50 protein-coding genes (1 of these 50 running past the window's edge) are annotated in these 56255 nt (G+C 65.1%); 23 read left to right on the forward strand and 27 right to left on the reverse strand.

The genetic code is table 11. The features are described 5' to 3' along the window. Positions 1-189 precede the first annotated feature (189 nt). The 5 genes from ACLV8F_RS15470 to def all read right to left on the reverse strand — a co-directional run bounded on the left by ACLV8F_RS15470 (position 190) and on the right by def (position 4252). Complete coding sequence (locus ACLV8F_RS15470) at positions 190-1383, reverse strand: phosphoglycerate kinase (RefSeq protein ID WP_411885093.1); 1194 nt, start codon at positions 1381-1383, stop codon at positions 190-192. A 190-nt stretch (positions 1384-1573) separates the two neighbouring features. Further along, positions 1574-1909 carry an AzlD domain-containing protein gene (locus tag ACLV8F_RS15475; RefSeq protein WP_411885094.1) on the reverse strand — a complete coding sequence of 112 codons (336 nt, stop codon included), beginning with the start codon at positions 1907-1909 and terminating at the stop codon, positions 1574-1576. Continuing rightward, positions 1906-2604, reverse strand: a complete 699-nt coding sequence (locus ACLV8F_RS15480) for an AzlC family ABC transporter permease (RefSeq protein WP_411885152.1) — start codon at positions 2602-2604, stop codon at positions 1906-1908. Before ACLV8F_RS15480 ends, ACLV8F_RS15475 begins: the two co-directional genes overlap by 4 nt. A 55-nt stretch (positions 2605-2659) precedes the next feature. Further along, entirely contained in the window at positions 2660-3646 is a 987-nt protein-coding gene (fmt, locus tag ACLV8F_RS15485; RefSeq protein WP_411885095.1) for a methionyl-tRNA formyltransferase, read from the reverse strand. A gap of 84 nt (positions 3647-3730) precedes the next feature. Continuing rightward, a complete protein-coding gene (def, locus tag ACLV8F_RS15490; protein WP_411885096.1) occupies positions 3731-4252 on the reverse strand; it encodes a peptide deformylase in 522 nt (173 codons plus the stop codon). Positions 4253-4482: 230 nt separating this feature from the next. Here def and ACLV8F_RS15495 point away from each other — a divergent pair, with 230 nt between their 5' ends. The 3 genes from ACLV8F_RS15495 (at position 4483) to ACLV8F_RS15505 (ending at position 7527) form a co-directional block, all read left to right on the forward strand. Continuing rightward, the gene (locus tag ACLV8F_RS15495; RefSeq protein ID WP_411885097.1) at positions 4483-5706 is read left to right on the forward strand and encodes a LysM peptidoglycan-binding domain-containing protein; all 1224 of its coding nucleotides are present in this window, start codon (positions 4483-4485) and stop codon (positions 5704-5706) included. Positions 5707-5809: 103 nt separating this feature from the next. Then, positions 5810-6931, forward strand: coding sequence for a DNA-processing protein DprA (dprA, locus tag ACLV8F_RS15500; protein ID WP_411885098.1), 1122 nt, complete (start codon positions 5810-5812; stop codon positions 6929-6931). 80 nt (positions 6932-7011) lie between these two features. Continuing rightward, positions 7012-7527, forward strand: a complete 516-nt coding sequence (locus tag ACLV8F_RS15505) for a DUF494 domain-containing protein (protein WP_411885099.1) — start codon at positions 7012-7014, stop codon at positions 7525-7527. Positions 7528-7581: 54 nt separating this feature from the next. Here the strand turns inward: ACLV8F_RS15505 and ACLV8F_RS15510 are convergent, their stop codons facing one another. The 6 genes from ACLV8F_RS15510 to ACLV8F_RS15535 form a co-directional block, all read right to left on the reverse strand. After that, positions 7582-10098: a DUF1631 family protein gene (locus ACLV8F_RS15510; protein ID WP_411885100.1), complete on the reverse strand. Its 2517-nt coding sequence runs from the start codon at positions 10096-10098 to the stop codon at positions 7582-7584. Positions 10099-10125: 27 nt separating this feature from the next. Next, positions 10126-11079 (reverse strand): protein translocase subunit SecF, encoded by a 954-nt coding sequence (secF, locus tag ACLV8F_RS15515; RefSeq protein ID WP_411885101.1) that lies wholly within the window; start codon positions 11077-11079, stop codon positions 10126-10128. A gap of 38 nt (positions 11080-11117) precedes the next feature. Next, positions 11118-12995, reverse strand: a complete 1878-nt coding sequence (gene secD / locus ACLV8F_RS15520) for a protein translocase subunit SecD (protein ID WP_411885102.1) — start codon at positions 12993-12995, stop codon at positions 11118-11120. Between the two features lie 116 nt (positions 12996-13111). Further along, the gene (yajC, locus tag ACLV8F_RS15525; protein WP_411879573.1) at positions 13112-13453 is read right to left on the reverse strand and encodes a preprotein translocase subunit YajC; all 342 of its coding nucleotides are present in this window, start codon (positions 13451-13453) and stop codon (positions 13112-13114) included. A gap of 208 nt (positions 13454-13661) precedes the next feature. Beyond that, entirely contained in the window at positions 13662-17228 is a 3567-nt protein-coding gene (locus ACLV8F_RS15530) for an indolepyruvate ferredoxin oxidoreductase family protein (RefSeq protein ID WP_411885103.1), read from the reverse strand. Further along, positions 17225-17386: a hypothetical protein gene (locus ACLV8F_RS15535; protein WP_411879571.1), complete on the reverse strand. Its 162-nt coding sequence runs from the start codon at positions 17384-17386 to the stop codon at positions 17225-17227. Before ACLV8F_RS15535 ends, ACLV8F_RS15530 begins: the two co-directional genes overlap by 4 nt. A gap of 185 nt (positions 17387-17571) precedes the next feature. On the opposite strand from ACLV8F_RS15535, the gene ACLV8F_RS15540 reads away from it, so the two are divergent. Next, on the forward strand, positions 17572-18048 hold the full coding sequence (locus tag ACLV8F_RS15540; protein ID WP_411885104.1) for an Lrp/AsnC family transcriptional regulator: 477 nt from the start codon (positions 17572-17574) through the stop codon (positions 18046-18048). A 42-nt stretch (positions 18049-18090) separates the two neighbouring features. Here ACLV8F_RS15540 and ACLV8F_RS15545 read toward each other — a convergent pair whose 3' ends face one another. Next, on the reverse strand, positions 18091-18507 hold the full coding sequence (locus ACLV8F_RS15545) for a hypothetical protein (protein ID WP_411885105.1): 417 nt from the start codon (positions 18505-18507) through the stop codon (positions 18091-18093). Positions 18508-18671: 164 nt separating this feature from the next. On the opposite strand from ACLV8F_RS15545, the gene ACLV8F_RS15550 reads away from it, so the two are divergent. Continuing rightward, the gene (locus ACLV8F_RS15550; protein ID WP_411885106.1) at positions 18672-19331 is read left to right on the forward strand and encodes a hypothetical protein; all 660 of its coding nucleotides are present in this window, start codon (positions 18672-18674) and stop codon (positions 19329-19331) included. A 2-nt stretch (positions 19332-19333) separates the two neighbouring features. Here ACLV8F_RS15550 and ACLV8F_RS15555 read toward each other — a convergent pair whose 3' ends face one another. After that, entirely contained in the window at positions 19334-19660 is a 327-nt protein-coding gene (locus ACLV8F_RS15555) for a hypothetical protein (protein ID WP_411885107.1), read from the reverse strand. A 23-nt stretch (positions 19661-19683) separates the two neighbouring features. Further along, complete coding sequence (locus ACLV8F_RS15560; protein ID WP_411885108.1) at positions 19684-20922, reverse strand: murein transglycosylase A; 1239 nt, start codon at positions 20920-20922, stop codon at positions 19684-19686. Here ACLV8F_RS15560 and ACLV8F_RS15565 point away from each other — a divergent pair. Further along, on the forward strand, positions 20870-21013 hold the full coding sequence (locus ACLV8F_RS15565; protein WP_411885109.1) for a hypothetical protein: 144 nt from the start codon (positions 20870-20872) through the stop codon (positions 21011-21013). The two genes, ACLV8F_RS15560 and ACLV8F_RS15565, sit on opposite strands and share 53 nt — an antisense overlap. A gap of 3 nt (positions 21014-21016) precedes the next feature. Here the strand turns inward: ACLV8F_RS15565 and ACLV8F_RS15570 are convergent, their stop codons facing one another. The 4 genes from ACLV8F_RS15570 to ACLV8F_RS15585 are packed head-to-tail and all read right to left on the reverse strand — an operon-like array spanning position 21017 to position 28782. Then, complete coding sequence (locus ACLV8F_RS15570) at positions 21017-21643, reverse strand: response regulator transcription factor (RefSeq protein ID WP_411885110.1); 627 nt, start codon at positions 21641-21643, stop codon at positions 21017-21019. A gap of 20 nt (positions 21644-21663) precedes the next feature. After that, positions 21664-23742, reverse strand: coding sequence for a two-component system sensor histidine kinase NtrB (locus tag ACLV8F_RS15575; RefSeq protein ID WP_411885111.1), 2079 nt, complete (start codon positions 23740-23742; stop codon positions 21664-21666). Between the two features lie 13 nt (positions 23743-23755). Then, on the reverse strand, positions 23756-24562 hold the full coding sequence (locus ACLV8F_RS15580; protein WP_411885112.1) for a carbon-nitrogen hydrolase family protein: 807 nt from the start codon (positions 24560-24562) through the stop codon (positions 23756-23758). A gap of 2 nt (positions 24563-24564) precedes the next feature. Continuing rightward, entirely contained in the window at positions 24565-28782 is a 4218-nt protein-coding gene (locus ACLV8F_RS15585) for a YhdP family protein (RefSeq protein WP_411885113.1), read from the reverse strand. Between the two features lie 73 nt (positions 28783-28855). Between ACLV8F_RS15585 and glnE the strand changes: the two genes are divergently transcribed. The 8 genes from glnE to ACLV8F_RS15625 all read left to right on the forward strand — a co-directional run bounded on the left by glnE (position 28856) and on the right by ACLV8F_RS15625 (position 41088). Further along, positions 28856-31615, forward strand: a complete 2760-nt coding sequence (gene glnE, locus ACLV8F_RS15590; protein WP_411885114.1) for a bifunctional [glutamate--ammonia ligase]-adenylyl-L-tyrosine phosphorylase/[glutamate--ammonia-ligase] adenylyltransferase — start codon at positions 28856-28858, stop codon at positions 31613-31615. A 54-nt stretch (positions 31616-31669) separates the two neighbouring features. After that, positions 31670-32425, forward strand: coding sequence for a CerR family C-terminal domain-containing protein (locus ACLV8F_RS15595; protein WP_411885115.1), 756 nt, complete (start codon positions 31670-31672; stop codon positions 32423-32425). Then, positions 32412-33941, forward strand: a complete 1530-nt coding sequence (locus ACLV8F_RS15600; protein WP_411885116.1) for an efflux transporter outer membrane subunit — start codon at positions 32412-32414, stop codon at positions 33939-33941. Before ACLV8F_RS15595 ends, ACLV8F_RS15600 begins: the two co-directional genes overlap by 14 nt. Before the next feature lie 47 nt (positions 33942-33988). After that, entirely contained in the window at positions 33989-35140 is a 1152-nt protein-coding gene (locus ACLV8F_RS15605; RefSeq protein WP_411885117.1) for an efflux RND transporter periplasmic adaptor subunit, read from the forward strand. Positions 35141-35150: 10 nt separating this feature from the next. Next, positions 35151-38273, forward strand: coding sequence for an efflux RND transporter permease subunit (locus ACLV8F_RS15610; RefSeq protein WP_411885118.1), 3123 nt, complete (start codon positions 35151-35153; stop codon positions 38271-38273). 142 nt (positions 38274-38415) lie between these two features. After that, on the forward strand, positions 38416-39462 hold the full coding sequence (locus ACLV8F_RS15615) for an SDR family oxidoreductase (protein ID WP_411885119.1): 1047 nt from the start codon (positions 38416-38418) through the stop codon (positions 39460-39462). A gap of 115 nt (positions 39463-39577) precedes the next feature. Then, a complete protein-coding gene (locus ACLV8F_RS15620) occupies positions 39578-39817 on the forward strand; it encodes an acyl carrier protein (RefSeq protein ID WP_411885120.1) in 240 nt (79 codons plus the stop codon). 26 nt (positions 39818-39843) lie between these two features. Next, positions 39844-41088 carry a beta-ketoacyl-[acyl-carrier-protein] synthase family protein gene (locus ACLV8F_RS15625; protein WP_411885121.1) on the forward strand — a complete coding sequence of 415 codons (1245 nt, stop codon included), beginning with the start codon at positions 39844-39846 and terminating at the stop codon, positions 41086-41088. Here ACLV8F_RS15625 and rfaE2 read toward each other — a convergent pair whose 3' ends face one another. Continuing rightward, complete coding sequence (gene rfaE2, locus ACLV8F_RS15630; protein WP_411885122.1) at positions 41089-41595, reverse strand: D-glycero-beta-D-manno-heptose 1-phosphate adenylyltransferase; 507 nt, start codon at positions 41593-41595, stop codon at positions 41089-41091. A 41-nt stretch (positions 41596-41636) separates the two neighbouring features. Further along, complete coding sequence (locus tag ACLV8F_RS15635) at positions 41637-42506, reverse strand: ferritin-like domain-containing protein (RefSeq protein WP_411885123.1); 870 nt, start codon at positions 42504-42506, stop codon at positions 41637-41639. 331 nt (positions 42507-42837) lie between these two features. Between ACLV8F_RS15635 and ACLV8F_RS15640 the strand changes: the two genes are divergently transcribed. After that, positions 42838-43434: a glutathione peroxidase gene (locus ACLV8F_RS15640; RefSeq protein ID WP_411885124.1), complete on the forward strand. Its 597-nt coding sequence runs from the start codon at positions 42838-42840 to the stop codon at positions 43432-43434. 422 nt (positions 43435-43856) lie between these two features. On the opposite strand, the gene ACLV8F_RS15645 is transcribed toward ACLV8F_RS15640, so the two are convergent. Continuing rightward, positions 43857-44474, reverse strand: a complete 618-nt coding sequence (locus ACLV8F_RS15645) for a glutathione S-transferase family protein (protein ID WP_411885125.1) — start codon at positions 44472-44474, stop codon at positions 43857-43859. A 147-nt stretch (positions 44475-44621) separates the two neighbouring features. Here ACLV8F_RS15645 and purB point away from each other — a divergent pair, with 147 nt between their 5' ends. After that, the gene (purB, locus tag ACLV8F_RS15650; protein ID WP_411885126.1) at positions 44622-46013 is read left to right on the forward strand and encodes an adenylosuccinate lyase; all 1392 of its coding nucleotides are present in this window, start codon (positions 44622-44624) and stop codon (positions 46011-46013) included. Here the strand turns inward: purB and ACLV8F_RS15655 are convergent. The 3 genes from ACLV8F_RS15655 to ACLV8F_RS15665 form a co-directional block, all read right to left on the reverse strand. After that, a complete protein-coding gene (locus tag ACLV8F_RS15655; protein WP_411885127.1) occupies positions 46010-46333 on the reverse strand; it encodes a DUF2007 domain-containing protein in 324 nt (107 codons plus the stop codon). The genes purB and ACLV8F_RS15655 overlap by 4 nt on opposite strands. Positions 46334-46345: 12 nt before the next feature. Next, positions 46346-46789 carry a DUF3717 domain-containing protein gene (locus ACLV8F_RS15660; RefSeq protein WP_411885128.1) on the reverse strand — a complete coding sequence of 148 codons (444 nt, stop codon included), beginning with the start codon at positions 46787-46789 and terminating at the stop codon, positions 46346-46348. Positions 46790-46904: 115 nt separating this feature from the next. Further along, complete coding sequence (locus ACLV8F_RS15665) at positions 46905-47225, reverse strand: hypothetical protein (RefSeq protein WP_411885129.1); 321 nt, start codon at positions 47223-47225, stop codon at positions 46905-46907. Between the two features lie 11 nt (positions 47226-47236). Between ACLV8F_RS15665 and ACLV8F_RS15670 the strand changes: the two genes are divergently transcribed. From ACLV8F_RS15670 to ACLV8F_RS15680, 3 genes are all read left to right on the forward strand, one after another. Then, positions 47237-47965, forward strand: coding sequence for a TerC family protein (locus ACLV8F_RS15670; protein WP_411885130.1), 729 nt, complete (start codon positions 47237-47239; stop codon positions 47963-47965). Positions 47966-48050: 85 nt separating this feature from the next. Beyond that, entirely contained in the window at positions 48051-48500 is a 450-nt protein-coding gene (locus ACLV8F_RS15675; RefSeq protein ID WP_411885131.1) for a hypothetical protein, read from the forward strand. A 76-nt stretch (positions 48501-48576) separates the two neighbouring features. Next, positions 48577-48930: a phage holin family protein gene (locus tag ACLV8F_RS15680; protein ID WP_411879191.1), complete on the forward strand. Its 354-nt coding sequence runs from the start codon at positions 48577-48579 to the stop codon at positions 48928-48930. On the opposite strand, the gene ACLV8F_RS15685 is transcribed toward ACLV8F_RS15680, so the two are convergent. Both ACLV8F_RS15685 and tfpZ read right to left on the reverse strand, forming a co-directional pair. Further along, positions 48886-50439 carry a M48 family metalloprotease gene (locus ACLV8F_RS15685; RefSeq protein ID WP_411885132.1) on the reverse strand — a complete coding sequence of 518 codons (1554 nt, stop codon included), beginning with the start codon at positions 50437-50439 and terminating at the stop codon, positions 48886-48888. The two genes, ACLV8F_RS15680 and ACLV8F_RS15685, sit on opposite strands and share 45 nt — an antisense overlap. Positions 50440-50500: 61 nt before the next feature. Then, positions 50501-51280 (reverse strand): TfpX/TfpZ family type IV pilin accessory protein, encoded by a 780-nt coding sequence (gene tfpZ / locus ACLV8F_RS15690; protein WP_411885133.1) that lies wholly within the window; start codon positions 51278-51280, stop codon positions 50501-50503. A 41-nt stretch (positions 51281-51321) separates the two neighbouring features. Here tfpZ and moaC point away from each other — a divergent pair, with 41 nt between their 5' ends. Further along, positions 51322-51807: a cyclic pyranopterin monophosphate synthase MoaC gene (moaC, locus tag ACLV8F_RS15695; protein WP_411885134.1), complete on the forward strand. Its 486-nt coding sequence runs from the start codon at positions 51322-51324 to the stop codon at positions 51805-51807. Between the two features lie 8 nt (positions 51808-51815). Here moaC and ACLV8F_RS15700 read toward each other — a convergent pair whose 3' ends face one another. Next, positions 51816-53333 (reverse strand): PglL family O-oligosaccharyltransferase, encoded by a 1518-nt coding sequence (locus ACLV8F_RS15700; protein ID WP_411885135.1) that lies wholly within the window; start codon positions 53331-53333, stop codon positions 51816-51818. A 275-nt stretch (positions 53334-53608) separates the two neighbouring features. Here ACLV8F_RS15700 and ACLV8F_RS15705 point away from each other — a divergent pair, with 275 nt between their 5' ends. The 3 genes from ACLV8F_RS15705 to ACLV8F_RS15715 all read left to right on the forward strand — a co-directional run. Then, on the forward strand, positions 53609-54889 hold the full coding sequence (locus tag ACLV8F_RS15705) for a nucleotide sugar dehydrogenase (RefSeq protein WP_411885136.1): 1281 nt from the start codon (positions 53609-53611) through the stop codon (positions 54887-54889). A 105-nt stretch (positions 54890-54994) separates the two neighbouring features. Then, positions 54995-55804 carry an ABC transporter permease gene (locus ACLV8F_RS15710; RefSeq protein WP_411885137.1) on the forward strand — a complete coding sequence of 270 codons (810 nt, stop codon included), beginning with the start codon at positions 54995-54997 and terminating at the stop codon, positions 55802-55804. After that, positions 55794-56255 carry the beginning of an ABC transporter ATP-binding protein gene (locus tag ACLV8F_RS15715; protein ID WP_411885138.1) on the forward strand. 807 nt of this gene lie beyond the right edge of the window, so only the first 462 of its 1269 coding nucleotides appear in the window; its start codon is at positions 55794-55796; its stop codon lies off the right edge, out of view. Before ACLV8F_RS15710 ends, ACLV8F_RS15715 begins: the two co-directional genes overlap by 11 nt.

A 56255-nucleotide genomic window follows, 5' to 3' on the forward strand; every position in this document is an offset into this window, starting at 1 on the left:
CACGTTGACGCCGGCGCGGATCATTTTTTCCAGCAGTGCGGGGTCACTGGAGGCGGGCCCGAGGGTGGCAACGATCTTGGTGGCGCGACGCGGCATAGTGAATGTCTCCATGTAATTTAGTTTCCGATTTTCACACGGAAACGGTTACAAAGGCGTTACGAACTTGGCGCCGCACCGGCGCGAATGCGCTCAGCCCGCGGCGCGCTTTTGCAAAATCTCAAAGGCCGGCAGCGTCTTGCCTTCCAGCACTTCGAGGAAGGCGCCGCCGCCGGTGGAGATGTAGCCCACCTGTTTTTCAATGCCGTACTTGGCGATGGCGGCCAGCGTGTCGCCGCCGCCGGCGATTGAAAACGCGCTGCTTTCGGCAATGGCGCGCGCGATGCCTTCCGTGCCTTTGGCAAACGCGTCGAATTCGAACACGCCCACCGGGCCGTTCCAGACGATGGTGCCGGCGGCCATCAATTGCGCCGCCAGGCGCGCCGTGGTTTGCGGGCCGATGTCGAGGATCAGGTCGTCGTCGGACACCTCGGTGGCGGCCTTGACGGTGGCCGGCGCGTCGGCGGCAAAGGTTTTGGCGGTGACCACGTCGGTGGGGATGGGCACCTCGGCGCCGCGTGCCTTCATGGCCTCGATCACGGCCCTGGCTTCGGCCAGCAAATCGGCTTCGGCCAGGCTTTTGCCGATGTTCAGGCCGGCGGCCAGCATGAAGGTGTTGGCGATGCCGCCGCCCACGATGAGCTGGTCGACGTTGGCGGCCAGCGACTTGAGGATGGTGAGCTTGGTGGAGACCTTGCTGCCGGCCACGATGGCGACCAGCGGCCGGCGCGGCGCCGTCAGCGCCTTGGAGATGGCGTCCATCTCGGCGGCCAGCAGCGGGCCCGCGCTGGCGATGGGCGCGTATTGCGCGATGCCGTAGGTGGAGGCTTCGGCGCGGTGCGCGGTGCCGAAGGCGTCGTGCACAAAAATATCGCAGAGCGCGGCCATCTTGCGCGCCAGCGCTTCGCTGTTCTTCTTCTCGCCCTTGTTGAGGCGGCAGTTCTCCAGCAACACCAGCTGGCCGGGCTTGACGTCAACACCGTCCAGCCAGCTGGACGCCAGCGGCACTTCGCGTTTCATGAGTTCACCCAGGCGTTTGGCCACGGGTGCCAGCGAATCGGCCGGCTTGAATTCGCCTTCGACCGGCCGCCCGAGGTGCGAGGTCACCATCACCGCCGCACCGGCGTCCAGCGCCATCTGGAGGCAGGGAATCGAGGCGCGCACGCGCGTGTCTTCGGTGATGTTGCCCGCGTCGTCCTGCGGCACGTTGAGGTCGGCACGGACGAACACGCGCTTGCCGGCAACTTTGCCGCTGGCGCACAGGTCGGAGAAACGGATGAAGTTCATGGATGGCTCACAAATTAAGAACGGCCGGCCAATGCGGCCAAATTCCCAAATTGTAGGTTGCAGCAATAGCCCGAGCCGGTCTGATCCATCAGGGGCCGCGGAACCGGCTTTGCCGGGCCTCAGGCGCAGCGGCCCCTTTCGTGATGAAAGGGGCAGGGAGCTACACGCAGTGAGCGACCGTGGGGGCTAGTCACCAGCCGAGGAGGATATGCAGCGGCAAATACACCGCCATGCCGGCCAGGATGGTGCCCAGCACGCCGTGGCGCCAGTAATACCAGGCCGTGCCCGCGACGACGGCAAACAGGCGGGCGTCCTTCCAGGTGGCGATCAGGTGGCCATGGCTCATGACCATTTCCGGCACGATGACCGCCGCCAGCGCGGCGATGGGCGCGTAATGCAGGCCGCGCTGGGCCCAGGCCGGCAGGGTCCAGGGTTTGTCCGACAGGAAAAAGAAGGAGCGCGTGATGACGGTCATCAGCGTCATGCCGATGATGGTCGCCACCGTCCAGAGATCGGTCTGGTTCATACGGTGTCTCCGGTTCCGGCGGCCGGCGCCGCGGGTTTGGCGGGTGACGGTTTTTCGAGCAGCAGGCAGACGGCCACGGCGGCGGCGATGGCCACGAGGATATTCAGTTTGAGCGGCAGGGCGAAGGTGGCGACAGCCGCCGCGCCGGCGATGCCGGCCGACACCGCGCGCAGACGGGTGGTGGCCAGCGAGCACATGATGCCCAGCAAGGCCAGGATGCCGGCAAAACCCAGGCCCCACGACAGCGGAATGGAATTGGCCAGCACGATGCCCAGCAGGCTGGCGCCCACCCAGCTGACCCAGCCGGTCGTGCAGTTCCCTATCCAATAGGCTTCCTGCGCTTCGATGACGGCCGGGTCTGTGCCGGGATGCGGAAAACGCCGGGTGAACAGCACGTAATTCAGGTCAGCCATCAGGTAACCGTAGGCCATGCGCTTCCAGACGCTCTGGTGCATGACATAGGGCCGCAAGTGGGCGCTGAACACCATAAAGCGCAGGTTGACACAGAACGCAGTGGCCAGAATCACCCACATCGGAGCGCCGGCGACGATGAGCGGAAGAGCGGCCAGTTGCGAGCTGCCGGCAAACACCAGGATGGCCATCAGCAGCACTTCGACGAGGCTCATGCCCGACTTGACCATGGCCACACCCGTCATCAGGCCCCAGGCTGCGATACCAGGCGCGACCGCCGCCATGTCGTTGACGCCCGCCCGGAAATCCGGGTGATTGAACAATCTCTTCACAAAATCCTCATTCCTGTTGATCGACCGGCGCCTGGCTGAACACCATGCCGGGCCGGATGTCGAAGCCGCGCAAAAAATCGGCCGCATCCAGCGCCTTGCCGCCGGCTTTTTGCAGGCGGCTGACGCGCAGCACGCCGTCGATGGCGGCAATGTCTATGCCCTCGGCGCCGGCGGCCAGCACCTGGCCCGCCTCCGCACCGGCCGGCCGGGCCGCGCCGGCCAGAATTTCCGCGCGCCAGAACTTGAGGGTCTGGCCCGCCAGCACGCCGGCCGCGCCCGGGAAGGGATTAAAGGCGCGTATGCGGCGCTCCAGCACGGCGGCGCTTTGTGTCCAGTCCACCAGGGCCTCGTGTTTCTCAATCTTGTGGGCGTAGGTCACGCCCCCAGTTGGCTGGGGCGTGGCTGTGAGGCCGCCGCAGGCCGCGAGTTCCAGCGCCTCGACGATGAGCCGCCCGCCCAGGCCGGCCAGCCTGTCGTGCAGGGAAGCGGTGGTGTCATCCGCGGTGATGGGCATCTTGTCCACCAGCAGCATGTCGCCGGTGTCCAGCCCGGCATCCATTTGCATGATGGTGATGCCGGTTTCCGCGTCGCCGGCCTCGATGGCGCGGTGAATCGGTGCGGCGCCGCGCCAGCGCGGCAGCAGCGACGCATGGATATTGAGGCAACCCAGCCGGGGGGTGTCCAGCACCCATTGGGGAAGGATCAGGCCGTAGGCGGCGACCACCATGACGTCGGCACGCGCGGCGAGGATGGCCTCGCGGGCTGCCGCGGCGTCATCGGGGAATTTGCCGTCCAGCCGCAAGCTGCGCGGCTGGGCGACGGTGATGCGGGCGTTTTCAGCCCATTGCTTGACGGGGGAGGCCTGCAGCTTCATGCCGCGGCCGGCGGGGCGGTCGGGCTGGGTCAGGACCAGGGGAATCTCAAAACCGGCTGCGTGCAATCGTTCGAGGGCCGCGCGGGCGAACTCAGGGGTACCGGCAAAAATGACGCGCATGGCGCCTGATTCTAAAGAGTCCCCGGGAAATCCCGGGGTTGCGGCGGCAAAGCCCCGCGTATCCGCCAAACCGGCCGGAAGCGCTCAGCGCGTGGCTTCGCGCTCCTCGTCCTTTTTCTGCTTGATCATCTTGGTCTTGATGCGGTTGCGCTTCAGGGGGGAGAGGTATTCCACGAACACCTTGCCCAGCAGGTGGTCCATTTCATGCTGGATGCAGACCGCCAGCATGCCCTCGGCTTCATAGACCTGCGGCTTGCCGTCCAGGTCCAGGGCCTGGACCTTGATGGCGAGGGAGCGCTCCACGCCGTCGTAAATGCCGGGCACCGACAGGCAGCCTTCATCGCCGACGCGCTTTTCCTCGCTGGCCCAGAGGATTTCCGGGTTGATCAGCACCATGGGCTGGTCACGCTCTTCGCTGACGTCGATGGTGATCAGCCGCTCATGCACGTCGACCTGGGTGGCGGCCAGGCCTATGCCCGCCGCTTCATACATGGTCTCAAACATGTCGTCGGCCAGTTTGCGCAGGCGCGCGTCAACGGCCGCCACGGGTTTGGCCACCGTGTGCAGGCGGGGATCGGGATAACGAAGAATGGTCAGCTGGCTCATGGGGGAAGGCAAGGGGAAAAGAAGGGCAAAGGAGGAGGTGTCGCTATTTTCGCCACTTTTCCTGGTTTTTCAGCATCCTGATATTCCCAGAATCGCGGATTCGTTGCTTAATCAAGGGCTTAGGTACAAAATCGTTAGTAATTTATCAAGATACAACACGGCCTTTTCCGCCCGGTTCCGCTGCGGATCGCGCCGTGCCAGTTCTCTCAAAGCGCCGAAGGCCTACAAAGATGCAAACAATTTTTGGTCGTTTCAGTCAAATTTCAATAGCCGCAACCGCCCTGCTGGGCATCGCCGGCGGCCTGCATGCCCAGAACTTCCCCATCACACCGGGCCAAAAAGCAACAGCAACCCAGGTGGCACAGGCCGGCGTCCCCCTCAGCGAGCTGGCACCCAACGCCCCTGACGAATACACCGTCAAGCGCGGCGACACGCTGTGGGCCATCTCCGGCATGTTCCTCAAGAGCCCATGGCGCTGGCCGGAACTGTGGGGCATGAACCTGCAGGACATCCGCAACCCCCACCTTATCTACCCGGGGCAGCACCTCTACCTGGATAAAACCGGCGGCCGCGCCACCTTGCGCACGCGCCAGGCCTCCAGCGACGGCCCGCCGACCGATACGGTGCGCGTGTCGCCCCGCACCCGCTTTGAAAGCCTGGCCGACGCCTCGATCCCGACGTTGTCGCCCAATGCCATCGAGCCCTTCCTCGCGGAAGCCATCCTCGTGGATGACGCTACCTTCTCCAGAGCCCCCCGCATCGTCGCAACCCAGGAAGGGCGCGTGCTGCTCAGCCGCGGCGACCGCGCCTATGCGCGCGGTGAATACGTGGGCGGCGTGGCCACCGGCACCCCCTTGAGCGACGCCAAAGGCCAGCCGCTGGACTACCGCGTCTACCGCAATGCCACGCCCCTGAAAGACCCGACCACCCAGCAGATCCTCGGCTATGAAGCGCAGTACATCGGCAAGGCCGAGCTGATGCGCGGCGAATCTGTCGCACAGGTGGAAGGCAAGGACGGCAAATATAAGCAGGAAATCGTTCCCGCCACCATCGACATCGTGGCCACCAAGGAGGAAATGCGGGTGGGTGACCGCCTGCTCCCCGAGCCTCCGCGGGAACTGCGCAATTACGCGCCGCACGCGCCTTCCTCGCCGATGTCCGGCCAGATCATCTCGATATACGGCAGCGCCGTAGGGAACGCCGCGGAAAACCAGGTCGTGGTGATCAATCGCGGCGCCAAGGATGGCATTGAACGCGGCCACGTCATGGCCGTCCTCAAGGACGGCGAGCAGCTCGCCGACAAAACCGACAGCGCACGGCCCCTGCTCAAGCTGCCCAGTGAACGTAACGGCTTGCTGATGGTGTTCCGCACTTTCGACAATCTTTCCTACGCGCTGCTGCTGCAGATCACCGACGGCGTGAAGGTCGGCGACCGCTTTACCAACCCGAACTAAGACGCTGTCCCGGCGGTGCGGCCCGGATGCCCATGGCCTTGCCGGTCGCCCACGCCGAAGCCCCGCCTGCCGACAGCCGGCCACTCCCACCATCCTGATTGACATGGACACGCAAGAGCTCCAGGCCTGGTTGCGCCTGACCCTGTCGCCCGGCGTGGGAAACGACGGCGCGCGCAAGCTGCTGGCCGCTTTTGGATCGGCACAGGCGGTCTTCGGCCAAAGCGCCGCCGCCCTTACGCAACTCGGCTCCGGCAAGCTTGCCAAGGCCATCCTCGCAGAGCCACCGGGCCTGGTCGCCCTGCTGCAGGCCACGCAGGAATGGCTGCAGGCCGGCGACGACCGGCAGGTCGCCACGCTGGGCGACACGGCTTATCCGGCGGCCCTGCTCGATATTGAAGACCCGCCCTTGATGCTCTACATGCTGGGCGTTCGCGCCAGGCCGTCGCAAGCCGCGGCCGGCGAGGCGGCGCGCAACATCGCCATCGTCGGCAGCCGCAACCCGACGCCGCAGGGCGAAGCCAATGCCCGGCAATTCGCCAGGGCGTTCGGCAGCGCCGGGCTTTGCGTGGTGTCGGGGCTGGCCCTGGGCATTGACGGCGCGGCGCACGATGGCGCCCTGCTCGGCGGCGGCGACACGATTGCGGTGGTGGGCACGGGGCTGGACAGGGTGTACCCCAAAAAGCACCTTGCGCTGGCGCACCGGATTGCGCAGCAGGGCATGATCGTCAGTGAATTTCCTGTCGGCACACCGCCGCTGGCGGCCAACTTCCCGCGGCGCAACCGCATCATCTCGGGTTTGTCCCGCGGCACGCTGGTGGTGGAGGCGGCGCTGCAGTCCGGCTCGCTGATCACGGCGCGGCTCGCGGCGGAGCAGGGCAAGGAGGTGTTTGCCATCCCGGGCTCCATCCACTCGCCCCAGTCCCGCGGCTGCCACGCGCTGATCAAGCAGGGTGCCAAGCTGGTCGAAGTGGCGCAAGACGTGCTGGAAGAGCTGAACTTTCCCACGGGCCCGCAAGCGGCAGATAACGATGCTGCGGCAGCAGGGCCGGACGCGGGCGATCCGCTCATCGCGGCCCTGGGCTTCGACCCCGTGAGCCTGGACGCGCTGCAGGCGCGCACCGGGCTGGATACCGCGCGGTTGCAGGGCCGGCTTCTTGAACTCGAACTGTGCGGGCAGGTGGTGCGCTTGCCCGGCGGCCTCTTCCAGCGCCTGGCGGCCGGTTGACGCCCGGCGAATTTTCACGCGCTCCCGCACCTTGGCCAGACGTTTGACACGGCTGGCTTTATCTGCGTTATATTGGGTGCATGTTTGAAGTACTGGTGTACGTCTACGAGAATTACTGGCAAGGTGACGCTTGCCCCGAACTCCACCGACTGGGCCGAAAACTCACCGCGGCGGGATTCGACGCCGAGGAAATCCAGGCGGCCCTGGTGTGGTTGGACGGCCTGAACGTCGCGGCACAAGGCACGCAAATCAGCCTGCCGGCCAAATCTCTGCAGGACACCGGTCAACCTCTGATTGCGGCCCACGCGATCCAGCCGCAATCCGCCGGCAGCCTGCGTGTTTATTCCGTCGCCGAACAAACCCACCTGGGCGCTCAAAGCCTGGGTTTTGTGAGCTTCCTCGAATCCTCCGGCGTGCTGCCGCCGCACATGCGCGAGATCGTCATCGACCGCGCCATGGCGGCGCCGGGCGACCCGGTGACGCTGGACGACCTGAAAATCATCGTCCTCATGGTGTACTGGAGCTTCGGCGAAGAGCCCGATGCGCTGGTGCTTGACGAGCTCTGCGACGACACGGAATTTCGCATCGCCCACTGAGTCTCGAACGCAGGGCGCCGGCTATCGCCCCCGCCCACGCAACACCCAAGAGAATCAGCCCAGCAAGCGCTCGGGATTGGCGTCGAGCTTGGCCAGCGCGTCGCGCGTGGCGCGCACCGTCAACGCTTCTTCTTCCGTCGGCACCAGCAAGCCCGCCTGCAAGTAGGCGGCCAGCCGGCGTGCCTGGATCAGGAAATTACGGCCGTCGGTGGAGGCAAAGAGGTGCAGCTGCTTGCGGTCGCTGCACCAGGCGAACTGGACATGGCTGACCTTGCCGTTGTGGTCCAGGCTGAACCACGCACCCAATTGAAGTTCTTTGGCCCATGAGCGCATGGCCTCGGTGGGATGGCTGCCGCCGTCGGCAATCACCTCGATGTCCGCGGAGTCAATGCCTATCATGGTGACCAGGCTCTCGGTATCCAGCGGCAGATCTCCCACATCCTCGTCGGACAGGTAGTCTTCGAGGTTGGTCAGCCGCTTGGCCATTTCCTCCACCCGCTCGGCGGGGATGGCGTCGGTCTTGGACATGAAGGCATCGGCCAGCGTGTCGCTGATGATTTTCAGGTGTCCATCCTGGTCGGCGACGCCAAGGCCCAGCATGGACATGCCCAGGCGCAACAACTGCAGCAGCTTGGGCAGGTCGGCGATGACGCGCGCGCGATCGTTGCGGTTGGGCTTGGCGCTGGCGGCCCACACCAGGTCGGCGGCGGCCCGCTTGAGCGTGAGGGTTTCCTCATGCTGCGGGCCGTTCTTCATGGCGGCAATCGCCAGCACCTCGGCCCACACCTTGAACAGGAATTCGCGGATTTCATCCCGCACCGGCATGTCATTGAGCATGTTGCGCATCTCAATGGTGTACTGGATGGTCATGGTCTCTTTTTGCTCGACCTGCTGGGCCACGCTCACCACGCGGGCGACGCTGCCGTGCTCCGACAAAAACCTCGACAGGAATTTGTCGAATTCGTCGTAGACAAGCTGGAACACCCTGCGCCCGGTTTCGGGGTACTGCTCGATCACCTGCACGACGCGCTTGATCTCGGACTCCAGGACGCCGCCGGCCACCGTGACGTCGAAACCGAGCACACAAGAACCCATGCGGTCGATCAGCCGGCGCGCGGGATGCTGCAGCGACTCGAAGAATTCAGGCTCGGAAATCGCCACCCGCAGCACCGGCATCTGCAGGCGCGCAAACCAGACGCGGATCACCGCGGGGATGCGGTCTTCGGCCAGGATGCTCTGGAACATCAAGGCCACGATTTCAATCGTGGCTTTTTCCGATGATGTGGATGCAGCCTCCTTGAGCTTGCTGGTGCGTTCGCGCAAAGCGCCCACGACGTGGTCCACCTGCACCTGGCCGTAGATCTGGCCCTGCGCGTCCGCAAGCATGGTGCGTTCCGCGCTGCTTTCTTCCGCGCGCTCCGCGCTGGCCATGGCCTGCGACAGCTGCGGTGAGGCCTGGTTCGGCCGCGTATCGTCAAAACCCGCCACCTGGTTTGTCAGCAGGCGCTTGAGTTGCCCCATCACGCCCTGCGCCCGCATGCGCGCCCGGGCCAGCGGTGTGGTGGCGGTCTGCATGCGGGTTTCGTCATACACACCCGGGCCCGTCGCCTCCGGCCCCTTGGCCGCATGGGCCTTGCCGGCGTTTTCGCCGCCGTTGCCGCCCTGAGGGCTCGCGCCGGCGCGCGCGGAACGGCCGGCGCCCGAACTTGTAGCGCCACTGCCGCCGCGTCCGCCGCCGGATTCCGCGCCAAACCTGGATGCGCCTGCCGTGGCGCCACGGCCGCCTCCATGGGCGGGGCCGGCACCGCGAGCACCCGACGAACCCGTGGGGCCGCCCATTGCGCTCCCGGAGTCACCGAAATCGCCGCCATGTGAGGCTTTGCCGCGAGGGGCTTCAGCGGCCGTTTTGCCGGTCACGGCCGAAGGCGTGCGCTTGACCAGCGGCCGGAGGTCAATTTCAGCCATCACGCCTTGCTGCACCAGGAATTCGTTGGTCGCGTGATAGGTTTCAAGCAGGTGCTCGCCCATCTCCTTCTGGATATCCGCCTGGACAGCGACCCAGGTCTCCCGCGGCAGGCCCGCAAGACCCCATTGTTCGACCAGGTGCTGCGCGAGCACTTCAGGACGCAGGATGTCCTGCTTGTGCAATTCCGGGACTCCTTCGAGGCTCTGGATGCGCAAGCGGAGGTCGTTGAGTTCCCAGCTGGCGAAATCCAGCAGGCGCAGGGCCAGGCGTGAGGCCAGGATCTTGTCCTCCATCACGTCGTTGCCCATCAATTCGAATTTTCCGCTGTCCGCGAACCTGGAGCCGGAGCTGGCGGCCGGGACGGTCTGCGCGTTGGCCCACGCGGCGGTGGTGCCGCGAACCCAACTGCTTCCACTCTTCTGGAAGGCCATCCAGCCGTCGCGGCGATCCTGCATGTCGCGGGCACTGGCCGGCTGGTCGACCAGCGCGGTCAGCCGATCTTGAACGGTCTTGGCCAACGCCGGCAGTATCCGTGCAGCACGTTCCGTGAACAGCGCGCGAGCCTGCTCGACCAGAAAACCGTTTTTTTTGTTACTTGGAGCCACGACCGCCCTGCATGATTAGCCTATAGCTTACACCGTGGCCCCTGCGTTGGGGTCGTTCGGATCCTCGCCTTTTTTGGCTGTTGCCTTGACGAGGTCTTCGCGCTTGATGCCCAGCCACATCGCGATCGCGGCGGCCACAAAAACCGAGGAATAAATGCCGAACAGGATGCCGATGGTCAGGGCCAGGGCGAAGTAAAAGAGCGTGGGGCCGCCGAACAACAGCATGGACAGAACCATGATCTGCGTGGAACCGTGGGTAATGATGGTGCGGCTGATGGTCGACGTGATCGCGTTGTCGATGATTTCGGTCGTGTTCATCTTGCGGTAGCGGCGAAAGTTCTCGCGGATCCGGTCGAAAATCACCACCGATTCGTTGACGGAGTATCCGAGCACCGCCAGCACGGCGGCCAGCACGGCCAGCGAAAACTCCCACTGGAAGAACGCGAAAAAGCCCAGGATGATGACGACGTCGTGCAGGTTGGCGATGATGGCCGCCACCGCGTACTTCCATTCAAAACGGAAAGCCAAGTAGACCATGATGCCGAACACCACCATGGCCAGCGCCTTCAGCCCGTCGTGGGCCAGCTCTTCGCCCACCTGCGGGCCGACGAATTCGGTGCGGCGCAGCGTCACGTCAGGGCTGGCCGCCTTCAGGGCTCCCAGCACCTTGTCGCTTTGCTGGGCGGTGCTGACGCCCTTTTGCGCCGGCAGGCGGATCATCACGTCGCGCGATGTGCCGAAATTCTGCACCTGCACGTCGGTGAACCCCAGGCCGGACACGGTGTCGCGGATCTTTCCGACGTCGGCGGCCTGGGTGTAGTTGACCTCCATCAAGGTGCCGCCGGTGAACTCCACCGACAGGTGCAGGCCGCGCGTGATCAGGAAGAAGACGGCCAGCGCAAAGGTGGCAAAGCTGATGACGTTAAAAATCAGGGCATGCCGCATGAACGGAATGTCGCGCCGGATTTTGAAGAATTCCATCTGGGGTCCTTGGGAAACTCAGGAAAAAGAGGCCGTGATCACTTGGTCGCCACGGCGCCGGACGCGGCGGGCCGCCACACCGTGCCGATGGAAACCGACTTGAGCTTTTTCTGGCGGCCGTACCAGAGGTTGACCAGGCCGCGAGAGAAAAACACCGCCGAGAACATGCTGGTCAGAATGCCGATGCAATGCACCACGGCAAAACCCCGCACCGGGCCGGAACCAAAGGCCAGCAAGGCCAGGCCGGCGATCAGCGTGGAAATGTTCGAGTCCAGGATGGTGGCCCAGGCGCGCTCGTACCCCGCATGGATGGCCGCCTGCGGCGAAGCCCCGCTGCGCAGCTCTTCGCGCACGCGCTCGTTGATCAGCACGTTGGAGTCGATGGCCATGCCCAGCGCCAGCGCCATGGCCGCCATGCCGGGCAGGGTCAGGGTCGCCTGCAGCATGGACAGCACCGCCACCAGCAGCAGCAGGTTGACGGCCAGGGCCAGGCCCGAGAACAGGCCGAACAGCATGTAGTAGCAGGCCATGAAGGCCACGATCACGACGAAGCCCCAGGACACGCTGTGAAAACCCTTGGAGATGTTGTCGGCGCCCAGCGTCGGGCCTATGGTGCGCTCCTCGATGATTTCCATCGGGGCTGCCAGCGAACCGGCGCGCAGCAGCAAGGCCAGGTCGTTGGCTTCAACAACGCTCATGGAGCCGGAAATCTGGAAGCGGTTACCGAGTTCGCCCTGGATGACGGGCGCCGTCAGGACCTCGCCCTTGCCTTTTTCGAACAGCAGGATGGCCATGCGCTTCTTGAGATTCTCGCGGCTGGTGTCGCGCATGATGCGCCCGCCCTTGGCGTCGACCGTGAGGTCCACCTTGGGCTGCTGGTTCTGCGAGTCAAAGCCCGGTTGCGCGTCGGTGAGGTTTTCGCCGGTCAGGATGACCTGCTTCTTGACGATCACGGCCTGGCCGTTGCGTTCGAAGAAGCGCTCATCGCCGAAAGGAACGGCGCCGCTGTTGTTCGCGGCGGCGCGGGCTTCGGCGCTGTCGTCTACCAGGCGCATTTCCAGTGTGGCGGTGCGGCCCAGGATGTCCTTGGCCTTGGCCGTGTCCTGCACGCCGGGCAGCTGCACCACGATGCGGTCTATGCCCTGCTGCTGGATGACCGGCTCGGCCACGCCCAGTTCATTGATCCGGTTGTGCAGGGTCACGATGTTCTGCTTGAGCGCCTGGTCCTGGATGCGGCGCGCGGCTTCGGGCTTGATGGTGGCCGTCAGCTTGTACTCGGTGCCGTCCGGCGCGTCGACCGTCTGCAGGTCGGCGAACTGGTCCTGGACCAGCGCCTTGGCGGAGGCCAGGGTGGCGGAATCGCGCAACTTGATTTCGATGGTTTGCGCGTTGCGGCTGATGCCGCTGTGGCGGATGTTCTTTTCGCGCATGGACAGGCGGATGTCGCCGGCCAGGGACTCGGCCCGCTTGGTGAGCGCGGCCTGCATGTCGACCTGCAACATGAAGTGGACGCCGCCGCGCAGGTCCAGGCCGAGGTACATCGGGAAGGCATGCAGCGAGGTCAGCCATGCGGGCGAGCGCGACAGCAGGTTGAGCGCGACCACATAGGCCGGATCGTTCGCGTCGGGCGACAGGGCTTTCTGGACGGCATCCTTGGCTTTGAGCTGGGTATCGGTGTCGCCGAAACGCGCCTTGATCGACGTGCCTTCGAGGGTGATGGCCTCGGCCGCGATGCCGGCGTCTTTCAAGGCCTGCTCGACCTTGGCCATGGTCGTGGTGTCGACCTTGATGGTGGATTTCACGCTGGACACCTGCACCGCAGGCGCTTCGCCGAAGAAATTGGGCAGCGTGTACAGCGCCGCGATCAGCAGCGCGACCACGATGATGGCGTACTTCCAGGCCGGATAACGATTCATGGGAGGGCTGTTCCTGGTGGACAAATGAACAAAAGGGGCGCCTGCCTCACGCGGTGACGGCAGCGGCCCCGATATACCGCTGGCCCCTATGGATTTTCATAAGGGCCTTGATGGCCTTATTTGGCCGGGTTGATGGCGCCCTTGGGCAGCACCTGGATGATGGCGCTGCGCTGCAGCTGCACTTCAACGCCGGGAGCCAGCTCCAGGGTCAGGTACACGTCGCCCAGCTTGGTGACCTTGCCGAGCAGGCCGCCGGCGGTGGCGACTTCATCGCCCTTGGCCAGTGCCTCGATCATGGTGCGATGCTCTTTCTGCTTTTTCATCTGCGGGCGGATCATGACGAAATACAGCACCACAAACATCAGCACCAGGGGCAGCATGCCCGTCAGAGAGGACATCATGCCACCATCGGCGGCGGCGGCAGGGGCGGTTTGGGCAAAGGCGGAAGAAATGAACACGGCTGACTCCACAACATATTAAAGACACACTGGCGCGCACGCCGTCCAGCACGGACGGCGCACAGAAGTCCACGATTGTATGCGGCGAGGCTCTCGTGGAAGGGGGTAACTGGCGCGCGCCAGGGGCTTTTCAAGCCGGGTTGACGCGCAAAGAGCCGCCACGGGCTTGCCGCGGGGCTCCCAGGGGGAAGGAAAGGCCGGCGCCGGCTCAGGCGGCTTTCCGCTGGACGGTCGCTCCCGGCGCACGAAAGGACTGCATCAGCGCGGCCCACTGCGGCCGCGCGGCGGCCAGGTGGCGCGCCTTGACGTGGCCGTAACCCTTGATCAATTCGGGAATCCGGGCGATTTCGACGGCCGTGGCGTGGTTTTCGGCGTTCAGGCCCGCCAGCACTTCCTGCAGGCTGGCCTTGTATTCCTCGATCAGGGCGCGCTCGGTGCGCCGTTCTTCGGTGCGGCCGAACACATCCAGCGGCGTGCCGCGCAGGCCCTTCAAACGGGCCAGCACCTTGAAGGCGCCCAGCATCCAGGGGCCGAACTGCTTCTTCTGCAGCTCGCCCTTGTCGTTTTTAGGCGCGATGAGCGGCGGCGCCAGGTGGTAGTGGAGCTTGAAGTCGCCTTCGAACATGGCGTTGACCTTGCCCAGGAAGGCGGTGTCGGTGTGCAGGCGCGCCACTTCGTACTCGTCCTTGTAGGCCATCAGTTTGAAGAGGTAGCGCGCAACGGCCTCGGTCAGCGTCGTTTTGCCCAGCACCGCCTCGGCGCCCCGCACCTGCTCGACAAAGGACTGGTAGGCCTGCGCATAGGCGGCGTTCTGGTAGGCCGTGAGGAAGTCGACCCGCTTGGCCATCATTTCGGCCAGCGCCGGCTTCTTCACGAATTCGATGACCTGCGCCGCCTTGAACAGCGCCTGCACCGAGGCCAGGTCATGCGCGCAGCGCCGGCCCCATTCAAACGCCGACTTGTTGTTGTCGACCTGCACGCCGTTGAGTTCGATCGCGCGCATCAGCGCGGCATGCGACAGCGGCACACGCCCTTTTTGCCAGGCAAAGCCCAGCATCAGCGGGTTGGTGTAAATCGAGTCACCCACCAGTTGCACTGCCACCTGCTCGGCATCGAAGCTGCCCAGCAAGTCAGCGCCCACTGCTGCGGTCACGGCGCTTTCGCAATTGCCGCCCGGGAACTGCCAGCCCGGGTTGGTCACAAAGGCTGCCGTCGGCGTGCCGTGCGAATTCATGGCCACATAGGTTCGGCCCGGCTGCATGACGGTCAGTGTGTATTTGCTGGCGGCCACGATGGGGTCGCAGCCTATGACCAGGTCGGCCTTGGCGGTGTCGACCTTGGTGGTGTAAATCGCTTCGGGCCGGTTGGCGATCTGGATGTGGCTCCAGGTGGCGCCGCCTTTTTGCGCCAGGCCGCCGGCGTCCTGGGTGACCACGCCCTTGCCCTCAATGTGCGCGGCCATGCCCAGCAGCTGGCCTATGGTGATGACGCCGGTGCCGCCCACGCCGCCCACCACGATGCCCCAGGCGTGCTCGGCCACGGGCAACACCGGCTCGGGAACCGGCGGCAGGCTGCTGGGCGCGCCCTTCTTTTCTTTCTTCGGTTTCTTCAGCTGGCCGCCTTCAACGGTGATGAAGCTGGGGCAAAAGCCCTTCACGCAGGAATAGTCCTTGTTGCAGGTGTTCTGGTTGATGCGGCGCTTGCGGCCGAATTCGGTTTCCAGCGGCTCCACCGAGAGGCAGTTGGACTGCACGGAGCAGTCGCCACAGCCTTCGCAGACCAGCTCGTTGATCACCACGCGTTTTTCCGGGTCCACCAGGGTGCCGCGTTTGCGGCGCCGGCGCTTTTCCGTCGCGCAGGTCTGGTCGTAAATGATGGCGGTCGTGCCCTTGAGTTCGCGGAACTCGCGCTGGATGCGGTCCAGCTCGTCGCGGTGGTGCACCGTCACGCCGTCCAGCAGCGGCGCGCCGTCGTACTTCTGCGGCTCGTCGGTCACGATCACCAGCTTGGCCACGCCTTCGGCGCGCAGGCTTTGCATGATCTGCAGCACCGAGTGGCCTTCGGGCCGCTCGCCGACCTGCTGGCCGCCCGTCATGGCGACCGCGTCGTTGTAGAGGATTTTGTAGGTGATGTTCACGCCCGAGGCGATGGCCTGGCGTATCGCCAGCAGCCCGCTGTGGAAGTAGGTGCCGTCGCCGAGGTTGGCAAAAATATGCGCGTCGGTCGTGAAGGCCGCCTGGCCCACCCAGGTCACGCCCTCGCCGCCCATCTGGGTGAAGGTGGAGGTGGAGCGGTCCATCCAGGTCGCCATGTAGTGGCAGCCGATGCCGGCCACGGCGCGCGAACCTTCGGGCACGCGCGTGCTGGTGTTGTGCGGGCAGCCGCTGCAAAACCACGGGGCGCGCTCGCCGGTGTCGGACTTGCCTTCGGCGAGAGCCCGTTCGCGCCCCTCGATCACGGCCAGGCGCTCGTCCATGCGCGCGATCACGTCGGCCGGCACGCCCAGCTTTTTCAGGCGCTTGGCGATCGCCTTGGCGATGATGGCCGGCGTCAGGTCGGCCTTGGCGCGCAGCAGCCAGTTGTCGCTCGGATTGGAGCGGCCCCACTCGCCGCCCGATGCATCACCCTCGGGCTCGTCGAACTTGCCCAGCACATTGGGCCGCACGTCGGCGCGCCAGTTGTAGAGCTCTTCCTTGATCTGGTATTCGATGACCTGGCGTTTTTCCTCGACCACCAGGATTTCCTGCAGGCCTTCGGCGAAGTCGCGCGTGATGGTGGCCTCCAGCGGCCAGACCACGTTGACCTTGTGCAGGCGAATGCCCAGTTGGTGGCAAGTGTCTTCATCCAGGCCCAGGTCAGCCAAGGCCTGGCGCGTGTCGTTGAAGGCCTTGCCGCTGGCGATCAGGCCGAAGCGGTCCTTGGGGCCGGCGATCACGTTGTAGTTGAGCTTGTTGGCGCGGATATAGGCCAGCGCGGCATACCATTTGTAGTCCATCAGCCGCGCTTCCTGCTCCAGCGGCGCGTCGGGCCAGCGGATGTGCAGGCCGCCGGGCGGCATGGCGAAATCTTCGGGGAGGATGATCTTCACGCGGTCCGGGTCGACCAGCACGGAGCTCGACGACTCGACGACTTCCTGGATGGTCTTCATGCCCGACCAGACGCCCGAAAAACGGCTCATGGCGAGGGCGTGCAGCCCCATGTCCAGGATGTCCTGCACGTTGGACGGAAAGAACACCGGCAGGCCGCAGGCCTTGAAGATGTGGTCGCTCTGGTGGGCGGCGGTGGAGCTTTTGGAGACGTGGTCGTCACCGGCAATCGCGATCACGCCGCCGTGTTTCGCGGTGCCCGCCATGTTGGCGTGCTTGAAGACATCGGAGCAACGGTCCACACCGGGGCCCTTGCCGTACCAGATGCCGAACACGCCGTCGAATTTTTTGCTTTGCGGGTACAGGTCCAGCTGCTGGGTGCCCCAGACGGCGGTGGCGCCCAGCTCTTCATTAACGCCGGGCTGGAACACGATGTTCTGCGCGGCCAGGTGCTTTTTGGCGGCCCACAGCGCCTGGTCATAGCCGCCCAGCGGCGAACCGCGGTAGCCGCTGATAAAACCCGCGGTGTTCAGGCCTTCGATGGCGTCGCGCGTGCGCTGCAGCATGGGCAGGCGGACCAGCGCCTGGACACCGCTCATGAAGGCGCGGCCATGCTCCAGGCTGTACTTGTCGTCGAGCGTGACGGTCTCTAGCGCCCTGCGGATGTGTTCAGGAAGTGGAGCGTTCATACGGCAACTCCCATGCGAACAAGCTCGACGACAAATACAGCACAGCCGGCTTCGCCGCCTGAATACTTGTGCCTTCGGCGAAACCCGCTTTGCGGGTTTTCGTCCAGCGTGACGGTCTCTAGCGCCTTGCGGATGTGTTCAGGAAGTGGGGCATTCATGTTCGTGGGTCTCCAGGACTGTTTTTTAATACCGCCTTGTGGGCAGGTCAGCGTGAGGGTCAAACCCGGTTAGGGACTGCCCTCTATATGCATGCAAAGTGTATGCCGCCAGACCGGATATGTCTTTGCTTTGTTTGCCCGATTTAGCATGGTTTTAGAAAGGATCTTGCTGCAAAATAGCAAATATGGAAACATTAGACAAGTTTGACATCGCAATCCTGAAGGAGTTGCAGCTGGATGCACGCCTGACGAACATCGAGCTGGCCTCACGCGTGGGTTTGTCGGCCGCCCCCTGCTGGCGGCGCGTGCGGGCGCTGGAAGAAAGCGGCTTCATCACCGGTTACCGGGCCGAGATCAACCGCCACAAGATAGGGCTGGGTGTGCTGGCCTTTGTGCGGCTGGACGCCGACCGCAACAGCGGCGACGCCACGCGCCAACTTGAGGAAGCCATCAAGAAACTGCCGGAAATCGTGTCCTGCCACTACATCAGCGGCACCGGCACTTTCGAGCTGCAAGTCGTGGCGCAGGACCTGGAGGCCTTCAGCAAATTCGCATTGCAGAACCTGATCAACCTGCCGAACGTGAAAGACCTGCACACGAGTTTTTCACTGGGGGAGGTCAAGGCGAGCAGTGCCTTGCCCCTGGGGCATTTGACGCAATAAATAAAACGCGCCTGGAAGCTCCCGGATGAGCGCACTGGGGCGTCACTGAGGCGTATCCGCCGCCTTTTTTTTCCAGCGGACTTCCGTATTGATCAGGTCACCGTTGGACCGATATCTCCATTTATCGGTGTTGACATAGGTGCCGTCAATATTGATGCTCCACCGGCCGTTGTCCCTGTACGCAATGACGGTGTGGCAATCCGTACGATCGGCGCAGAGCTGAAATTGCGCCCGCCCGTCGAAGGAATTGTTTCTGAAGTACCAGGAAGACCACCACTTCAAGCGAAAAACATCCCTGGATCCCCCGGCCTCCGTAGCAACCAGGTATGCGGCCACGCTCTTCCTGGCCAATGGAAATACTTCCGACGAAGTAAGGCGGTAAGCATCAAGGCCGACGCTGACGCAGTACACGGCAACGAGGGCAAAGATGGAGGTAAAGACTTTTGTTTTTGGGCTCATGGGAACAGGGGTATTAAGCGCACACTCAACACAGCTGGCGGCGTAAAGTGGTTGACCGGGGGCTGGCTTCAGTGGATGGTAGCTTGACTTGGCGGCCACTTCCGCTCTCGCTTCCATCCGTTTACATTTTCCTCACCCCTCGCATCATTCCCATGGAGCGCGCCATGCCCACCTCCCGATACCTCATCCCAGCCATATCTCTCACGCTTTTGATGGGTTTCGCCCAGGTTTTACGAGCGCAGCCGGCCATCAGTCCGGCAACCAGCACCGAGGCCATCCCGATGCGCAACCTGCAGATCGAGGTGCGGCAGGCCGGAAGCAGCCTGCGCTCCCAGAGCGCGCTGGGCATGCAGGGCGGCGTCGTCCTGCAGCCGGGCCGCTCGGGCGCAAACGCCGGCATCACGGCCCAGGACAGCCAGCACAGCGATGCCCGCGACCTGGTGCAGCGCGTGCTGGTACTCAACGGCCGCAGCGCCAACATCAACCTGGGCAACAGCCAGCCGCTGCGGCTGGTGCAGGCGCATCAGGGCGGCACCGTGTTCATCGACGCCAACAGCGGCTTTTCGGCCAGGCCCCTCTGGTACGGCGGCGACAGCGTGGAACTGGAACTGGCCGCGGGGCAGGCCAGCCGCCCGGGCGCCTCGCCAATGGCGCCACTGTCCTCATCGTCCGTCAGCACCTCGCTGTCCGTGCGCCTGGGGGAATGGGTCACCGTCGCGGAGTCGGACGATGCGGGCGCCGGCAGCAGCAACGGCATCGCCGACAGCCGGCAATCCACCCGGCGGGACGGTATGCGCGTAGAGGTTCGCCTCTCGGTGCGTTAGGGCTAATCGCGCACGCAGCGTGCGACCAAAGGCAGCAAGGGATAGCGAAGGACAGCTTCGCGGCCGCTGGCGCCCAGCCCGAATTCGGCGCGCATGCGCGGGTTGCTGTAGACCGTCTGCTGCGGCCCCTGGCCGCCGGCGTCGCGGTTGAGCACGTCGTTGCCGCCGGAGCCGTCCAGCACCGCGGTGTCGTCGATAAATTTGACCCGGAACTCGATGCCGTGTTCGCAGCGGTACAGCGGGCCGGCGCCTTGCCAGTTGCCGCCTGCGCAACCAGCCAGTGTTGCTGTCGCCAGCAGTGCGGCGCACATGTTCCATGGCCTGTTCATCATGATGACTCCTGGAGGGTTGTTCAACGGGGCCAAAGCACCCACAGCCGCAGCGGCTGGTTCATGCGCGCGGCCAGCTGGCCGGCCTCGGGCCCGGTGCCGGCGAAATAGTCGGCCCGCACCGCGCCCACGATGGCGCTGCCGGTGTCCTGCGCCAGCACCAGCTTTTGCAGGCTGCCGGCGCCGCCGCGCGAGGCCAGCCACACCGGCGTGCCGTAGGGAATGCTGCCCGGGTCGACCGCGATGGATCGGCCCGGCGTGAGCGCCACGCCTTGCGCGCCCTTGGGGCCGAAGGCGGCGTCCAGTTCGCTCAGGGGCTGCTCCTGGAAGAAGGTGTAGCGCGGGTTGCTCCAGAGCATCTGCTGCGCGCGCTGCGGGTTTCGCGCTACCCAGGCCTTGGTGGATTCGACCCAGGGCGCCGTCATGCGGCCTTCACCCTGGTCCACCAGCCACTGGGTGACGCTGCGAAACGGCTGCTCATTGGAGCCGGCATAGGCCACCCGCACCGTGCGCTGCGAGCCGTCGGCTTCGGTCAGGTTCAGGCGCCCAGAGCCCTGGATGTGCAGCGACATGGCTTCGACCGGGTCGGCCAGCCAGGCGATCTCGCGGCCCCGCAGCGCCGATTTAGCTTCGGGCAGCGTGTCGATTTCCTGGCGTGAATACCAGGGCTTGCGGCTGCCCAGCGATGCCGGCGGGCGGTACAGCGGCACCTCGTAGCCCGCGCCGGGCTGGCGGCTGGCCTTCAGCACGGGTTCGTAATAACTGGTCAGCAAGCCGTCGGGCGCGCCCTGCAGGGTCTCGACACGGTAAGGCTGCAAGCGGCCCACCATCCAGTTGCGCTGCTCTTCGGCCGAGACGATGCTCAGGCGGCGGACTTCCCCGCACAGCGGCGCAAACACCGGTCCGGGACGCTCGCAGCTTTTGAGCCAGGCGTTCCAGGCCTCGAACAGCTGGTCGTCCTCAAAGCCCGGCAGCTCGGCCCAGCGCACCGCCACCCAGCGGCTTTTGCCTTGCTGCATGGACGCGGGCAGGGGGCCCGAATCACCGGGGCGGCTGCCGGCGGCCGTGGGCTCCGCACTTGGCGCCGATGAAGGCGGCGCGGGCGGGCTGGCGCAGGAGGCCAACAACACCGCCGTGGCGATAATCGGCGCAAGCCGCGCCAAACCCATGGAATGCGCGGCGTGTATTGACGGAATCCAAGGAAATATCATGGCCTTACTTTTGCTGGAAGCCCTGGGGGCGTTGCTGCTGCTGGTGTTCATTGTGTGGTGGACGATGTTCTCAGGCCGAAAAAACGGCGAACTGAAGGACCCGGAACAGCCCGCGCCCGACGCGGAGCCCGACAAAAAGTAAAGGCTACAGGTTGCGCAACAAGTTGGCGAGCTCCACCGCCGATTTAACGCCCATTTTGTCAAACACCCGCGCGCGGTGCACTTCCACCGTGCGCACGCTGATGTCCAGCTGGTCGGCCACCAGCTTGTTGGGCAGGCCGCCCACCACCAGCCGCATCACGTCGCGCTCGCGCTCGGTCAGGCCGTCGATGCGGGCCTGCAGGCCGATGGACTCGCTGTGCTGCGCCAGCGCCGCGGCTGAATGGGTGAGCGCCTGCTCGATGCGGTCCACCAGCGCGTTGTCCGAAAAAGGCTTTTCGCAAAAATCAAAGGCGCCGCGCTTGACCGCATCGACGGCGGTGGGGACATCGGCGTGGCCGGTCAGGAAAATCACCGGCAGGGTGGGCAGCAAGCCGTAGCCGATCAGCTTTTCAAACATGGCCAGGCCGCTCAGGCCGGCCATGCGCACGTCCAGCAGCACGCAGGAAGGCGAGCGCACCTCGAACTGCCCGGACACCCGCGCATCGAAGGCCTCGGCGCTGTCGAAGGTCTCGCTGAGCAGGCGGCGCGAGCGCAGCAGCCAGGCCAGAGCGTCGCGCACGCTGGCATCGTCGTCGACGATGTAGACCGTGGCATTGTGGATGGGTTCCATGGTGTCCTTCAAGCTTGCGCCTAAGCGCCGTCCCTGGACGGCGCCGCGGGCAGGGTGAAACTGAAAATCGTACCCTGCGGTTCGGCCGGCTCAAAGCCGAGGAAGCCGCCGTGCTGCTCTATCACGGTGCGGCACAGGCTCAGGCCCAGGCCCATGCCCTCTTCCTTGGTGGTGAAGAAGGGCGTGAACAGCCGTTCCGCGACGTCGCCGGCAATGCCTTCGCCGCGGTCGATCACCGCGAACTCGACCCAGCGGCTGTGCGCGTTGGACGCGGCGGGGCGTATGCGCAGGGTCAACACCTTTTCGGGCTGCGCGGCCAAGCCGCGGGACAGCTGCGCGGCCTCCGCGGAAGCCTGCATGGCCTGCATGCCGTTGCGCGAGAGATTGAGCAGCACCTGCTCGACCATGGTGCGGTCGCACAGCACGCGTCCGCAGGCTTCATCGACCTCGATCACGACGCGCACGCCGAGCTTGCGGGCCTGCAGCGTGACCAGCGGCATGATGGCGTCGAGCAAGGCGCGCGGCTCCACCGACTCGCGCACCTTGTCGCGCCGGCGCACGAAGTCGTGCACGCTTTTGATGACTTTGCCCGCGCGTTCGGCCTGCTCGGCGATCCGGCGCATGGCCAGCTGCAGGTCTTCGGACAGGGGCGCCGGCGTGGGGGCGGCCGCGTGCGCCCGGTCGGGGGCGGTTTCTTCCTGCAGCAGGTTGAGCGAGCCGGTGGCGTAACTCGAAATCGCCGCCAGCGGCTGATTGAGTTCATGGCTGAGCAGCGAGGCCATCTCGCCCACCATGGCCAGCCTGGCCGTGGCCTGCAGGCGGTCCTGGCTGGCGCGCGAGAGTTCTTCGACACGGCGCTGCTCGCTCACGTCCAGGATGGCGCTCATCCAGCCGGTGTGCTTGCCTACCGCGTTGATCAGCGGCGCCTCCATGATCAGCACCGGAAAGCGCGTGCCGTCCTGCCGCATGAACACCGACTCATGGCCTTCGCGCGGCAGGTTGCTGCCGGCCAGCCGGATTTCCTGGCGCTGCTGGTAGACGCCGGCCAGCTCCGGCGGCCAGTAGGGCGAGGGGAAACTCTGGTTCAGCAAGTCCTTGGCTTCCACGCCCACCATCTTGCAAAAAGCCGGGTTCACGTAGGTGATCCGCCCCTGCAGGTCGCGCGCGCGCAAGCCGGTCAGCACGGAGTCCTCCATGGCTTTGCGAAAGGCCAGCGCCTCGCCCAGGTCGTGCTCGACCTTGAGCCGGCGCCGCATGTCCCGGCCCAGCAGGAACAGCACCGCCATCAGCGCCAGCGACATGGCGGTCACCAGCGCGGTGAGCACGTTGGGGAAAAGCGCCGGCGTGCCCAGCCGGCTTTCCATGCGCACGACCAGCGTGTTGCCCGGCAGGTCCAGCAGCTGCTGCGCGATGTAGATGCGGTTGCCGCGCGAGGGCACGCCGTGCAGCGCCAGGCGCGTGCCGTCGGCTTCGGTGAAAGACAGGCCGACACCGCGCGCCAGCTGCCGGCCCACAAGCTCCCCGAGGATGTCCTGCAGCGAATAGGTGGCCACTGTGTAGCCGGTGATGCGGCCGGCCACCACGATGGGCAGGCACATGTCCAGCACTTCCAGGCCCAGGCCGTCGGACTGCGGCATGAAATAGCTGGTGGAATAGGCCGAGCCGCTCAGGCGCCGGGCCGTGGTGCAGGTCAGGCTCACGTCGGCCTGCATGCCGGCCCTGCCGAGCCGCTCGAACACCGAGCTGCGGTAAGGCGTCTCGACAAAGGCCAGCACGTCCAGCGCCTCGCTGCGCCATTCGAGCCGCATGATCTCGCGGTGCTCGCGCATCAGCTCGGCGGCCGGCGCATTCCAGGTTTCGGGCGTGCGCTCGCCGGGTTGCAGGGCCTGGAAAGACTGGATGTTGCGCGTCAGGCCCGAGCGGATGTCGGTGACGGTTTCGGCGGCGTCGTGCTCAAGCCGGCTTTGCACCATGCTGGATTCGTAGCGCCCCGACAGCCAGACCAGCAGGCCCAGCAAGGCCACCACCAGCATCACCAGCAGGGCCCACAGCGTCCAGCGCCGGCTGGCCCGGCTCACCTTGATACGCGGAAACTTCACGCCCGGGATTCCCTCACAGGACGCAGTGGGTCAGGGCCGGCAGGCGCTCGCGCACGCCTTGCAGGTTGGCGCTGAGCACTTCGGCCATCACCACGCCCGCCTCTTCAGCGCGCTCGGCCAGGACCTGGCCCCACGGGTCGACCACCATGCTGTGGCCCCAGGTATGGCGCCCGTTTTCATGGGTGCCGCCCTGGGCCGCCGCCAGCACGTAGGCCTGGTTTTCAATGGCCCGCGCGCGCAGCAGCACTTCCCAGTGCGCCTGGCCCGTGGTGTAAGTGAAGGCGCTGGGCACCAGCAGCAGGTCGGCCTTCAGGGCGCGGTAGAGTTCGGGAAAGCGCAGGTCGTAGCAGATGCTCATGCCGACGATGTAGACGTGGCCGTCGCGCGAGGCGAGTTCGAAGCGCACCGGCTGCGTGCCGGGCTCCAGCACACGCCTTTCGTCGTAGTCTTCCCGGCCCTGCGCGAAGCGAAAGAGATGGATCTTGTCGTAGCGGGCCACGCATTCGCCCGAAGGCGCGTAGGCCAGCGAGGAATTGCGGGCGCGGCCGGCATCGGCCGTGGCCATCGGCAGCGTGCCGCCGACGATCCACAGGCCCAGCTCGCGTGCCGAGCGGCTGAGGAAGTCCTGGATCAGCCCCTGCCCGGGGGTCTCCTGGAACTGCAGCTTGTCTGTGTCCTTGCGGCCCATGATGCAGAAGTACTCGGGCAGCACGGCCAGCTCGGCGCCCTGCGCCGCGGCCTGGCCCAGAAGCTGGCGGGCCACATCCAGGTTGTCCTCGACGCGGGTGCCCGACACCATTTGAATAGCGGCTATTTTCATGGTCAGCGCGTCTCCGTGGAAGCCTGGCTGGGCTTGTTGTCGGCCTGGGCCTTGCGGTCCAGCTTGGTAACTTTGGGATCGGACCAGGTGCCGTCGATGTGGAACTCCTGGGTGGCCGCCTGCATCAGGGGCCGGCGCAAAAACATCTGCGCCAGGAAGGTACCCAGGCCGATCGCAGGGTTGATGGCGGTGGCGATCAGCGAGGCCGTGCCGGCATTGACTTCCGGCACCACCACGACCTTGATGTCCTGCGTCTCCTTGGCGATGTCGGCCGAGCCTTCCATCAGCACGGCCGCGTTGACGCCGCGCATCTGCAGGTTGTTGGTGTGGGCCACGCCCTGGTTGATGTTGACGTCGCCGCGCACGAAGTCGAACGCGAAGCCTTCGGAGAACACGTCGCGAAAATCCAGCGCCAGCCGCCGGGGCAGGGACTGCAGGCTCAGCACGCCCAGCAGCTTGGCGATGCCGGGGTCGGCCTTGACGAACTGACCGGACTCGACGTTGACGTTGAATTGCCCGCTCATGCTCGGGTAGTCAAAGCTCAGCGGCGAACCGACCCAGCCCACCTGGCCTTCGAGCTTGCCCTTGCCGCGGCGTATCACTTCGCCCATGCCGAAGCGCCTGAGCAGCGCGCCCGAGTCGGCGATCTCCAGCTTGAAATTCATCACGGTGCGGCGGCGCTCGGCGGCCGCGCGCGCGGCGCGGCTCCCGCCCGCCGCGGCGACTTGCGCATTCAAGGCCACCCAGTTGCCGGTGGCCGTGAGCACGGCTTCAGGGAGGATCACGTTGAATTTGTTCAGCCTCCATTCGCGCACGCCCTCGCGCGCCGCGCTTGAGGCGCCGCGGTTGACGGCGTCGATCTCGACCCGCCCGAGCTTCTTGCCGCGCAACTCCAGGTCTTCGACCACCACGTCCAGGGCCGGGATGCTGGCGGGCTGCTCGTTCAGGATGGCTTCGACGTCGCTGGCCGTGCCGGGCTCCAGGCTCAGGCGCGAGAGCCGCGCGTAGACGCGCCCGGCGCCTATGCCGCCCGGCTGGCGGAACTCGACATAGCCGTTGAGTTCCGTGGCGTCGATGTTGGCGCGCCAGGTCAGGCCTTCGCGCGAACCGCCGACCACCACGTTGTTGAGCTTGCGCCCTTCGACCACCAGTTCTTTGGCGCGTATGGCCATGGTGGTCGGCAGGTAGCCCATGGCCGCATTCGCGGCGGCGCGGTTCATCGCGGCGGAAGAGGCCGACGGCGGGGGCGCCTGGAACGTGCCGCCGACCGTGGAATCGCCCAACAATTTCTGCCAGGCATCGAGGTCCACATGGGCCAGGTTGATGTTGGCCGCCACGCCGGCCTCTTGCATGGGCACCGTCTCGCCGGGCTCCAGGCCCATGCCAATGCCGCCGCGGATCACGCGGGGCTCCGCGCCGCTCAGGTCGCGCACATAGACGATGGACGCCACGCGCCCGATCGCGACCGACAGCTGGTCTTCGAGTTTTTGCCCGGGCGCCAGGGAGGCCGGCACGAGGGCGCTGTCCACGCGCAGCGGCAAGGCCGCGTCGGCGGTTTTGCTCAGGGGCGCAGGCAGGTTCAGCGCCATGCCCTGCAGGCTGCTGGAGATGGAAAATTCCGGCATGCCGCGGCGAAAGCCCAGCGTCGCGGTGTAGGCCGTGCCGCCGGTGGCGTTCTGCGCCATGCCTGCCAGCGGCCCCAGTTCCCTGGCCTGGCGCATCCCTTCGGCTGTGACGTTGCCCTGCGCCTTGAAGGTGGCGATGCTCTCGGTCTCGGCGCTGCCCGGGGCACGCGGCTGTGAGCGCATGCCACCGTCAAAACGCACGTCGCCACCCAGCAGTTTGGCCTGGCCGCCGGCGACGGAAAAGCCCTTTTCGCTCACGTTCACCACGCCCTTGAGTCTGGCCAGCATGGGCGTGGCCGGCGCGAACTGCACGTCGTTGCCGGGCAGCGTGACGTTGCCGTCGACGCGCGATTTGTCGATCGAATGGATGGGCAACTCCAGGCGGAAGCGGTACTCGCCCGTGCCCGTCGCCGTGGCCTTGGCCAGCGCGTGGCTGGTCATGGCGCCGACCGGCGACTGGTTGACGAAGCCCAGCGCGTCGGCCAGCGCGCCCTTGAGGTCGACGTTCACGTTGACCGTGGAGTCATGCGTCAGGTCGGGAATGCGCGCATCGGCCTTGACCAGTTGCAGGCCTGGCAGGCCGGCGACCTTGCCGCTGGCGCCGTTCACCTCGAGTGATGCGCGGTTGAAGACCAGCTCGCCGCCCAGCTCGGTCAGGGCCGGCCAGGGCGCCGCGCCCGCGGGCTGTATGGTTTTGGGCACGTAAGCAAAGTGGCCGTTGCGGATTTTGGCGGACACGCGGAAGTCCCCTTGCGCCGGGTTGGTGAAGGGCAGGTGCTCCAGCGGGCCCTTGACCTTGAACTTCACGTCGCTCACCTGGCCCTGCACCACCGCATCGCGCACGTAATGCCGGACGGGGTCGGGCAGCACCAGCGGCAGGTAGCGATGCACCCGCGTGCCGTCGCCCCGGCTCAGGCTGCCCTGCAAGTCCAGCACCCCGGGAAACCGGAGGTCGGGCGCGCCCGGCGCGGGCGCCGCGCCGCCGGCCACGTCTTCCGTGCGCCAGGTGGCCTGCGCCTCGCCCTGGGCGTCCGCGTTGGCGAACTGCAGGTTGCGCAGCTGCGCCTCGATCTTGCGGCCCGAGAATTTCCATTGGGCGTCGACCGACAGCTGGTCAAAGGGCACCAGCGAGTCCTCAAACACGCCGGGCAGGTCGAGTGAGCCGTTGGCAATCCTGACCTTGGCCTGCCCGCCATCCTGCGTGAAGTCAAAGTCGATCGCCGCGCCGCTGATGCCCGGCCTGCCAGGCACGGGGTGTGCCGGGGCGGGCACCACCACGGCCGCCGGCAGGGCGGCAACCGCCAGGCCGGCGACGCGCCCTTTCGCGGCATAGCTGCCGGGTGCGTTGATCGGCCCTTGCCAGCGCGCCTCGACGGTCTCCACCAGCCCCCTGGGCGCGAAGGACGCGATGAGGCCGTGCGTGGCGGCATCCAGCGGCAGGCGGTTGGCGATCTGCGCGAGCGCGGCCAGGTCGAGCTTGTCGGCCTTGAGTTCGGTGTGCTGCGGCGCGCCGGCCTCGTCGCCGGTGTGCACCAGGGCGACGTTGCCGCCCGGCCACTGCAGGCCGTCGCGGGTGCGAAAGCGCAGGCCCTCGGTGTTGAAGTCAAAGCCGTTGGCGCGCTGCGCGCCGCCTATGCGCCCGGCAACGGATTCGAAAGCCAGCGGCTGGAGCTTGGTGCCGAAACGCGCGTCCACGTCGCGCAGCGCCACGTCGGCCGTGCCGCCGGTGATGCGGCCCTTGTCGACGTCCGCCCAGGCGCGCAGCGCACCGTTGCCGCGCGCCAGTTCCACGCCCAGCGTGTCCATGTTGACGTACTGCCGGACACGCGACGTGTCCACGCGGGCGAACTCGGCGAACAGCTGCCCCGTCCAGGCGTTGAAGTCGCCGGCGCTGCCGGACAGCAGCGACTGGCGGAATATGCCCCTGACGCTGAAGCGGTCACCCCATTCCGCGGGCGGCGTGGCGTCCAGGCGCAGCAGGTGCCGGCGCCGCGCGTTGCGCATGACCCAGTCGACCTCTGTCAGCGCCAGAGGCGGCGCGCGCTGCAGCTCGTCGGTCCAGCGCACGGTGCCGCCGCGCATGACGAACTCGGTTTGCGAAAAAAACCAGTCGGCCGCCGCGCTCTGGCCGGCCGCGCGGTCCTGCGAAACGTCCAGCCCGCCGACGTAGATTTTCCCGTCCGCGGCGCGGCGGATGTCGAGTTCGGGCTTGTCGATGGAGATCTGCTCGAAGCCCAGGCCCCAGATCGAAGAAGGCGACAGGGCGCCGAGCACGCGGGGCAGGCGCAGGGCTTCACGGCCCTGGGCGTCCAGCAGGGTGACGTCGCGCAGCTCGAAGGAGGGGATCATGCCCTGGGAGGTCGCGGTGATTTCGCCGATGCGCACGGGCACCCCTAGCGCCTTGCTGGCCTCTATTTCCAGGCGCGGACGGAATTCGCCGATTCGCGGCACAATCCAGCCATGCAGCACGAACCAGCTCAGGCCGAAGAGCAGCCAGGCCGCGGCGACAAGCCACAACAGGACGCGCAGGATGAGGGCAAGCCAGTGCAGGCGGCGCGGCGGCAGGGTGGACAGGCTGGGAATCGTTGGCTCCATTGACTTGAGAATTATGACCGCCGGGGCCCTTATGCGCCCGGCGGGTGACCATGAAGTTTTGTGAAGTAGTGTGATGACCGTTGCCCTGACTGCCAGCCCCGACTCTCCCTCCGCCGCCGGACCGGCTGCGTCGGGCTATTCCCGGTTCGTCCAGCGCGTTCGCCGCCGCTACGCCGAACAACTCCCTTTGCTCCTCCCCGGCGCGCCCGTGCGCGCGGCCATGCAGCCTGCCCTGGACGCGCTGCTGGCGCAGGGGCTGGAAACCGGCGCCGCGTTGCGCGTGCTGCGCCAGTTGGTCATGGAGCGGCTGGTGGCGCTCGACTGCGACGGCGCCTGCGAGCACCAGGCGCCGCTGGCGGTCGTGACGCGCGCCATGACCGAGCTGGCGGAACTCGCTCTCGACGTGGCGATGCGGGAGTCGGCCACGATGCTCGATGCACAGCACGGCATGCCGCGGGGCCCCGCCGGTGAACGCGCCCAGATGTGGGTCGTGGGCATGGGCAAGCTGGGCGCGCGCGAACTCAACGTCTCCAGCGACATCGACCTGATCTACGTTTACGACCACGACGGCGAAACCGCCGGGCGCAGCGACGGGCGCGGGCAGATCTCCAACCACGAATACTTTGCGCACCAGGTCAAGGCCGTCTTCAGCCTGATCGGCGACGCCACCGAGCACGGTTTTGTCTTTCGCGTGGACCTGGCGCTCAGGCCCAACGGCAATTCCGGCCCGGCCGCCGTCTCGCTCAGCGCGCTCGAAGAGTATTTCCAGGCGCAGGGCCGCGAATGGGAGCGTTTTGCCTGGCTCAAGAGCCGGGTCGTGGCGCCGCTGGAGTGCATCCAGAGCGGCTCCGCGCAGGCGCTGCGTGGCTCGGTGCTGCCTTTTGTGTTCCGGCGCTACCTCGACTACAACGTGTTCGACGCGCTGCGCACGCTGCACCGGCAGATCCGCGAACACGCGGCCAAACGCTGTGCCGGCCACCCCGAACGCGCCAACGACGTGAAGATGTCGCGCGGCGGCATACGCGAGATTGAATTCACCGTGCAGCTGCTGCAGGTGGTGCGCGGCGGGCAGTTCCCGGAACTGCGCACCCGCCCCACGGTGGACGCGTTGCAGCGCGTGGCCCGTGCCGGCCTGATGCCGCAGGACACGGCCGATGCGCTGGCGCGGGCCTACGATTTCCTGCGCAAGGTGGAGCACCGCATCCAGTACCTGGACGACCAGCAGACCCATGTGCTGCCCACGCGCGACGACGACCTGGCCTGGATCGCCGAAACCCTGGGCTACGGCAACTGCTGCCCCTTCCTGAGCGAACTCGACGCGCACCGCGAACTGGTGGCCGGCGAGTTCGACAAGCTGCTGGGCGGCAAGCCCGATTGCAAAGGCTGCGGCGGCAAGACCAAGGCCGCACCGCAGCAGCTTGACGAGCTGCTGGAGCAGCTGTCGGAACAATGGCCCGACCAGTTCCGCGCCCGCCTGGCGCTGTGGCGCGAGCATCCCCGGGTGCTGGCCCTGCGCGAGGATTCGCGCGCGCGCCTGACGCGGCTGGTGCAGCGCACTGCCGCCTGGCTGGCCGAAGGCACGGTGACGGAAGAGGCGGCCGTGCGCATCATCGACTGGATAGAGCCGCTGCTCAGGCGCGAAAGCTACCTGGCGCTGCTGCTGGAGCGGCCGGCCGTGCATGAACGCCTGCTGCGCCTGCTGGGCGCGGCCAGGTGGCCGGCGCGTTACCTGCTGCAGCATCCCGGCGTGATCGACGAGCTGGCCAGCGACGAGTTGCTCAAGGAGCGCTTTGACGGCGCGGCCTTCGCGCGCGACGTGGAGCAGCGGCTGGCGGCCCTGCGCAGCACCGGCGAGGACGACGAGGAAACCTGCCTGAACCTGCTGCGCCGCGCCCACCATGCCGAAGTCTTCCGCACGCTGGCGCGCGACCTCGAAGGCGTGCTCACGGTCGAGCAGGTGGCCGACGACCTGAGCGCGCTGGCCGAGACCCTGCTGGACATCACCACGCGCTGGTGCTGGCAGCGCCTGAAAAACCGGCACCGCGAAACGCCGCAGTTCGCCATCATTGCCTACGGCAAGCTCGGCGGCAAGGAACTGGGCTACGGCAGCGACCTGGACATCGTGTTCGTCTATGAGGACGATGACGAGCGCGCCCCCGAGGTCTATGCGGCCTTTGTGCGCAAGCTGATCAACTGGCTGACCATCAAGACCGGCGAAGGCGATTTGTTCGAGATCGACACGGCCCTGCGCCCCAACGGCAACTCGGGCCTGCTGGTCACGAGTTTTGAGGCCTACACCCGCTACCAGCAGCAGCGCGGCAGCAACACCGCCTGGACCTGGGAACACCAGGCCATGACGCGCGCGCGCTGCGTGCTCGGCGACGACGCGCTGCGCAAGCGCTTCGACCAGGTGCGCGAGACCGTCATCACCGCCCCGCGCGACAAGGCGGCGCTGCGCAGCGAAATCGTCGCCATGCGCGAGAAAGTGCGCAACGCCAGGCCGGTCAAAGGCGACAAGTTCGACGTGAAGCACAGCCCCGGCGGCATGGTGGACGCCGAGTTCGCGGTGCAGTTCCTGGTGCTGTCCGAATCCGCGCAGCACCCGGAACTGGTCGCCAACGTGGGCAACATTTCCCTGTTGCAGCGCGCCGAGACCGCCGGCCTGTTGCCGCCCGGCGTAGGGCAGCACGCCGCAGACGCCTACCGCGAACTGCGGCGCGTGCAGCACCGCGCGCGCCTCAATGAAGAGCCGACCCAGGTCAGCCCGCCGGCGCTGCAGGCGGAGTGCGACGCCATCCGGCAGCTGTGGACCGCCACTTTCAAGCCCAATTGAAACAATTGATTTAATTCAATCAGTTGTTTAATTCATGTGCTTTAATGCGGGCACATGAATGCCGACCCTCGCCCCAAAACATCCCCGCGTGCGGCAGGCCCTGAAGGCGAAGCCCGCAAGCAGCGCTCCGACGGCGCCCATGCCAGGGTGCACCTGCTGCACACGGCGCTGCGCCTGTTCTCCGAAAAAGGCTTTGCCAAGACCTCGATCCGCGACATCGCACAGGCCGCCTGCGCCAATGTGGCGGCGATCAGTTATTACTTCGGCGACAAGGCCGGGCTGTACCGGGCCGTGTTCACCGAGCCGCTGGGCAGCGCGCGCGACGACATCGCGCTGTACAACCAGCCGCACTTCACGCTGCACCAGTCCCTGGAGGGATTTTTCTCGGGTTTCCTGGAGCCGCTGCGCCAGGGCGAACTGGTGCAGCTGTCCACCAGGCTGCATTTCCGCGAGATGCTGGAGCCCACGGGCCTCTGGGCCGAGGAAATCGACAAGGGTATCAAGCCGGCGCATGCCGCGTTGGTGAAGGTGCTGTGCCGCCACCTCGGCATCACCAAAGCCGACGACGAGGTGCATCGGCTGGCGTTTTCCATCACCGGCCTGGCGATCCACATGTTCATCAGCCGCGAGGTAGTGGACGCGATCCGGCCCCAGCTGTTCAACACGCCGGATGCCGTCGACCATTGGGCCGCCAGCCTGGTGGCGTATGCCGAAGCCATGGTCGCCGTCGAAGTGGCGCGCCGAAAACACCTTCCCGATCACACCGCGGGCACGCCGCGCCAGAAAAACGCAAGCCATGACAAAAACTGATTTCCGGCGTGAGCCGTCTCGCCTGCCCGCGCTGGGGATTTTTGCCGCCTGCGCGCTGCTGCTGGCCGGCTGCGCCACGGACCTGCCCCACAACATGCCCGCAGCCCCGGTTCCCACGCAGTGGCAAGCCCCGTTGCCGGCACCGGCGGCAGGCACCACGGCGGCCTTGCCGCACGAGGGCAAGCTGGCCGGGCTGTCGCAGTGGTGGCAGCAACAGAACGACCCCTTGCTGGTCGAACTGATCATGGCGGCGGAGGCCGTCAGCCCCACCGTCTCGACGGCGCGTTCCAACATCGAGCAGGCGCGGGCTTCGCGCGTGGCCTCCGGCGCTGCGCTGCTGCCCACGGTGGACGCCGTCGCCAGCGCCAGCCGCGGCCGCTCCGCACCGGTGAACCGGGCGGTGCCGCCGATTGCCACCACCCTCGACGCGGGCTTGCAGGCCTCCTGGGAAATCGACCTGTTCGGCCAGTACGCGGCCAGCCGGGACGCCGACCAGCAACGTTTTGAAGGCTCCCAGGCGACCTGGCATGCGGCGCGCGTGTCGATGGCCGCCGAAGTCGCGACGCAGTACTACAGCCTGCGCGCCTGCGAAAAACTGCTGGACGTCGCGCGCTCCGATGCGGCTTCCCGCGCCGAAACCGCGCGGCTGGCGGACCTGAGCACCAAGGCCGGCTTCCAGGCGCCCGCCACCGCGGCGCTGGCCCGCGCCAGTGCCGCTGAAGGGCACGGCAACGCCATCCAGCAACGCACGCTGTGCGACCTGGACATCAAGGCGCTGGTCGCGCTGACGGCCATAGCCGAGCCCACGCTGCGGCAAAAACTGGCCAGCACGCCGGCCGACCTGACGCAGGAATCCATGGCGCCGGTCTTCGGCGTGCCGGCCGAAGTGCTGGCCCAGCGGCCCGACATCTTCAACGCGGCACGCGAAGTGGACGCGGCCCATCTTGAAGTGGGCAGCGCCCGCGCGCAGCGCTTTCCACGCCTGAGCCTGAGCGGCTCGGTCTTCACCACCAAGTCGCGCACCAGCGCCTCGACGCAACGCTTCGACACCTGGACGGTAGGGCCGCTGCAGCTGACTGTCCCGCTGTTTGACGGAGGCGCCAGCGATGCCAACGTGGAAGCCGCCAAGGCGCGCTACGAAGACGCGGCGGCCCAGTACCGCGCCGCCGTGCGCAAAGCCGTGCAGGAAGTGGAAGAAGCGTTGGTCAAGCTGCAAAGCACGGCCGAGCGCAACGAAGACGCCCTGGTTGCGGCGCAGGGCTACGCCGCCTCTTTCACCGGCACCGAGGCGCGCTACAAGAGCGGGCTGGCCAGCCTGGTCGAACTCGAAGACGCGCGCCGCACGCTGCTGGCCGCGCAAAGCAACGTGGTGCTGTTGCAGCGCGACCGCCGCAGCGCCTGGGTGGCGCTGTACCGCGCGCTGGGCGGCGGCTGGACGACTGCCGAGCCGCCGGTGCTGCCTCTGGCGTCGGACGTTTCCGCCCCCTTCACCCCCGCCGCCATCACGGCGCCCTGATGCCGCTTGACCACCCTGCCCCTTTCACGACAGACCCTTTGCACACCATGCCAACATTCAAACTCAAACCCGTCACCATCGCCTTGATCGCTGCTGCCGTGCTGGTTGCGGGGGGCGCCGCCTTCTTCCTCACCCGGTCCGAGGCCAAGGGCGATGCCAAGCCCGCCACATCCAAGCCGGCCCTGACCGTGGCCACCGCCTTGCCGAAGCAGATGACGCTGCCGGTCAAGCTCAGCGCCAACGGCAACATCACGGCCTGGCAGGAGGCGGTGATCGGTTCCGAGTCCAACGGCTTGCGGCTGGTGGAAGTGCAGGCCAACGTGGGCGACCAGGTCAGGGCCGGCCAGGTGCTGGCGGTGTTTTCGGGCGACAGCGTGCAGGCCGACACCGCGCAGGCGCGCGCCAGCCTGATCGAGGCGCAGGCCAATGCGGCCGACGCGGCTGACAACGCGGCGCGCGCACGCACGCTGGCCAGCTCCGGCGCGCTGAGCGACCAGCAGATCAACCAGTACAACACCGCCGAGCAAACCGCCAAGGCGCGCGTCGAGGCAGCCAAAGCCGTGCTCGACGCGCAGCAGCTGCGCGGCAAGAACACCCAGGTGCTCGCGCCCGACAGCGGCGTGATTTCAGCCCGCACCGCGACCGTCGGCTCGGTGGTGCCGCAGGGCACCGAGCTGTTCCGCCTGATACGCGGCGGCCGGCTGGAGTGGCGCGCCGAAGTCACCTCGGCCGAGCTGGGCCGCATCAAGGCCGGCACGGTGGCCACCGTGGTCGCCGCCAGCGGCGCCGAACTCAAGGGCCGCGTGCGCATGATCGCCCCCAGCGTGGATCCGCAAACCCGCGCGGCGCTGGTCTACGTGGACCTGCCGGTGTCGGCGGGCATGGCTTCGCCGGCCAAGGCCGGCATGTTCGCCCGTGGGGAGTTTGAATTGGGCGCGACGCCCGCGCTGACGGTGCCGCAGCCAGCGTTGGTGGTGCGCGACGGCTTCAACTACGTCTTTCGCCTCAACCCGGACAACCGCATCACCCAGCTCAAGGTGCAGACCGGCCGGCTGGCCGGCGACCGCATCGAGATCACTTCGGGCCTGGCAGCGGACGCGCCCGTCATCGTCAGTGGCGCGGGCTTCCTGAACGACGGCGACCTGGTCCGGGTGAGCGACAGCGCGGCTGCCGCACCGGCCGCAGCCGCCAGCAAGTAAGGAACAGGCCATGAACGTCTCCTCCTGGTCGATCAAGAACCCGATTCCGGCCGTCATGCTGTTTGTGCTGCTGACGTTTGCCGGCATGCTGTCCTTCAAGGCGATGAAGGTACAGAACTTTCCCGACATCGACCTGCCCACGGTGAGCGTGGCGGCCTCGCTGCCGGGCGCTGCGCCGGCCCAGCTTGAAACCGAAGTCGCGCGCAAACTCGAAAACTCCATCGCCACAGTGCAGGGCCTCAAGCACATCTACACCAAGGTGCAGGACGGCGGGGTCACCATCACCGCCGAATTCCGCCTTGAAAAACCCGTGCAGGAAGCCGTGGACGACGTGCGCGCCGCGGTCTCCAAGGTGCGCGGCGAACTGCCGGCCGACGTGCGCGACCCGGTCGTCTCCAAGATGGACCTGGCCGGCCAGCCGGTGCTGGCCTTCACCATCCGCTCGCCACGCATGGATGAGGAGGCATTGTCCTGGTTCGTCGACAACGACATCTCGCGCAAGCTGCTGGCCGTGCGCGGCGTGGGCGCGGTCAACCGCGTGGGCGGCGTCTCGCGCGAAGTGCGCGTCGCGCTGGACCCGTCGCGCCTGCAGGCCCTGGGCGCCACGGCGTCCGACATCTCGCGCCAGCTGCGCCAGGTGCAGACCGAAAGCGCCGGCGGGCGCGCCGACCTGGGCGGCAGCGAGCAGCCTATGCGCACGCTGGCGACGGTGAAGTCGGCCGAAGAACTGGGCCGCATCGAACTGGCCCTGAGCGACGGCCGGCGCATACGCCTTGACCAGGTCGCCACCGTGACCGACACCACCGCCGAGCCGCGCGCGGCCGCGCTGCTGGACGGCAAGCCCGTCGTCGGCTTTGAAGTCGCGCGCAGCCGCGGCGAAAGTGAAGTGGCGGTGGGCGCGGCCGTGCAGGCGGCGCTGGCCGAGCTCAAGCAGCAACACCCCGACGTGGAGCTTGTTGAGGCCTTCAACTTCGTGAAACCCGTGCAGGAAGAGTACGACGGCTCCATGCACCTGCTGTATGAAGGCGGCATCCTGGCGGTGCTGGTGGTGTGGCTGTTCCTGCGCGACTGGCGCGCCACCTTTGTCTCCGCCGTGGCGCTGCCGCTGTCGGTGATCCCGGCCTTTATCGGCATGAATCTGCTGGGCTTTTCCATCAACGTGATCACGCTGCTGGCGCTCTCGCTGGTGATCGGCATCCTGGTGGACGATGCGATCGTCGAGGTGGAAAACATCGTGCGCCACCTGCGCATGGGGAAAACACCTTACGAGGCCGCCATGGAAGCGGCCGACGAAATCGGCCTGGCGGTGGTCGCCACCACCTTCACCCTGATCGCCGTGTTCCTGCCGACCGCCTTCATGAGCGGCGTGGCCGGCAAGTTCTTCAAGCAGTTCGGCTGGACGGCCTCGCTGGCCGTGTTCGCCTCGCTGGTGGTGGCGCGGGTGCTGACGCCCATGATGGCGGCCTACATCCTGAAACCCGTGGTCGGCACGCACACCGACCCGGCGTGGATGAAGTGGTACATGCGCGCGGCCACCTGGTGCATGAAGAACCGGGTGAAAACCATGGCCATGGCCACGCTGTTCTTCTTCGGCTCGGTGGCGCTGGTGCCGCTGCTGCCCACGGGGTTCATCCCGCCCGACGACAACTCGCAGACCCAGGTCTACCTGGAGCTGCCACCCGGCGCCACGCTGGCGCAGACCAAGGCCTCGGCCGAGCATGCGCGCCAGCTCATCAGCAAGGTCGAACACGTCAAGAACGTCTACACCACCATAGGCGGCGGCACCGCCGGCGGCGACCCCTTCGCCATGCAGGGCGCGGCCGAAACCCGCAAAGCCACGCTGACGGTGCTGCTGGACGAGCGCAGCGAGCGCCCGCGCAAGCAGGGCATCGAAAGCAAAATGCGCACGGCGCTGGAATCGCTGCCCGGCGTGCGCAGCAAGGTCGGCCTGGGCGGTTCCGGCGAAGCCTACGTGCTGGTGTTGACGGCCGAAGACGCCAATGCCTTGCAAACCGCCGCGATGGCGGTGGAAAAAGACCTGCGCACCATCCCTGGCCTGGGCAACATCTCCTCAAGCGCCAGCCTGGTACGGCCTGAAATCGCCATCAAGCCCGACTTCGCCCGCGCGGCCGACCTGGGCGTGACCAGCGCCGCCATGGGCGAGACGCTGCGCATCGCCACAGTGGGCGATTACGAGGAATCGCTGCCCAAGCTGAACCTGTCGCAGCGCCAGGTGCCTATCGTCGTGAAACTCGACGACGAGGCGCGCAAGGACCTCAGCGTGCTGGAGCGCCTGGCGGTGCCCAGCGTCAAGCCCGGCGTAGGCCCGGTCATGCTGGGGCAGGTGGCCACGCTCGAAGTCACCGGCGGTCCGGCGGTGATAGACCGATACGACCGCTCGCGCAACGTCAAATTCGAGATCGAGCTGTCCGGCCGCGCCCTGGGCGACATCACCGAGGCCGTGAAACTGCTGCCGGCCATCAAGAACCTGCCGGCCGGCGTGAAAGTGGTGGAAATCGGCGATGCGGAGGTCATGGGCGAGCTGTTCGCCAGCTTCGGCCTGGCCATGCTGACCGGCGTGCTGTGCATCTACATCGTGCTGGTATTGCTGTTCAAGGATTTCCTGCACCCGGTGACCATTCTTGCCGCTTTACCCCTGTCCTTGGGCGGCGCCTTCGTCGGCTTGCTGATCGCGCAAAAGAGCTTTTCCATGCCCTCGCTGATCGGCCTGATCATGCTGATGGGCATCGCCACCAAGAACTCCATCCTGCTGGTGGAGTACGCCATCGTGGCCCGGCGCGACCACAACATGTCGCGCTGGGACGCGCTGCTGGACGCCTGCCACAAGCGCGCGCGGCCCATCATCATGACCACGCTTGCCATGGGCGCCGGCATGATGCCGATCGCCCTGGGCTTCGGCGCGGCGGACCCGAGCTTTCGCTCGCCGATGTCGATTGCCGTGATCGGCGGCCTGATCACCTCCACCGTGCTGAGCCTGCTGGTGGTGCCGGCCGTCTTCACCTATATCGACGACCTGGAGCATTTCATTGCCCGTACCGCGAGGCGCTTGCGCGGCCAGCGCGGCAGCCAGAGCCAACCGGAAGCACCGGCCGCGGAGCAGGCAGGAAAGTAAAGTCCGGGTTTACCCTTAAAAAACCACGCGAGCGTGAGATTGTGCTGAAACTGGGGGTTTAGAGCAACCGCGCCCAATGAGAGTGGCTCGCCTGTCATATGGGCTGGCTTATACTCATGGGCTCAGCTTTACATTTCTTCACATGTCAAAACGCGTACTGCTTTCGGGCGCAACCGGCCTGATTGGCGGCGAGTTAATGCTTCTTCTGGCCGCGCGCGGCGTCTACAGCACTGCTGTGGTGCGCGCCGCCGATTCGAACCAAGCCCGTGACCGCCTCATGGAGCGCCTCAAAAAGAGCGTTTTGTGGAAACCCGAATTCGCCGAAATGGTCTCCGCCGAGGCAGGCGACGTCATTGAGCCCAACTTCGGCCTGAGCACGGCCGTGCTGCAGTCGGCAGACGTGATCCTGCACTCGGCAGCCAGCACCTCGTTCAAACCCGGCGCGGGGGTGTACCCCATCAACATCAAGGCGGCCGAGCAGTTCTCCGGCATCCTCAAAAACCTGGCGCCTTCGCAGCGCGGCTTTTTCGTCGGCACGGCGGCAGTCACCACCGAGCCGCGCGGCGTGATCACCGAAGACATGCCCTTCGCGGGCTATGCCAACGACTACATCAAGTCCAAGCGCGACGCCGAAACCCTGCTGCGCGCCAGCGGCAGCCCCTTTGTGAGCCTGCGTCCCGGCATCGTGCTGTCGCGCGGCATTGACGACGCCAAGCTCTCGCGCAACATGCTATGGTCGATTCCCGTGATGGCCGAGTTGGGTGATGTCCCGCTGGACCCCCTGGCCAAGCTCGATTTCGCGCCTGTGGACTTCATCGCCAGCGCCTTTGCCGAGATGCTGCTCAAGGGCGAACTGGCCCATGATTGTTACCACGTGTCAACCGGCGAAGACTCCATGACGTTCAAAGCTCTGGCCGATGAACTGACGGCCACCATGCCGGGCATCGGCAAGCTGGTGATGCGGGGGCGCGATTACGTGCCGACACCCAAATTCGCCCGCCAGCGCTGGATGTTCGACGCACTGCAACCCTACCTGCCTTTTTTGACGGCTGATGCGGTGTTCAGCAATGCGCGTTTGCACGCCGAAATCGGTGCGGCGGCCATTGCGCCGGCGCCCGTCAGTTATTTAGGGGAGCTCCTGGGAACGTTCAGCCTGTCGGATGCCGTCCGGCAGATGTACACACCCTGAAGCCATAAAAACAAGGCCACCGCTTTTGTAAAATAACCTGGGGGTTGAACAATAGCCAGCTGTCATGGCGATGGTGGGACAATCAAGCTTTGCATACTTACGTACTGGTTGGGTGATGAATTCTGATTTGATCAATCTTTTTGCCGAGACATTTGGCATCAGCGAAGAAAAATTGCTGCCCGATGCCACGCTGGAGAGCCTCGGATTGGACTCCCTCGCGGTCATCGAATTCCTGTTCCAGATCGAAGACCAGTTCGGCATCCAGATTCCCGACCAAGCCAACCCGCCGCGGACGCTGGCCGAGATGGTCCAGCTGATTGAGCCTTTGCTGCCATCGGGCAAGCCCGCCGCTTAAGCCCCTGGCAGGCGCCCCAGGACACCATGCGTCGCGTTGCCATTACGGGTCTGGGCGTCATCTCCGCCGTTGGGACCGGTACACCGGCGTTTTTTGACTCGCTGCTGTCCGCCCGCTCCGGCATCCGGGCCATCGACATTCCCTTTCCCACCGGCACCGAAAGCGTGCTGGCCGGTGCGATCGATTTCGATCCCGACCCCCACTTTCCTCGCGCGCGGCTCCTGACCATGGACCGCGTCAGCCAGTTTGCGCTGGTGGCGGGCCGGGAAGCCATGGCGCAAGCCGGCCTGGGCGATCCCGCCTCACTGCAAAACAGCTTCGCGCCGGAGCGCTTTGGCGTGTCCCTGGGCACGGGCAGCGGCGGCGCCAGTTCCACCGATGTGGCCTACACGGCATTACTGGAGCAAAAAGTCGCGCGCCTGCGCCCCATGACCGTCGTGCTGGCGATGAACAACGCCATTGCCGCCCATGTATCGATGGAATTCGGCCTGAAAGGGCCGAGCAGCACCATCTCCAACGCCTGCGCCTCGTCGGCAACCTCCATCGGCGAAGCCTTCCGGCAGATCCGTCACGGTTATGCCGATGCCATGCTCGCGGGCGGCTCGGAAGCGCTGCTTAACCGCGGCACCATCAAGGCCTGGCAGGCCATGCATACCCTGGCAAGGCCGCATCCCGACGGCGCCGAAACATCCTGCCGGCCCTTCTCGGCCGACCGCAGCGGCCTGGTGCTGGCCGAAGGCGCCGCGATGCTGGTATTGGAAGAATGGGAAAGCGCCAAGCGGCGCGGCGCCACCATCCTGGCCGAACTCTGCGGCTATGCCTCCACCACCGACGCCCACCACTTGACGCAACCCGACGCCCAAGGCCAGGCGCGCGCCATGACGCTGGCGCTGGCGGACGCCGGGCTGCAGACCAGCGACATCGGTTACCTCAATGCCCACGGCACAGCGACAGACGTGGGCGACGTGGTGGAAACCAGCGCCATCAAACTGGCCTTCCAGGACCTGGCCGCGCGCCTGCCCATCAGTTCCAGCAAAGGCGTGCACGGCCATGCCATGGGCGCGGCGGGCGCGATGGAGTTCATTGCGAGCGTGATGGCCCTGCGCGCCGGGAAACTGCCGCCCACGGCCTACCTGCACAATCCCGACCCGCGTTGCGACCTGGACTACGTCCCGCTGACGCCGCGCGATGCCAAGGGCCTGCGCGCGGTGATGTCCAATTCCTTCGCATTCGGCGGCTCCAATGCCGTCCTGATCGCCAAGGCAGTCTGATCAGCGGCCGCCCGGCGCAGCCCTGATTTTTTTCACCAGCGCGGTAGTCGAATACCCATCCACAAACGGGATGGCCTGCGCCTTGCCGCCGTAGGCTTTCACCACGGCAGTCTCGGCCAGTGTGTCCATGTCGTAGTCGCCACCCTTGACCAGCAGGTCGGGCCGCAGTTCGGTGATCAGTTCCAGGGGCGTGTCCTCGTCGAACCAGGTGACCAGGCTCACCGATTCCAGCGCCGCCATCATGACGGCGCGGTCCTCTTCGTTGTTGAGCGGCCGGTCCGGCCCCTTGCCCAGCCGCCGGGCCGAGGCATCGGTGTTCAAGGCCACCACCAGACTACCGCCCAGCGCGCGCGCATGGGCCAGGTAGGTGGCATGCCCGCGGTGCAGCACGTCAAACACGCCATTGGTGAAGACGATGGGCCGGGGCAGCGCGGCCAGGCGCCGCGGCGCATCCTCGCGGGAAACGATTTTTTTCAGGAAGTGGGGAGCTTGGGGATCGCTGGACATCCCGCGACTTTAACGGAATGCCCGTGCCATACCCTCGACCATCAAGCGCCGGCGGGAGCAGGCTTGGTGGCGATGGAGCCGGCAAGCTCCTTGCCGATTTCCTTGCGGTAGCGGTTCAGTTCCTGCACCGTCTTGAAGCTCTGGTTCATCAGCAGGCTCAGGTTGTGCAGGATGCGCTCGACCACCTTTCCCTCCCACACTGCGTCGAACTTGATCTGCGTGTCCAGCCAATGCTCCAGCCACTCGGGATTGGGCAGGCGGCTCTGGATGGTGTCGCGCGGAAACAGGCTTTTGTTGACGTGCAGGTTGGTCGGGTGCAAGGCTTGCGCCGTGCGGCGGGCGCTGGCCATCAGCACGCCGACTTTGGTGAAGGCGGTTCTTGCCTCGTTGCCAAAGTTGTTGATGGCGCGCTTCATGTAGCGCAGGTAGGCGCCGCCGTGGCGCGCTTCGTCCTGGCTCAGCTGCGTGTAGATCTGCTTGATGACGGGCTCGGTATGCCACTCGCTGGCGCGGCGGTACCAGTGGTTCAGGCGGATTTCGCCGCAAAAATGCAGCATCAGGGTTTCCAGCGCGGGCGCGGGTTCGAACTCGAAACGCACTTCGTGCAATTCTTTTTCCGTGGGGGCCAAGTCCGGGCGGAAGCGCTTGAGGTATTCCATCAGCACCAGCGAATGCTTTTGCTCTTCGAAAAACCAGATCGACATGAAGGCGGAAAAATCGCTGTCGTCCTTGTTGTCGCGCAGGAACATCTCGGTGGCCGGCAGCGCGGACCATTCGGTGATGGCGTTCATCTTGATGGTCTGCGCCTGTTCGTCGGTCAGCTTGGCCGGGTCAAAACTGGCCCATGGAATGTCTTTGTCCATGTCCCATCGGACGGATTCAAGTTGTTTGAACAGTTCGGGATAAAGCATATGAACTCCTTCGCAATCGAATACGCAGATAAATCTGCCTTGGATGGCCTGCCGACACATCCTGGGTACTGGGGTGATTTTAGGCGGGGAATATGACAACTTGCGATTTGCCGTCAATTTACCGGCAAATCAGGCAATTTCGGGGTCGATTCCGGCATGTTCACCTACTTGGGCGCCATGTTAGCCATGGTTTCCGTTCAAAATGCTGCTTGAATCCGGCAACTGTCACGCTGCGTAAATTCAGCAGGAGCTATCCCCTGAAACCTGTACGGTGAACAAAAAGCGCCAGAATGAATCGCATCCCACCTGACAACTGCCCGAGAGTTTAACCATGCCAGCCTTCACACTCCGAATCCTTGTACTGGGCACGCTGTCTTGCGGCGCATTCCTGACGACATACCCGGCCATGGCGGCCCCCGCTGGCCCGGTCAACCCTGCGCCCGCAGCTTGCACCGGCCTCCTGCAGCAGGACTTTTTGCGCCTGCAGGACGAAAAGCCGCAATCGCTTTGCCAGTACAGCGGGAAAGTGGTGGTCGTGGTCAACACCGCCAGCTTCTGCGGCTTCACGCCGCAGTACCAGGGACTGGAAGCGCTCTACGCCAAATACAAGGACAAGGGGCTGGTCGTGCTGGGCTTTCCTTCCAACGATTTCTCGCAGGAAAGCGGCAGCAACAAGGAAATCGCGGACTTCTGCGAGAACACCTTCGGGGTGAAATTTCCCATGTTCACCAAAACCATCGTGACCGGCAAGAACGCCAATCCTCTTTTCAAGCAGCTGGCGGCCAAAACAGGCACCACACCGCGCTGGAATTTCTACAAATACGTGATCGCACGGAACGGCGTCAGCGTCGCAAGCTTCAATTCCAAGGCCGACCCGGCCAGCCCCGCCTTCATCCAGGAAATCGAAAAACAACTGGCAGCCCCATAACGGTGCAGCGAAGCGTCGGCGGCTCATTAACAAAAATTTACCAGTCGCGTCTGCCGCTTCGGGAACTACCGGGCACCGGCGCGCTCATACTTGTGCAAGCGCAATTTGCCGTTACAAGCAGCGCTGGCAAAAAACAGTTTCATTGTTGCGAAGCCTTCTGAGCCGTCCAGGCCCAGCTGCAATCCCGGGGCGCTCCTCCTCCTCCCTCCCTCCCTCGTTCGCGCCGGGGCGCTTCGCAGCATTTTTATATTCCAGCCGGCAAGGCCCCCGCCCATAGGCGGCGCGCTTGTGCACAGCGGCCCTCAGTTCCGGCATCGCCGGGCTGGCTACGGAAATCACCTCGATGGATTGCACAGGCTCAAGCCGTGTTCACGACCGCCGGCTTGGCGGACTGTGCCCACGCGAGCGTGCGCAGGGACACTTCAGCCCGGCGGAATCGTTTCCGCGAAGCTGGGGCGCTGCATCAACTTGTCCTGCAGCTTGGTGAGGTTGGGATAGAGCTCACGCCATTTGACCTGCGTGAAACGCAGATCGAGGTAGCCCAGCGCGCAGCCCACTGCCACGTCCGACAGGCTGAAGTGGATGCCGCTGCAAAAGGCCTTGTCACCCAGGCCGGTGCTCATGGCCTTCAGGGTCGCATCTATCTTGCCCATCTGGCGGTCTATCCAGGCGTCGCTGCGTTGCTTGGCGCCTCGGCCGCTCCAGGTGGCCTCCAGGCGCGCCAGAATGGCGGCGTCGACCAGTCCGTCGGCCAGGGCTTCCCAGGTTTTCACTTCGGCGCGTTCGCGGCCTTGGGTGGGAATCAGCTTGCCGACAGGCGACAGGGTGTCCAGGTATTCGACGATCACACGGGAGTCGAACACGGCTTCGCCGCCTTCCATGACCAGGCAAGGCACCTTGCCCAGGGGGTTGGACGCGGTGATGGTGGTGTTCGCCGCCCAGACATCTTCCAGGATGAACTGGAAATCGAGCTTTTTCTCGGCCATTACGATGCGCACTTTGCGCACGTAGGGGCTGGTGGCGGATCCGATGAGTTTCATGGTGGTGTGAGATCGTGGTCCGAGGGAAGTGCATTCTATCGACTTAGCCCGGCCACCGGCTGACCGGCACCCAAAGCGTCGCAAATCGCGACAGTCGCGGGCCGGCGCCGGCCGGGTCACGGGAGGCGCCCCGCCTACAATTGGAGGATGAGCTCTTCCAACCCGTTTTCCACCATCAACGCCCTGTCCCCTCTGGACGGCCGCTACGCCGGCAAACTCGCCCAATTACGCCCCCTGATGTCCGAGCAGGGCTATATGCACCGCCGCGTCCAGGTGGAAGTGGCCTGGTTTATCGCCCTGTCCGACGCCAAATTCGCCGAATTCAAGCCGTTGAGCCCGGGCGCCCGCACCTACCTGCTGGGCCTGGTCAAGAATTTCTCGGAAAGCGACGCCGCGGCCATCAAGGACATCGAAAAAACCACCAACCACGACGTGAAAGCCGTCGAATACTGGATCAAGTCCAAATTCGAAGCCCGGCCAGAACTCAAGGGTGCCAGCGAGTTCGTGCACTTCGCCTGCACCAGCGAAGACATCAACAACACCAGCCACGCGCTACAACTCAAAAGCGGCCGCGACCTGGTCGTGCTGCCGGCGCTCGACAAAGTGATCGGCCAGCTGCGCGACATGGCCCACCTGTTCGCCGACGAGCCCATGCTCAGCCGCACGCACGGCCAGACCGCCAGCCCAACCACGGTCGGCAAGGAAATCGCCAACGTCGTGGTGCGCCTGGCCAATGCGCGCGAAAAAATCGCCGCCGTCAAACTGATGGGCAAAATGAACGGCGCCGTGGGCAACTACAACGCGCACCTCTCGGCCTGGCCCGACTTCGACTGGGAAGCTTTCAGCCGCGGCGTGATTGAAACACCCGAGCCGCTGGGCCTGGGCCTGACCTTCCAGCCCTACAGCATCCAGATCGAGCCGCACGACTATATGGCGGAGTTGTTCGACGCGGTGGCCCGCGCCAACACCATCCTGGTCGACCTGGCCCGCGACATCTGGGGCTACGTCAGCGTCGGTTATTTCAAGCAGCGCCTGAAGGAAGGCGAGATCGGCTCGTCCACCATGCCGCACAAGGTCAACCCCATCGACTTTGAAAATGCCGAAGGCAACCTGGGCTTGGCCAATGCGCTGCTGCGCCATATGAGCGAAAAACTGCCGATCTCCCGCTGGCAGCGCGACCTGACCGACTCGACCGTGCTGCGCAACATGGGCGTGGCGTTGGGCTACGCCGTGCTGGCCTACAACTCCCTGAGCGTGGGCCTGAACAAGCTCGAACTGAACCGCGAAGCGCTCAGCGACGACCTCAACAGCTCATGGGAAGTCCTGGCCGAACCGATACAGACCGTGATGCGCCGCTACGGCGTGCAGGGCGCCTATGAAAAGCTCAAGGAAGTCACGCGCGGCAAAACCGTGAAGGCCGAAGACCTGCACGCGCTGATCCGTTCGCTGGAAATTCCCGAAGCAGAGAAAACCCGCTTGCTGGCCATGACGCCAGGCACTTACGTCGGCTTGGCGGCCGAACTGGCCAAGCGCGTCTAGGCGGACGCCGCAGGCGGCGTCGGCATGTCCGCGCCGCACTGCCAGCATTGCTCGAAACCGCCTTCGACAATTTCGCCGCAGGCAGCGCACAGCCAGCGCCGCTGCGGCATGTTCTGCAACCGGTGCAGCAACTCTTTCGCACTGGCCTCTTCGTGGTCGTGCGTGAGCCAGACTTCAGGCAGGCACTGGTCGGGCGGCAATTCGCCGGCCACGCCGCCCAGGTAATAACGCTGCGCGCTGGCCGAAAAACCGGCCTGCTGCAGGGCGTCCACCCACAGCGCGGCAATGGCTATATTGGGAGCGCGGGCCAGTCTGAGCATGGCGTAGCCGTGTCAGGCCGGGTCCTTTTCGTCGGAGGGCGCCGGCATTTTGTTTTCCAGCGCCCGATCGGCATAACGGCCAAAGCGCCAGGCCGTCGCCTCCTGCGTGATGCGCCGCCAGGTGGCGCGCTTTTCGCCCGGCGTCATTTCGGGCCAGTGCTGCACTTCGTCAAACGTGCGGCCGCATCCTTTGCAAAGGGCATCACCCTGGCTGGTCGAGCAGATGGCGATGCAGGGCGTGTCGGCCGTGGTGTCGTACCAGGTGCGCCAGGCCGCGTGCGCCTTGGCCGGAAAGGATTTTTCGTCGGCCTCATCCTCATGGTAAAAAACCATGAGCGCATAGACCTCGGCCAGGGCGCGCAATTCCGGCGCCAGCGTTACGCCGTCGGGCGAGGGTTTTTTGTCGCGCCAGTAATTGATGGCCGCTTCAATGTCGGTGATGTGGATGCCGGGCATGGGAAATAAGATACCAAATGGGTGGCTGGCCGCGCCAAGAAAGAGGATGCGCGAAGCCGCAGGGCCGGGCCACTCATTATCGGGCAGACGGCGGCATCGCCTTCACCGTACGGGTTTAACCAGCATTTGCAAAAAATCCATTTTTATTGTCAAATGTGCAGACGAAGGGGAGTAACTCCCTCGTTTTGCTGCAATATTCAATAACAGACACCACAGCAAAATCGCTACAACAAGTCGTCATTACGAAGTTCACACTTCCGGCTTGTTGGGCATGCAGCGACACTGCATGTCGAGCCAGACCTTCGATTGAAACCTGAACAGGTTTGATCGAGGCGTTCGCGGCACCAGTTTCCTGACCCGAACTACTCACAAGCCTTTTCCGGTTTCGCGAATCCGGAAATCCGTTCCTGCGGATTTCCAAGTCGAAACTTGACATGGAGTGTGAACTTGGAATTATTTACCGCCCCCTGGTGGTCCGCCCTGCTGGCGATCATCCTCATTGACCTGGTGCTCGCAGGCGACAACGCCATCGTGATCGCGCTGGCCGCGCGCAACCTGCCGCCCACCCTGCAGAAAAAAGCCATTGTCTGGGGCACGGTCGGCGCCATCGTGGTCCGCTCCGCCATGACCGTCGGCGTGGTGTGGCTGCTGAAGATTCCCGGGCTGATGCTCATTGGCGGCCTGGGACTGCTGTGGATCGCCTACAAGCTGCTGGCCGACCAGGGCGACAAGGAACACGACGGGCCTATCGCCAGCACCTTCTGGGGCGCGATGAAAACCATTGTGGTGGCCGATGCCCTGATGGGCGTCGACAACGTGCTGGGCGTGGCCGGCGCGGCGCACGGCGCGTTCGACCTGGTCGTCATCGGCCTGCTGGTGAGCATCCCCATCGTGGTGTTCGGCAGCACCATGGTGCTCAAGCTGGTGGAGCGCTTCCCCATCATCATCAACGTGGGCGCCGCGGTGCTGGCTTTCACCGCCGCCAAGATGGTTGTGAGCGAACAGTTGCTCGACCCGATCTACGGCGGCCCGAACACGCTGCCTGCGGCTGAAAACCTGCATACGGCCGCCCAGTGGATCACTTACGCAGTCGCGGTCGCCGGCGTGCTCGGCGCGGGCTGGTGGGCCACCCGGCGCAATCGCTCGAACACCGACGCAAAACTGATCCCGCACTGAAACCCGCAATCCCCGGGGAGCCTGCGCTCCCTCTTTTCAGCAACCAGCAAGCTTTCTAAAACGACGACAACTCAAGGAGAACTTCATGGACAACATCATCGTGTACGTTGACGACGCCACCTATGCACTGCAGATGCTGCAGCCCATGCTGCCGGACGGCGGCCCTCGCAACCCGACGCGCTGGATCGTGGTCGGCTGTGCACCCCGCGTGACGCACCGCGTCAGCAAATGGGTGACGCACAGCGCACGGGAAAGCTGGCGCGGCAAGTGGGCGGAAAAGGTCTTCGCGCAATTGACGCCCCTGCTGCAGCGGGAGGGTGACGCGGTGTTGACCCAGCTGGCGCAGACCACCTTGATCACGCAAACCGAAACCCTGATCAAGCAGCATGGCGCCGCGCGCGTGCTGGATGCCCGCCGGCCGAAGTTCGGGCAGGACATGCAGCCCGTGACGGCCTCGCAAGCCCAGGAAAGCCATGGCGTGCTGGGTTACGCCACAGCGCTGGCAAGCGCCGGCTTGCTGGTGGCAACCGACTGACCGGGCCTGCCGCAAGCCGTCAATGCGCCCCCAGGGGCGCATTTTTCTTTGGGTGGCCCGGTGGTATTCTTCGGCCATGAAACTCATCCTCAAGTGGCTTTTCAGTGCGGCCGCCCTGCTGGCGGTGGCGTATCTTTATTCCGGTGTGACGGTGAGCAGCTTCACCGGCGCGCTGATCGCGGCGGCCGTGCTGGGCGCGCTCAACATGGTGGTGCGTCCCATCCTGGTGTTGCTGACGCTGCCCGTGACGCTGGTGACGCTGGGGCTCTTCCTCTTCGTGGTCAACGCGCTCATGTTCTGGGCTGCGGCCAGCCTGACCAGCAGCCTGAACGTCGCCGGCTTCGGCGCCGCGCTGATCGGTTCGCTGATTTACTCAGTGCTGCAGCTAGCGATCGAGTTTGTCCTGGAGCGCCTGTTCCTTGATAAGTGACTCGGTCTGGCGCGTGCGCGTATCGAGGATGGAACCCTCCACGTAATCGGCGCTGGCGGGGTTGCTGCGCATGAGGCCCTGTGCCGCCTTGAAACGGTCCAGCGCCGCCGGATAGTCCAGTTGCGCCGCCCGGCTCTCCGCATCGGCGCGAATCGCCCGCACGTTCTGGTTCTGGTTGCCGTAGGCCACGGCGAGCAGCTGCCAGGCCATCGCGTCCTTGGGGTGAGCGGCCACCCAGGTCTGCAGGCGGTTTGACACGTCCTGGGCGCGGTGTGCGGCCATTAATGACCGGGCTTGGGTCAACACCTCCGCGCGGGTTGTCGCCTTGGCGATGTCGGCGGACGCCGCCGTCGGGGGGACGACACCGGCGATCAGGTCGATTTCAACGGCGAGAAGATCCGCCGCGCTGGCGGCTTGCGGCATGTCGGCCACGATCAGCGGCCGGAGTTTTTCCAGCAGGCTTTTGGCGCCCGGAAAATCACGCAGCTGCGCCGCCGCATAAGCGCCCGCGTACAAGGTGCCGGCGTCGCGCGCGTTGTCCGCCGAAGCGGGCGACTGCAGCGGGGCGGGGTTGCCGCGGCGCTGGGCCTGAGCCACCATGGAGCGCAGCGCGTCGACGCCCGGCGCGGCCAGGATGCGCGCGCGCGCGGCCATCATGGCGTGCAGCACCAGGGCCTTGCCGGTCTCGATTTCCTTTTCACGCAAGGGCTTGGCGGCCTCCAGGGAGGCCAGTTGCACCCGCGCCTGCGCCTCGGCGATACGCTCGGTGGTCAGCGGATGGGAACGCAAATAGGGGAAAGAGCCGTTGTCATTCAAGCGCGAAGCCTGCTGCAGCTTTTCAAACATGGCCGACACGCCACGGCTTTCAAAGCCGGCATCGGTCATGACACCGAAACCGACTCGGTCGGCCTCCCGTTCCATGTCCCGGGAAAAATTGAGCTGGTTCTGCGCGGCAACCGCCTGCCCGCCGACGATGGCGGCGCTGGCCATGTCGCCGCTTTTTCCGGCAGCCAGCGCACCCAGAATCATCGCGGCGATCATCCAGGGGGTCTGGCGCGACTGCTGCGTCAGCATGCGCGAGATATGCCGCTGTGTGACGTGGCTCAGCTCGTGCCCGAGCACGGCGGCCATTTCGTCCACACTGCCGACCGCACCGATCAGACCCAGGTGCACGCCGAAATAACCGCCGGGCAAGGCAAATGCATTGATGCTCCGGTCCCGGATCAGGAACACCTGCCAGGCAAAGCGCTCGTCGAGCTCCGCATGCAGTTCACCGCGGGTTCGCGCGGCGGCCACCAGCGGCAGCCAGACGCTTTGCAGGTAGTCGTCCAGCACCGGGTCGTCGATGTAGTCCGGATCCCGGTAAATGCTGGCGGCGATACGGTCGCCGATGCGGCGCTCCGCGGCGGCCGACAGCTCGGAAGTCTCACCGAGCGACGGCAAGGAGCCCGTGCTGGTGCCAGGCACAGCGGCGGGCGCCTGGGCTAGTGAGAAATGGGCGGACGCCATAAACACGAGGGCGCCCAGTGCCAGCCGGCTCAAAGCCAGGCGCCGACCCGACAGAGCCCCCCTAGAACGAATCAATGGGTACAAAAGCGATTACCTCGGCGGTACGGATATCAACCAGGGCAGTCCAGAAATCCTTGCGCCCAATCATCGGAATGTAGCCGGTGGACGCCGCCACATCGCTGGCGCGCGAGGCTGATCTCAGCGCGTCGTCAATTTCCGCGGTACGGTCCGGGAAGCGGCTCTTCAATTCGGCCAGCGGGCGCGCATGGGCCAGCACCTGTGACTTTGCTTGCGCATAGGGTTGCCAAAGAGCGGGTTGAGCGCCAAGCGGCACACCTGCCAACGCCGTCAAGGTCGCATCGAAGCGCTCTTTATTGTCCTTGAAATCCCGCAGCGAAAGCAGCGTCGGCCCCATCAGCGAAAGCCGTTGAAATTCCGGCGGCGCCAGCTTCAGCTCATCCTTGGGAATCTCAATGGCGTGGATGACCCTGAAACGATCCATCTCATAGGCCAGATGCACCGGACGGACCACCATCACCGTCCATAGCCCGTATAACAGCGCCGCAACCTGGAACAGCCCGATCACCGCGAGGTCCAGCCTGAGGGTTCTGGCGGATTTTTTGACGTCGAATACCGCCAGCGTCAACAGCGGCCCCATGATCACGTCGACCGTCACCACGATAAAAAACAGCTCTCGGCCGCCGGAGATTTCCCGGTAAGGGTAGGGGTACCAAATCTCAAATACCAGCCATGCCGCGAGCGCCGCGATGGCCACACTGATACCAAAATGCACGCCTGCCGCCAGCAAACGGCTCGTCAGAGGGCTTCGATTCACAAACATGGTCTTATGATGAAGGCTTGTTGTAAAGGTTTCGTAAAAGCATGGCGTCCTCTCCCGCACTCACCCACTTTGACGGCCAAGGCCAGGCCCATATGGTTGACGTGGCGGGCAAGGCGACGACGCATCGCATCGCCTTGGCGCAGGGCCGTATCGTAATGAATCCGGCGACGCTGTCCATCATTCTGGCGGGCAACGCCAAAAAAGGCGATGTGCTGGGCATCGCGCGCATCGCCGGCATCATGGCCGCAAAAAAAACCAGCGACCTGATTCCCCTGTGCCATCCGCTCGCGTTGACCCGCGTTGCGATCGACTTCCTTCCCGGGGAGAGCGATTCCAGCATTACCTGCCGGGCCACCGTGGAAACCGTCGGCCCGACCGGGGTGGAAATGGAGGCCCTCACAGGCGTGCAGGTCGCCCTGTTGACGATTTACGACATGTGCAAGGCGGTCGACCGCGCCATGGTCATCACCGACGTGAAGCTGCTTGAAAAGCACGGCGGTAAATCCGGTAGTTTCACCAATCCCTGAGAGCCGGCTCAAGGCAAGCGCACACCGTCCGCCGGCAGGCGCGAATTTGCAGCCGCCCAGCGCGCATACTCCGTCGGAAACGCCGCCCGATACCGCGCCAGATGCGCCACGGCTTCGTCGTCAAGCCCCAGCATCACGGCGCTTTCAATCACTTTTTCAATCACCACCGGCTCGGGCGAGTAGTGCAGCAGGGCCGTCGCCGTGTTGAAAGTCCACTGCGCATTGTCCCGCGTCAGGGCTGTCAGGCTCAGCTCGGCAAAGCTGACCTGCCTGCGAAACAGCCATGAATCGCGAATCTTGGACAAGGTGCCGTCACGGTAGGCCGCAGTGCGGTCCTGGGGTTGCCTGTAGATCTGGCTGACGCGGTGGTAGTCCCAGGCCGCATAAGCGCAACACGCCATCAAAACAGCGGCCAGCAGCCCCCTCAGAGCTGCCGCCCTCGGCACGGCAAACCCCGATGACACGCCTGCAGCACGCCACAGCATTCCGATGCACACGCCGAAAGCGACCTGAAACGGCCCGTACCACAATGGGTATTCCAGCATGCTGTGCAACAGGATCACCGCCAGCACACTCCAGGCCAGCTGGCGTACGGCATCCGTCTCGCGCCAGGGGCGCCGTCGCGCCACCCACCACACGCCGATGCCGCAGATCAGCAGCGCCAGCGGAATGCCCAGTTCAACCGCCAGGTGCAAGGGCAGGTTGTGCGCATTGTCCAGAATGTCGCAAAACCGCGTCCCGGCATACAAGGTGGCGTAGTGCGCATAGTCCAGTTCTCCCCAGCCCCAGCCCAGCCACGGCTTCTGCCCGATCAGGTCAAGCACGTTGGACCACAGCGCGATGCGGCTGGCACATGCCAGTTCACCGCCGCGCAGGCGAGCCACCATGCCGTGAGCCCCCGGGTCAAGCCCCAGCAACCAGGGCAATGCCAGCGTTGCCGCTCCATAGGCCAGCACCGCCACCAGCAACACCCTCAGAACACGAGGCTGGCGCCATGCCCCCCACACGCCGAACAGCGCGCAAATCACCAGCAGCTCCAGCACCCCCGTGCGGGAAGACGATGCGGCGTTACCGGCGGCAAGCAGGACGACCCCAAGATACACCCGCCACTGACGCGTTTCCGAGGCAGCACGTTGATGCGCGATCCAGACCAACGCCGCCAAGGCGATATTGGTGAGGCTGGCGAACTGGTTGCGCTGCCGGAGGTTGGCGAACGCCTCTCCCGGCATCGTTGGGCTTACCCAGCCGCCCAGGGCGGCCGCAAAGCCGAAGTATTGGATCAAGCCAATCAAGCTGCTGACCAGTCCGGCGATCAACCAGGCCCATGCCGCCGGCCTCGCCCAGCGCTGCGCAAAAGAAGCACCGTACGGCGCTCCGCCCGAGGCATTGCGCAACGAGGCATAAAAGACCAGGGCCAGCGTTGCGGCGAGCGTCACCAGCCAGGGTACAACGCCCGGGGAGGGGCCAAGCGCAAACGGATTGAGCCAGGGCAGGGCCAAAAAAAAGGAAACAACAATTGATTGCATAAGCGTGGAATCGAGGAGCGCGGCATCCAGGTGCCGTGTCGGGTTAACAACACAGCCATATCCGAAGGCTGCGAGGTTACCTGATCCCGGCCAACAAGGATTCATGCCGCATCGCCCGCCGACACGCGTCCCCGGACGCAACCGCCGCCGTAGCGGCAACCAGCCCCAGGCCTCACGCAATCGCCTCTTCGCTCCTTTCATGCGTTAGCATCGTCCCGTTCTGCCCTGAAACCGCTTGCAAACAGGGCTCACTGCATGAATAGGGAACCAGAACCATGGAAGTAGTGGCAGTCATCGGACTCGGATACGTCGGCCTTCCGCTGGCCGTCGCGTTCGGCCGACTGATGCCGACCATCGGGTACGACCTGTCCGCGCACAAAATCGGGAGCTACAACAAGCACCTGGATCCCAGCGGCACCGTCGCCGCGCAGGACATGCGGGCCGCCGCCAAACTGAGCTTCACCCTCGATCCCGCAGAACTGGCAGGCGCCGATATTTTCATCATCGCGGTTCCGACACCGATCGATGCGGCCCGCAAGCCCGATTTCACACCCCTCGTCCGTGCCAGTGAAACCGTAGGCGCGCACCTCAAGCCAGGCGCAACCGTCATCTACGAATCCACCGTCTACCCCGGCGCCACGGAAGAAATCTGCATCCCGGTGCTTGAACGCGTGTCGGGCCTGAAATGGCGGCAGGATTTCCACATCGGCTATTCGCCCGAGCGCATCAACCCCGGCGACAGGCAGCACACGCTCGCGAACACGATCAAGGTCGTGGCCGGAGACAGCCCCGAGACCCTGGAGCGTGTTGCGGCGCTGTATGAAAAGGTCGTCAGCGCCGGTGTGCACAAAGTGTCCTCGCTCAAGGTGGCGGAGGCCGCCAAAGTCATCGAGAACACGCAGCGGGACCTGAACATCGCCCTGATGAACGAGCTCGCCGTGATCTTCAACATGCTGGGCCTGGACACGCTGGAAGTGCTCGAAGCAGCCGGAACAAAATGGAATTTCCTGCCCTTTCGCCCAGGCCTGGTCGGCGGGCACTGTATCGGCGTCGACCCCTACTACCTGACATACAAAGCCGAAATGCTCGGCTACCACCCCGAAGTGATCCTCGCGGGGCGGCGCATCAACGACAACATGGGCAAGTTCATTGCGGAGCAGACCGTCAAGCAGCTGATCCAGGCCGACAGGCACATCAAGGGCGCCAAGGTCAACGTGCTGGGCATCACTTTCAAGGAGGATGTGCCGGACTTGCGCAATTCCAAGGTGTGGGACCTGATCACTGAACTGCGGGCCTACGGCGTGGACGTGCACGTGCATGATCCGGTCGCCGATGCAGCCGAGGCGAAAGTGGAATACGGCGTTGAACTGATGGCGTGGGATTCACTGCCGCAAGCGGACGCAGTCATTGTGGCGGTGGCTCACGAGCCCTTGCTGTCCAAACCGCATTCGTCATACGCGGCGAAGCTGAAACCCGGCGGATGTTTTATCGACGTGAAGGCGCGGTTCGATGGCGACAGGCTCAATGCGGCCGGATTCGCGGTGTGGCGCCTGTAAGTCAATGGCCGTTCAAAAAATAATGAAACCCCTGTCTCAGCGCTTGTCGCCGGGCCTCAGCCCTGCTGGTATCTTCTTGCGGACATGCGCGCCCGCTTTCAGGTCATGAGCGCGGCCACCTTCAATCCGGCGCGGATTTTCGCCGATGTCTGGCGCCATCGCTACCTGCTCGGCCAGCTCATTAAAAGAGATGTGCTGCTGCGCTACAGGGGCGCGATGTTCGGTGTGTTGTGGATTTTTCTCAGCCCTCTGCTGATGCTCACGATTTTTGCTTTTATCTTTGGGCAGGTCTTCCAGACGCGCTGGCCCCAGCAGGACAGCGGCCTGCCCTTCTGGCTGCTGCTCTACAGCGGCCTGATCACTTTTAATATTTTTGCCGAAACAGTTTCACGCGCGCCCGCATCGGTGCGCGGTTATCCCAGCTTCGTAAAAAAAATCATCTTCCCCGTGCATATCCTGCCTGTGGTTCCGCTGGGTGCGGCCCTGGTTCACGGCACGTTCAATTTCCTGATCCTGGTGGCCGCACTGGCATGGGTGGGCGGACTCCACGGCCAGGTCGTGCTGTTCCCGCTTCTGCTGCTGCCCGTCCTGTTGCTGGCCCTGGGCGTCTCGTGGTTTGTGGCGGCGTGGGGGGTGTTCATCAAGGACATGACCCAGATCCTGCCGGTGTTTGTGCAAATGCTGATGTTCCTGTCGCCCGTGTTCTATCCGGTGAGCGCGGTGCCGGCCGCTCTGCGCCCTGTTTATCACTACAACCCGCTGGGGATCGTGATCGAAGCCTCCCGCGCCGTCGTCACCGGGCAATCGGTTGACTGGGGCGCATGGGGCATGGCGCTCGCCTTTTGCCTGCTTGTGTCGGTGCTGGGCTACGCCTTCTTCCAGCACAGCCGGGAGGAGTTTGCGGATGCACTCTGATGTCGCCATTTCCGTCAAGAACCTGACCAAGACTTACCGCATCTTCAGTCATCCCGGTGACCGGATTAAACAGGTGCTTTCCTTGGGCCGAATCCGCTTCCACAAGGAATTCACAGCGTTGCAAGACGTCTCCTTTGAAATCAAAAAAGGGGAAACCGTTGGCATCATTGGCCGCAACGGGTCAGGCAAAAGCACCCTGTTGCAACTGATTTGCGGCATCCTGAAGCCAACCTCCGGCTCAGTTGAAGTCCACGGACGAATTTCAGCGTTGCTGGAATTGGGTGCCGGCTTCAATCCGGAGTTCACGGGGCGGGAGAATGTTTATTTCCAGGGGGCGGTGATGGGCATCTCGAAGGAAGAGATGTCGCGTCGCTTCGATGACATTGCGGCCTTCGCGGATATCGGCGAATTCATCGATCAGCCGGTGCGAACGTATTCAAGTGGAATGTTT

It is taken from the genome of Polaromonas sp. YR568 (assembly GCF_943369675.1).
GTDB lineage: Bacteria > Pseudomonadota > Gammaproteobacteria > Burkholderiales > Burkholderiaceae_C > Polaromonas.

Bases quoted from the DNA above. Each gene is read 5' to 3' on its own strand.
- ACLV8F_RS15620 (WP_411885120.1), top strand. From the start codon at position 39,578: ATGAATTCTGATTTGATCAATCTTTTTGCCGAGACATTTGGCATCAGC.
- ACLV8F_RS15665 (WP_411885129.1), bottom strand. From the start codon at position 47,225: ATGTCAAGTTTCGACTTGGAAATCCGCAGGAACGGATTTCCGGATTCG.
- dprA (WP_411885098.1), top strand. From the start codon at position 5,810: ATGGACACGCAAGAGCTCCAGGCCTGGTTGCGCCTGACCCTGTCGCCC.
- ACLV8F_RS15645 (WP_411885125.1), bottom strand. From the start codon at position 44,474: ATGAAACTCATCGGATCCGCCACCAGCCCCTACGTGCGCAAAGTGCGC.
- ACLV8F_RS15625 (WP_411885121.1), top strand. From the start codon at position 39,844: ATGCGTCGCGTTGCCATTACGGGTCTGGGCGTCATCTCCGCCGTTGGG.
- ACLV8F_RS15565 (WP_411885109.1), top strand. From the start codon at position 20,870: ATGGCCTTACTTTTGCTGGAAGCCCTGGGGGCGTTGCTGCTGCTGGTG.
- ACLV8F_RS15560 (WP_411885108.1), bottom strand. From the start codon at position 20,922: ATGAACACCAGCAGCAGCAACGCCCCCAGGGCTTCCAGCAAAAGTAAG.
- ACLV8F_RS15475 (WP_411885094.1), bottom strand. From the start codon at position 1,909: ATGAACCAGACCGATCTCTGGACGGTGGCGACCATCATCGGCATGACG.
- ACLV8F_RS15530 (WP_411885103.1), bottom strand. From the start codon at position 17,228: ATGAACGCTCCACTTCCTGAACACATCCGCAGGGCGCTAGAGACCGTC.
- rfaE2 (WP_411885122.1), bottom strand. From the start codon at position 41,595: ATGTCCAGCGATCCCCAAGCTCCCCACTTCCTGAAAAAAATCGTTTCC.
- purB (WP_411885126.1), top strand. From the start codon at position 44,622: ATGAGCTCTTCCAACCCGTTTTCCACCATCAACGCCCTGTCCCCTCTG.
- ACLV8F_RS15705 (WP_411885136.1), top strand. From the start codon at position 53,609: ATGGAAGTAGTGGCAGTCATCGGACTCGGATACGTCGGCCTTCCGCTG.
- ACLV8F_RS15700 (WP_411885135.1), bottom strand. From the start codon at position 53,333: ATGCAATCAATTGTTGTTTCCTTTTTTTTGGCCCTGCCCTGGCTCAAT.
- ACLV8F_RS15555 (WP_411885107.1), bottom strand. From the start codon at position 19,660: ATGAACAGGCCATGGAACATGTGCGCCGCACTGCTGGCGACAGCAACA.
- glnE (WP_411885114.1), top strand. From the start codon at position 28,856: ATGACCGTTGCCCTGACTGCCAGCCCCGACTCTCCCTCCGCCGCCGGA.
- ACLV8F_RS15685 (WP_411885132.1), bottom strand. From the start codon at position 50,439: ATGGCGTCCGCCCATTTCTCACTAGCCCAGGCGCCCGCCGCTGTGCCT.
- ACLV8F_RS15710 (WP_411885137.1), top strand. From the start codon at position 54,995: ATGAGCGCGGCCACCTTCAATCCGGCGCGGATTTTCGCCGATGTCTGG.
- moaC (WP_411885134.1), top strand. From the start codon at position 51,322: ATGGCGTCCTCTCCCGCACTCACCCACTTTGACGGCCAAGGCCAGGCC.
- ACLV8F_RS15680 (WP_411879191.1), top strand. From the start codon at position 48,577: ATGAAACTCATCCTCAAGTGGCTTTTCAGTGCGGCCGCCCTGCTGGCG.
- ACLV8F_RS15570 (WP_411885110.1), bottom strand. From the start codon at position 21,643: ATGGAACCCATCCACAATGCCACGGTCTACATCGTCGACGACGATGCC.
- secF (WP_411885101.1), bottom strand. From the start codon at position 11,079: ATGGAATTCTTCAAAATCCGGCGCGACATTCCGTTCATGCGGCATGCC.
- ACLV8F_RS15640 (WP_411885124.1), top strand. From the start codon at position 42,838: ATGCCAGCCTTCACACTCCGAATCCTTGTACTGGGCACGCTGTCTTGC.
- def (WP_411885096.1), bottom strand. From the start codon at position 4,252: ATGAGCCAGCTGACCATTCTTCGTTATCCCGATCCCCGCCTGCACACG.
- tfpZ (WP_411885133.1), bottom strand. From the start codon at position 51,280: ATGTTTGTGAATCGAAGCCCTCTGACGAGCCGTTTGCTGGCGGCAGGC.
- ACLV8F_RS15595 (WP_411885115.1), top strand. From the start codon at position 31,670: ATGAATGCCGACCCTCGCCCCAAAACATCCCCGCGTGCGGCAGGCCCT.
- ACLV8F_RS15585 (WP_411885113.1), bottom strand. From the start codon at position 28,782: ATGGAGCCAACGATTCCCAGCCTGTCCACCCTGCCGCCGCGCCGCCTG.
- ACLV8F_RS15615 (WP_411885119.1), top strand. From the start codon at position 38,416: ATGTCAAAACGCGTACTGCTTTCGGGCGCAACCGGCCTGATTGGCGGC.
- ACLV8F_RS15540 (WP_411885104.1), top strand. From the start codon at position 17,572: ATGGAAACATTAGACAAGTTTGACATCGCAATCCTGAAGGAGTTGCAG.
- ACLV8F_RS15660 (WP_411885128.1), bottom strand. From the start codon at position 46,789: ATGCCCGGCATCCACATCACCGACATTGAAGCGGCCATCAATTACTGG.
- ACLV8F_RS15470 (WP_411885093.1), bottom strand. From the start codon at position 1,383: ATGAACTTCATCCGTTTCTCCGACCTGTGCGCCAGCGGCAAAGTTGCC.
- ACLV8F_RS15535 (WP_411879571.1), bottom strand. From the start codon at position 17,386: ATGAATGCCCCACTTCCTGAACACATCCGCAAGGCGCTAGAGACCGTC.
- ACLV8F_RS15600 (WP_411885116.1), top strand. From the start codon at position 32,412: ATGACAAAAACTGATTTCCGGCGTGAGCCGTCTCGCCTGCCCGCGCTG.
- fmt (WP_411885095.1), bottom strand. From the start codon at position 3,646: ATGCGCGTCATTTTTGCCGGTACCCCTGAGTTCGCCCGCGCGGCCCTC.
- ACLV8F_RS15580 (WP_411885112.1), bottom strand. From the start codon at position 24,562: ATGAAAATAGCCGCTATTCAAATGGTGTCGGGCACCCGCGTCGAGGAC.
- ACLV8F_RS15610 (WP_411885118.1), top strand. From the start codon at position 35,151: ATGAACGTCTCCTCCTGGTCGATCAAGAACCCGATTCCGGCCGTCATG.
- ACLV8F_RS15545 (WP_411885105.1), bottom strand. From the start codon at position 18,507: ATGAGCCCAAAAACAAAAGTCTTTACCTCCATCTTTGCCCTCGTTGCC.
- ACLV8F_RS15505 (WP_411885099.1), top strand. From the start codon at position 7,012: ATGTTTGAAGTACTGGTGTACGTCTACGAGAATTACTGGCAAGGTGAC.
- ACLV8F_RS15550 (WP_411885106.1), top strand. From the start codon at position 18,672: ATGCCCACCTCCCGATACCTCATCCCAGCCATATCTCTCACGCTTTTG.
- ACLV8F_RS15605 (WP_411885117.1), top strand. From the start codon at position 33,989: ATGCCAACATTCAAACTCAAACCCGTCACCATCGCCTTGATCGCTGCT.
- ACLV8F_RS15495 (WP_411885097.1), top strand. From the start codon at position 4,483: ATGCAAACAATTTTTGGTCGTTTCAGTCAAATTTCAATAGCCGCAACC.
- ACLV8F_RS15675 (WP_411885131.1), top strand. From the start codon at position 48,051: ATGGACAACATCATCGTGTACGTTGACGACGCCACCTATGCACTGCAG.
- secD (WP_411885102.1), bottom strand. From the start codon at position 12,995: ATGAATCGTTATCCGGCCTGGAAGTACGCCATCATCGTGGTCGCGCTG.
- ACLV8F_RS15655 (WP_411885127.1), bottom strand. From the start codon at position 46,333: ATGCTCAGACTGGCCCGCGCTCCCAATATAGCCATTGCCGCGCTGTGG.
- ACLV8F_RS15480 (WP_411885152.1), bottom strand. From the start codon at position 2,604: ATGGCGGCGGTCGCGCCTGGTATCGCAGCCTGGGGCCTGATGACGGGT.
- ACLV8F_RS15635 (WP_411885123.1), bottom strand. From the start codon at position 42,506: ATGCTTTATCCCGAACTGTTCAAACAACTTGAATCCGTCCGATGGGAC.